The sequence below is a fragment of the Serratia sp. Z4 genome, from assembly GCF_009900725.1.
Taxonomy (GTDB): Bacteria; Pseudomonadota; Gammaproteobacteria; order Enterobacterales; family Enterobacteriaceae; genus Serratia; species Serratia nematodiphila.
Map to the genome: position 1 here is coordinate 230,687 of NZ_JAAABD010000002.1, position 57,671 is coordinate 288,357.

General features: G+C 58.9%; 43 protein-coding genes and 1 pseudogene (2 of these 44 running past the window's edge). 14 read left to right on the top strand and 30 right to left on the bottom strand.

Translation table 11 applies throughout. The features are described 5' to 3' along the window. A protein-coding gene (locus GT753_RS08975; RefSeq protein WP_160125533.1) for a carboxymuconolactone decarboxylase family protein crosses the window boundary here: on the top strand, positions 1–61 show its final stretch. Its footprint begins 1,124 nt before the window's first position; 61 of the gene's 1,185 nt are visible here — the last part of the coding sequence; the start codon falls outside the window, past its left edge; its stop codon occupies positions 59–61. A 43-nt stretch (positions 62–104) separates the two neighbouring features. Here the strand turns inward: GT753_RS08975 and GT753_RS08980 are convergent, their stop codons facing one another. Continuing rightward, the gene (locus tag GT753_RS08980; RefSeq protein WP_075684394.1) at positions 105–1,010 is read right to left on the bottom strand and encodes a LysR family transcriptional regulator; all 906 of its coding nucleotides are present in this window, start codon (positions 1,008–1,010) and stop codon (positions 105–107) included. 65 nt (positions 1,011–1,075) lie between these two features. Continuing rightward, the gene (gene dacD, locus GT753_RS08985; RefSeq protein ID WP_160125534.1) at positions 1,076–2,245 is read right to left on the bottom strand and encodes a serine-type D-Ala-D-Ala carboxypeptidase DacD; all 1,170 of its coding nucleotides are present in this window, start codon (positions 2,243–2,245) and stop codon (positions 1,076–1,078) included. A gap of 282 nt (positions 2,246–2,527) precedes the next feature. On the opposite strand from dacD, the gene GT753_RS08990 reads away from it, so the two are divergent. Continuing rightward, entirely contained in the window at positions 2,528–4,834 is a 2,307-nt protein-coding gene (locus GT753_RS08990) for an FdhF/YdeP family oxidoreductase (RefSeq protein ID WP_160125535.1), read from the top strand. A gap of 15 nt (positions 4,835–4,849) precedes the next feature. Here the strand turns inward: GT753_RS08990 and GT753_RS08995 are convergent, their stop codons facing one another. Continuing rightward, positions 4,850–5,704 carry a LysR family transcriptional regulator gene (locus tag GT753_RS08995; protein ID WP_044031131.1) on the bottom strand — a complete coding sequence of 285 codons (855 nt, stop codon included), beginning with the start codon at positions 5,702–5,704 and terminating at the stop codon, positions 4,850–4,852. 99 nt (positions 5,705–5,803) lie between these two features. Here GT753_RS08995 and gloA point away from each other — a divergent pair, with 99 nt between their 5' ends. Further along, entirely contained in the window at positions 5,804–6,331 is a 528-nt protein-coding gene (gene gloA, locus GT753_RS09000; protein WP_118891984.1) for a lactoylglutathione lyase, read from the top strand. Positions 6,332–6,516: 185 nt separating this feature from the next. Continuing rightward, positions 6,517–8,451, top strand: coding sequence for an exoribonuclease II (locus tag GT753_RS09005; RefSeq protein WP_015378024.1), 1,935 nt, complete (start codon positions 6,517–6,519; stop codon positions 8,449–8,451). Between the two features lie 74 nt (positions 8,452–8,525). Here GT753_RS09005 and GT753_RS09010 read toward each other — a convergent pair whose 3' ends face one another. Beyond that, positions 8,526–9,836 carry an MFS transporter gene (locus GT753_RS09010; protein ID WP_015378025.1) on the bottom strand — a complete coding sequence of 437 codons (1,311 nt, stop codon included), beginning with the start codon at positions 9,834–9,836 and terminating at the stop codon, positions 8,526–8,528. A gap of 30 nt (positions 9,837–9,866) precedes the next feature. After that, a complete protein-coding gene (locus GT753_RS09015) occupies positions 9,867–11,030 on the bottom strand; it encodes a M20 aminoacylase family protein (protein ID WP_015378026.1) in 1,164 nt (387 codons plus the stop codon). A 43-nt stretch (positions 11,031–11,073) separates the two neighbouring features. Between GT753_RS09015 and GT753_RS09020 the strand changes: the two genes are divergently transcribed. Both GT753_RS09020 and GT753_RS09025 read left to right on the top strand, forming a co-directional pair. Beyond that, complete coding sequence (locus tag GT753_RS09020; protein WP_126181070.1) at positions 11,074–11,358, top strand: hypothetical protein; 285 nt, start codon at positions 11,074–11,076, stop codon at positions 11,356–11,358. Between the two features lie 57 nt (positions 11,359–11,415). Then, on the top strand, positions 11,416–13,482 hold the full coding sequence (locus tag GT753_RS09025) for a carbon starvation CstA family protein (protein WP_046898209.1): 2,067 nt from the start codon (positions 11,416–11,418) through the stop codon (positions 13,480–13,482). A gap of 106 nt (positions 13,483–13,588) precedes the next feature. Here the strand turns inward: GT753_RS09025 and GT753_RS09030 are convergent, their stop codons facing one another. The 7 genes and pseudogenes from GT753_RS09030 to fsa all read right to left on the bottom strand — a co-directional run bounded on the left by GT753_RS09030 (position 13,589) and on the right by fsa (position 30,648). Beyond that, positions 13,589–14,776, bottom strand: a complete 1,188-nt coding sequence (locus GT753_RS09030; protein ID WP_076741179.1) for a glycosyltransferase family 9 protein — start codon at positions 14,774–14,776, stop codon at positions 13,589–13,591. Positions 14,777–15,445: 669 nt separating this feature from the next. Then, positions 15,446–15,811, bottom strand: a complete 366-nt coding sequence (locus tag GT753_RS09035) for a hypothetical protein (RefSeq protein WP_075686866.1) — start codon at positions 15,809–15,811, stop codon at positions 15,446–15,448. A gap of 311 nt (positions 15,812–16,122) precedes the next feature. Further along, positions 16,123–16,621: pseudogene (locus GT753_RS25960) on the bottom strand (hypothetical protein); the annotation flags it as partial. 131 nt (positions 16,622–16,752) lie between these two features. Next, positions 16,753–17,244, bottom strand: coding sequence for an immunity 42 family protein (locus tag GT753_RS09050; protein WP_230857988.1), 492 nt, complete (start codon positions 17,242–17,244; stop codon positions 16,753–16,755). Further along, positions 17,229–27,905: a hemagglutinin repeat-containing protein gene (locus tag GT753_RS09055; RefSeq protein ID WP_174242125.1), complete on the bottom strand. Its 10,677-nt coding sequence runs from the start codon at positions 27,903–27,905 to the stop codon at positions 17,229–17,231. Before GT753_RS09055 ends, GT753_RS09050 begins: the two co-directional genes overlap by 16 nt. A gap of 74 nt (positions 27,906–27,979) precedes the next feature. Beyond that, entirely contained in the window at positions 27,980–29,707 is a 1,728-nt protein-coding gene (locus tag GT753_RS09060) for a ShlB/FhaC/HecB family hemolysin secretion/activation protein (protein ID WP_160125536.1), read from the bottom strand. A gap of 275 nt (positions 29,708–29,982) precedes the next feature. Then, a complete protein-coding gene (gene fsa / locus GT753_RS09065) occupies positions 29,983–30,648 on the bottom strand; it encodes a fructose-6-phosphate aldolase (RefSeq protein WP_160125537.1) in 666 nt (221 codons plus the stop codon). A 149-nt stretch (positions 30,649–30,797) separates the two neighbouring features. On the opposite strand from fsa, the gene GT753_RS09070 reads away from it, so the two are divergent. From GT753_RS09070 to osmB, 4 genes are all read left to right on the top strand, one after another. Continuing rightward, positions 30,798–31,697, top strand: a complete 900-nt coding sequence (locus tag GT753_RS09070) for a glycyl-radical enzyme activating protein (RefSeq protein ID WP_160125538.1) — start codon at positions 30,798–30,800, stop codon at positions 31,695–31,697. Positions 31,698–31,701: 4 nt separating this feature from the next. Beyond that, positions 31,702–34,134: a formate C-acetyltransferase/glycerol dehydratase family glycyl radical enzyme gene (locus GT753_RS09075; RefSeq protein ID WP_160125539.1), complete on the top strand. Its 2,433-nt coding sequence runs from the start codon at positions 31,702–31,704 to the stop codon at positions 34,132–34,134. 50 nt (positions 34,135–34,184) lie between these two features. Then, complete coding sequence (locus GT753_RS09080) at positions 34,185–34,931, top strand: DNA-binding transcriptional regulator YciT (RefSeq protein WP_004930631.1); 747 nt, start codon at positions 34,185–34,187, stop codon at positions 34,929–34,931. 258 nt (positions 34,932–35,189) lie between these two features. Then, complete coding sequence (osmB, locus tag GT753_RS09085) at positions 35,190–35,408, top strand: osmotically-inducible lipoprotein OsmB (RefSeq protein WP_004930634.1); 219 nt, start codon at positions 35,190–35,192, stop codon at positions 35,406–35,408. Positions 35,409–35,596: 188 nt separating this feature from the next. Here osmB and yciH read toward each other — a convergent pair whose 3' ends face one another. Then, positions 35,597–35,923: a stress response translation initiation inhibitor YciH gene (gene yciH, locus GT753_RS09090; RefSeq protein ID WP_088381649.1), complete on the bottom strand. Its 327-nt coding sequence runs from the start codon at positions 35,921–35,923 to the stop codon at positions 35,597–35,599. A gap of 10 nt (positions 35,924–35,933) precedes the next feature. Beyond that, positions 35,934–36,662, bottom strand: a complete 729-nt coding sequence (gene pyrF / locus GT753_RS09095; protein WP_004930640.1) for an orotidine-5'-phosphate decarboxylase — start codon at positions 36,660–36,662, stop codon at positions 35,934–35,936. Between the two features lie 329 nt (positions 36,663–36,991). Here pyrF and GT753_RS09100 point away from each other — a divergent pair, with 329 nt between their 5' ends. Together GT753_RS09100 and GT753_RS09105 are read left to right on the top strand one after the other, a co-directional pair. Continuing rightward, positions 36,992–37,252: a YdgH/BhsA/McbA-like domain containing protein gene (locus GT753_RS09100; RefSeq protein ID WP_088381650.1), complete on the top strand. Its 261-nt coding sequence runs from the start codon at positions 36,992–36,994 to the stop codon at positions 37,250–37,252. Positions 37,253–37,424: 172 nt separating this feature from the next. Further along, positions 37,425–37,724: an Arc family DNA-binding protein gene (locus tag GT753_RS09105; protein WP_015378033.1), complete on the top strand. Its 300-nt coding sequence runs from the start codon at positions 37,425–37,427 to the stop codon at positions 37,722–37,724. 59 nt (positions 37,725–37,783) lie between these two features. On the opposite strand, the gene lapB is transcribed toward GT753_RS09105, so the two are convergent. From lapB to GT753_RS09160, 11 genes are all read right to left on the bottom strand, one after another. Beyond that, positions 37,784–38,956 (bottom strand): lipopolysaccharide assembly protein LapB, encoded by a 1,173-nt coding sequence (lapB, locus tag GT753_RS09110; RefSeq protein WP_021503814.1) that lies wholly within the window; start codon positions 38,954–38,956, stop codon positions 37,784–37,786. Between the two features lie 6 nt (positions 38,957–38,962). Further along, positions 38,963–39,265: a LapA family protein gene (locus tag GT753_RS09115; RefSeq protein ID WP_004930650.1), complete on the bottom strand. Its 303-nt coding sequence runs from the start codon at positions 39,263–39,265 to the stop codon at positions 38,963–38,965. A gap of 292 nt (positions 39,266–39,557) precedes the next feature. Next, positions 39,558–40,355, bottom strand: a complete 798-nt coding sequence (locus GT753_RS09120) for an SDR family oxidoreductase (RefSeq protein ID WP_015378035.1) — start codon at positions 40,353–40,355, stop codon at positions 39,558–39,560. Continuing rightward, positions 40,352–41,875 (bottom strand): FGGY family carbohydrate kinase, encoded by a 1,524-nt coding sequence (locus GT753_RS09125; protein ID WP_160125540.1) that lies wholly within the window; start codon positions 41,873–41,875, stop codon positions 40,352–40,354. The genes GT753_RS09120 and GT753_RS09125 overlap by 4 nt, the downstream gene beginning before the upstream one ends. Then, complete coding sequence (locus GT753_RS09130; RefSeq protein ID WP_015378037.1) at positions 41,868–42,932, bottom strand: ABC transporter permease; 1,065 nt, start codon at positions 42,930–42,932, stop codon at positions 41,868–41,870. Before GT753_RS09130 ends, GT753_RS09125 begins: the two co-directional genes overlap by 8 nt. 10 nt (positions 42,933–42,942) lie before the next feature. Further along, the gene (locus GT753_RS09135; protein WP_015378038.1) at positions 42,943–44,442 is read right to left on the bottom strand and encodes a sugar ABC transporter ATP-binding protein; all 1,500 of its coding nucleotides are present in this window, start codon (positions 44,440–44,442) and stop codon (positions 42,943–42,945) included. 9 nt (positions 44,443–44,451) lie between these two features. After that, positions 44,452–45,069, bottom strand: coding sequence for a DUF2291 family protein (locus GT753_RS09140; RefSeq protein WP_015378039.1), 618 nt, complete (start codon positions 45,067–45,069; stop codon positions 44,452–44,454). Positions 45,070–45,133: 64 nt separating this feature from the next. Then, complete coding sequence (locus GT753_RS09145) at positions 45,134–46,066, bottom strand: D-ribose ABC transporter substrate-binding protein (RefSeq protein ID WP_075684660.1); 933 nt, start codon at positions 46,064–46,066, stop codon at positions 45,134–45,136. Between the two features lie 63 nt (positions 46,067–46,129). Beyond that, positions 46,130–46,930, bottom strand: coding sequence for a GolD/DthD family dehydrogenase (locus GT753_RS09150; protein ID WP_160125541.1), 801 nt, complete (start codon positions 46,928–46,930; stop codon positions 46,130–46,132). Positions 46,931–46,940: 10 nt separating this feature from the next. Continuing rightward, a complete protein-coding gene (locus GT753_RS09155; RefSeq protein WP_041922246.1) occupies positions 46,941–47,846 on the bottom strand; it encodes a transketolase family protein in 906 nt (301 codons plus the stop codon). A gap of 2 nt (positions 47,847–47,848) precedes the next feature. After that, positions 47,849–48,652, bottom strand: a complete 804-nt coding sequence (locus tag GT753_RS09160) for a transketolase (RefSeq protein WP_047574978.1) — start codon at positions 48,650–48,652, stop codon at positions 47,849–47,851. 389 nt (positions 48,653–49,041) lie between these two features. Between GT753_RS09160 and GT753_RS09165 the strand changes: the two genes are divergently transcribed. Continuing rightward, positions 49,042–49,836 carry a DeoR/GlpR family DNA-binding transcription regulator gene (locus GT753_RS09165; RefSeq protein ID WP_075684658.1) on the top strand — a complete coding sequence of 265 codons (795 nt, stop codon included), beginning with the start codon at positions 49,042–49,044 and terminating at the stop codon, positions 49,834–49,836. A gap of 22 nt (positions 49,837–49,858) precedes the next feature. On the opposite strand, the gene pgpB is transcribed toward GT753_RS09165, so the two are convergent. Beyond that, a complete protein-coding gene (gene pgpB / locus GT753_RS09170; RefSeq protein WP_160125542.1) occupies positions 49,859–50,620 on the bottom strand; it encodes a phosphatidylglycerophosphatase B in 762 nt (253 codons plus the stop codon). A gap of 279 nt (positions 50,621–50,899) precedes the next feature. On the opposite strand from pgpB, the gene ribA reads away from it, so the two are divergent. After that, positions 50,900–51,493: a GTP cyclohydrolase II gene (gene ribA / locus GT753_RS09175; RefSeq protein WP_004930678.1), complete on the top strand. Its 594-nt coding sequence runs from the start codon at positions 50,900–50,902 to the stop codon at positions 51,491–51,493. Between the two features lie 56 nt (positions 51,494–51,549). On the opposite strand, the gene acnA is transcribed toward ribA, so the two are convergent. The 4 genes from acnA to topA all read right to left on the bottom strand — a co-directional run. Further along, entirely contained in the window at positions 51,550–54,222 is a 2,673-nt protein-coding gene (gene acnA, locus GT753_RS09180; RefSeq protein WP_021503816.1) for an aconitate hydratase AcnA, read from the bottom strand. A 497-nt stretch (positions 54,223–54,719) separates the two neighbouring features. Further along, entirely contained in the window at positions 54,720–55,694 is a 975-nt protein-coding gene (cysB, locus tag GT753_RS09185; RefSeq protein ID WP_004930690.1) for an HTH-type transcriptional regulator CysB, read from the bottom strand. Positions 55,695–55,915: 221 nt separating this feature from the next. After that, complete coding sequence (locus tag GT753_RS25925) at positions 55,916–56,050, bottom strand: hypothetical protein (protein WP_255201708.1); 135 nt, start codon at positions 56,048–56,050, stop codon at positions 55,916–55,918. Between the two features lie 5 nt (positions 56,051–56,055). Then, a protein-coding gene (topA, locus tag GT753_RS09190) for a type I DNA topoisomerase (protein WP_015378045.1) crosses the window boundary here: on the bottom strand, positions 56,056–57,671 show its 3' portion. Its footprint extends 982 nt past the window's final position; only the last 1,616 of its 2,598 coding nucleotides appear in the window; its start codon lies beyond the right edge, outside the window; its stop codon occupies positions 56,056–56,058.

The window sequence follows — 57,671 nt, forward strand, 5'->3', positions numbered from 1 at the left end:
CTGGGAAAATCGCCTGCGCCAAACGTTGGGCGATGCGGAATCTTTCAGCGCTATCGACTGAATACCACTACGCGGCTAATTACTGGCCGCAATACATTCTTCCTTCAGATATTTTGCCGCCGCAACCACTCGCTGGCGGCATCGAAGAATTTTTGCGCCAACGGCGTGGCGCGCTCCGCCATATCAACCACCACCGCCGCATGGCGCGGCATGGCGGCGATGGCCACCGGCCGCCGCTGCAGTTCCGGCATCAGCGGCGATTGCAGCTGGCCGCGCGGGAACAACCCGCAGCCCAAGCCGACGAAAATGCCCTCGAGCAGCTGGAAGATCGAGGCAGTCTCCAGCCGCGTGTGCAGCGTCAACCCGGCGTCGCGGAAATGCTGATCGAGATAGCGGCGGAAATACCGCGTCGGCTCGGCCAGGCACAGCGGCAAGGCGGCCACCGCCTCCAGCGGCAACGGTGTGTCGCCCACCAGCTTAGGGAAGTGTTGCGGATGAAATACCAGCTCAACGCCGGTTTCCACCAGCGGTTGTGATTGAAAATGCAGTTCCTTCAGCGTCGACAGCTCGAAAAAGCCGATGCCGATGTCGACGGTATGCGCCGTCAACGCCTCCAGCAGTTGATCGGCGCTCAGCACCGCCAGCCGGTAATCAAGATGCGGATAACGCTCGCTCACCGCCTTGAGCATTTCCGCCACCGAGATGCTGCACTGCGGCACCACGCCAAGGCGCAACGTACCGTGCAAACCGTGCTTGAGCGACTCCACCTCCAGCTTCAGCCCTTGGTAAACCGAGACGATCTCACGCGCCCACGCCAGCACCCGCTCGCCTTCGGCGGTAAAACCGCCGAAATGGTTGCCGCGGTTAATCAGCGAAACGCCCAGCTCTTTTTCCAGGTTTTTCAATCGCATGGACAGCGTCGGCTGGCTGACGAAGCTGGCCTCCGCCGCCCGACCGAAGTGGCGTTCCCGTTCCAAATTACACAAATAAATCAGTTGTTTAATATCCATAGCGCGGCTCAATGATCGGCATTCGCGCTCAGTATACCACCGGGCGTCGTCGCTCGCCCGGTGAGTCAGAGCTTCAACTTCATGTAATCCATCAGGCGTGAGAACACGCCGCCCTGCTGCACCGCCTGCAGCGCCACCAGCGGCAGGGTTTTCACCACCTGGCCATTATCGCTGATGCGGATCTCGCCAACGGTTTGTCCTTTGTTGACCGGAGCTTCCAGCCGCGCGGCATTGATCACGTACTGCGCCTTCAGTTTGTCCGCCTCGCTTTTCGGCAGGCTGAGCGACTGGTCCTGCGCGCTGCCGACCGGCAAGCGGTGGCTTTCGCCGTACCAGACCGGCTCTTCCCCCAGGCTCTGGCCGGCGCTGAACAGGTGTACCGTGCTAAAGTCGCGCAGCCCCCAACTCAGCAGCTTACGCGCCTGTTCCTCGCGGCCTTTGGAACTTTTGCCGCCCATCACCACGGCGATCAGGCGGCGATCTCCTTCGGTGGCGGAGGCGATGATGTTGTAGCCGGCCGAGGCGGTGTGTCCGGTTTTCAGGCCGTCGACGTGCAGGGTCTTATCCCACAGCAGGCCGTTGCGGTTCTGCTGCGTGATGCCGTTCCAGGTCAGCGATTTCTCACTGTACATATGGTATTCCGCCGGCTCGCTCATGATGATGGCGCGCGCAATCACCGCCAGATCGCCGGCGGTGGTGAACTGCCCTGGCGCATCCAGCCCGTGCACCGTCTCAAAATGGGTGTTCTGCAATCCCAGCTGGGCGCTCTTCTCATTCATCAGCTTGACGAAGTTGGCCTGGCTGCCCGCCACATAGTCCGCCATCGCCACGCAGGCGTCGTTGCCGGAATCGATGATGATGCCGCGGCTGAGATCGCGTACCGTGCCCCTGTCACCAGGCTTCAGGAACATCAGCGAGGAGCCTTTGAACACCGGGTTGCCCTGCGCCCAGGCGTCCTTACCCACCGTAACAACATCATCGAGGCCAATCTTATGCTCATCGAGCGCATGATCGATCACCAACCCGGTCATGAGTTTGGTCAGGCTGGCCGGATTGCGGCGCTCGTCGGCATTGCCGGCAGCCAGCACCTGGCCGGTAGTGTAATCCATCAATACGTAAGAGGCGGCGTCTATCGCCGGTGGGGTCATGGTGGGAAAATGGGACGCCGTTTCCGCCGCCTGCGCCGCTAAAGGCAGTAAGATACCGCCGATCACCACTGATACTGAACGCTTCACTCTGTGTTCCTCAGGCCCGCAGGCTAAATAAAATGCCAATATAATCCGCGAGATAGACTGCATTAATTCACTTTCAGGCGAAACCATTACTCTTTTGCAGCGGGTGTCTTTATGCAACCATTTGTTTAGGTCAGCGTCCGCCTGCGATAGATATGCTCTATGCCGCCATTGCCCCATTCGATTAGACGCCTGCCTGCCGCCCCCCTAAACTTGTGACATAAATACGCAAGACGCATAAAAAAGCGTTTACTTTTTAGCTACAACCACCTGCGAAGTGTCACCATGAAATTCAAACCGTCAATCAAGCCTTATACCGGCCCGGCGGGCGGCTGGGGTTCGCTTGAAGCCACCACCCGCTTTGTCCTCGACAGTAAACAAACGCTAAAAAACATGCGCAACCTGATGCGCGTCAACAAGGCGCGCGGCTTCGACTGCCCCGGTTGCGCCTGGGGCGACGACAACCACAGCACCTTCAGCTTTTGCGAAAACGGCGCCAAAGCGGTCAGTTGGGAAGCGACGCGCAGCGCCGTGGAGCCTGAGTTCTTCGCCGCCCACAGCGTCAGCACCCTGCAGCAGCAGAGCGACTATTTCCTCGAGTATCAGGGGCGCCTCACCCATCCGATGCGCTACAACGCCGAAACCGACCACTATGAGCCTATCCATTGGCCGGACGCGCTGGCGCTGATCGCCAAACACATCAACGGCATGGACAACCCGAACCAGATCGAGCTGTATACCTCGGGCCGCGCCAGCAACGAAGCGTCGTACCTTTATCAGCTGTTTGGCCGCATGCTCGGCACCAGCAACTTCCCCGACTGTTCCAATATGTGCCACGAGGCGAGCGGCGTTGGGCTGAAGCAGAGCATCGGCGTCGGCAAAGGCACCATCCGCATCGATGACTTCGAAAAGGCCGATGCCATCTTCGTGTTCGGTCAAAACCCCGGCACCAACCACCCGCGCATGCTGCACAGCCTGAAAAACGCCGCCCGACGCGGCGCGCGCATCGTCAGCTTTAACACCCTGCGCGAACGTGGGCTGGAAAGGTTCGCCGATCCGCAGGATCCGGTGCAGATGCTGACGCCAAAATCCTCGCCGATCAGCTCTTCCTATTACCAGCCGAATCTGGGTGGCGATATGGCGGCGGTGCGCGGCATGGTGAAAGCCCTGCTGGAAACCCACCGCCAGCGGCTGGCCGCCGGTGAACCCGCCCTGTTTGACCTGGCGTTTATCGAACGGCACAGCGTCGGCGTAGAGGCTTATCTGGCGCAGGTGGACGCCACCGAGTGGCAGACCATCACCGCGCAATCGGGCCTGAGCGAAACGCAATTGCGCCAGGCGGCGGCCACCTACCAGGGTGCTGAACGGGTGATCTGCACCTGGGCGATGGGCGTGACTCAGCATAAGCACTCTATTGCGACGGTGCGTGAAATCACCAACCTGCAGCTGCTGTTCGGGCAACTGGGCAAACCGGGCGCCGGTCTGTGCCCGGTACGCGGCCACAGCAACGTCCAGGGCAACCGCACCATGGGGATCGATGAGAAGTCGCCGAAGGCGCTGCTCGACAGCCTGGAACGCCACTTTAACTTCACCGCCAATCGCGCGCTGGGCCACAACACGGTGGAAGCGATCGAAGCGATGCTGCGCGGCGAAGTGAAAGTGCTGATCGCGCTGGGCGGCAATCTGGCCGCCGCGGCGCCGGACACCGAGCGCACCGCCCGCGCCCTGCGCAACTGCGATTTGACGGTGCACATCAGCACCAAACTTAACCGCAGCCACCTGGTGACCGGCAAAGACGCGTTGATCCTGCCGACGCTCGGCCGCACCGAACTGGACATGCAGGCCAGCGGCTCACAGTACATCACGGTCGAGGATTCGTTCAGCATGGTGCACGCCTCGGAAGGCATCGGCAAACCGCTGGCGGATACTCAACGTTCGGAGACGGCGATCGTCTGCGGCATCGCCGACGCCGTGCTGGGTACGCAGCAGCTGGACTGGCTGGAACTGGCCGATGACTACTCGCTGATCCGCGATCACATCGCCGCCACCATTCCCGGCTTCGAGGATTTCAACCGGCGCTGCGAGCAGCCCGGCGGTTTCTACCTGGGCAATGCCGCCGCCGAACTGCGTTTCGCCACGCCGAGCGGCAAGGCGGAATTCAGCGACGCCGCGCTGCCGACTACCCTGTTCCCGCAGCTGGGCGGCGAGCAAGCGCCGTTTACCCTGCAGACGCTGCGCTCGCACGATCAGTACAACACCACCATCTATGGTCTGGATGACCGCTACCGCGGCGTTTACGGTCAGCGCGAAGTGCTGTTCATCCATCCGGAAGATCTGGCGGCGCTGGGCCTGCAGGATGGCGAACGGGTAGAGATAGAAACCCTGTGGAACGACGGCGTGGTGCGTAAGGTAGATGGATTCAAGCTGGTGAGTTACGACATCCCGCGTGGCAATCTGGCGGCCTACTACCCTGAAACCAACCCGCTGGTGCCGCTGGCAAGCTTCGGCGACGGTACCGGCACCCCGACCTCGAAGTCGATTCCGGTGGCAATTCGCCGCAGCGAGCAGCAACCGTCGCTGCGCATCGCCTGAAAACGCGCGCCCGGTTCACGCCGGGCGCGCCAATATTTCCAGGATAGTCTGCAATTCCTCGGACAGCTGATGCCGCCGCCAGACGAAATAGAGATCGCTCACGCCCTCCTCGCCCATTTCCACCACCTTCAGCCCCGGCGCCGGCAAGATCAGCGGCAGCAACGAACCCGGCACGCAGGCGACACCGCAACCGGCCTGCACGCAGGCTGCCATCGCGGCATAAGATTCCATTTCCAGCGTCATGCGCGGTTTTAGCCCGCGCGAGGCCAGCCAGTGATCGACCTTCAGCCGGAACGAGCACTCGCGGCTGAACGTGTAAAACTCCAGCGGCGCCAGCGTGGCGGCGTCGGGCTGCCCGACATCCGCCGGCATCAGCAGCACCAGCCGTTCGTCAAACGCCTTTTGGCTGGCCAGCAGCGGATGTTCAATTGGGCCGTCGGTAATCGCCAGATCGAGATCGCTGTCGATCAGCATGCGTTCCAGCACCAGCGAGTCGCGGCTCAGCACGTTGATGTGCAAATGAGGCTGTAAACGGCGCAGCCGGGCAATGCGCGCCGGCAAGTGACTGACCAGCGAAAAATCCAGCGCGCCGAGGTTTAACAGCCCATGCTGTTGCTCGCCGGCGAACAGCTGCTTGCTGCGCTCGGCCTGCGCCACGATGTCGCGCGCCTGCTGATAGAACAGTCGTCCTTTGGGATTGACGTACAGCCGGTTCTTGTCGCGGAAAAACAGCTCGCCGCCCAGCGACGCCTCCAGCTCGCGCAGCCGCAGCGTGACGTTGGAAGGCACGCAGTGCAGCTCGCGGGCGGCGGCGGCGATGGTTTTATGCTCCACCACGGTACAGAAAAACTTCAGCTGACTCAGCTTCATTTATCATTCACTTTTAGTTAGTGTTTTAGTTAAAAACAATCACTTTAGATTAGCATCGATTTCATCTACAGTCTGCCGACACCCTGAGGAGGATCTCTGATGCCACTGAATGACCTACTGACGCTGCCCGGCGTGGCGGCCCAACCGGACGCGGTAACCGATGGTTACGTGTTCAACCACACCATGATCCGCGTGAGGGACCTGACCAAGGCGCTGGATTTCTATACCCGCGTACTGGGCTTTACGCCTGTCTATCTGGAAACGTTCGAAGAAGCCGCTTTCACCATCTGCTACCTGACGCGCAGCCCGCGCGAGCAGATCCCGCAGGATGACGACGAACGCAAACGCTGGGCGCTGAGCCAACCGGGCATTCTCGAACTGACCCATAATCACGGCACCGAAAATCAGGCGGATTTCCACTACCACAACGGCAACGGCGAGCCGCGCGGCTTTGGCCACCTGTGCGTCACGGTGCCGGACGTGCGCGCCGCCTGTGAGCGGTTTGAACGCCTCGGCGTCACCTTCCAGAAACGCCTGCACGAAGGCCGCATGAACTACGTGGCGTTCATTCGCGATCCGGACGATTACTGGATTGAAATCCTGCAGCCGACGCCGCTGCGGGACTGATTGCCCCCTCCTTCACCCCGGCCCTCGCGCCGGGGTTTTTCATCTATCGCACTTCGATTGACCATTCTTGCGCAAAATCGCGCGGCAATGCGGGGTTCCGTGACGTTAGGCTTGCTCGCAGCGGGTGATTCGCGTAAAACTGTCAGCCGCAAATCTTGCCACTCACAACCCATTCACTGGACGATATGTTTCAAGATAACCCGCTGCTGGCGCAGCTTAAACAGCAACTTCACTCTCAGACCCCGCGCGTTGAAGGCGTCGTGAAAGGGACTGAGAAAGGCTTTGGCTTTCTTGAAGTAGACGGTCAAAAAAGCTACTTCATTCCACCGCCGTACATGAAGAAAGTCATGCACGGGGATCGCATTATCGCCACCCTGCACACCGAGAAAGAGCGCGAAATCGCCGAGCCGGAAACCCTGGTCGAGCCGTTCCTGTCGCGCTTTGTCGGCCGCGTGCAAAAGCGCGACGATCGTCTGTCCATCGTGCCCGATCATCCGTTGCTGAAAGAGGCGATTCCGTGCCGCCCGGTGCGTGAACTGACCCACAACTTCCAGGCCGGCGACTGGGCGGTGGCGGAAATGCGTCGTCACCCGCTGAAAGGCGATCGCGGCTTCAACGCCGACCTGACCCAGTTTATCACCGACGGTGAAGACCATTTCGCCCCGTGGTGGGTGACGCTGGCGCGTCACAACCTGGAAAAAGAGGCGCCGGAGATGCAGGCGCTCAGCGAGCCGAACGCGGCGCTGGTGCGTGAAGATCTGACCGCGCTCGAATTCGTCACCATCGACAGCGCCAGCACCGAGGACATGGATGATGCGCTGTACGTGACCGACAACGCTGACGGTTCGCTGCAGTTGACCATCGCCATCGCCGATCCGACCGCCTACGTCGAACAAGGCAGCAAACTGGACGATATTGCCCGCGTGCGCGCCTTCACCAACTACCTGCCGGGCTTCAACATCCCGATGCTGCCGCGCGATCTGTCGGACAACCTGTGCTCACTGCGCCCTAACGAGCGCCGTCAGGTGCTGGCTTGCCGCGTGACCATCGCCGCCGACGGCGCGCTGGGTGACGATATTCAGTTCTTCGCCGCCGAGATCGAATCCAAAGCCAAACTGGTGTACGACGAAGTCTCCGACTGGCTGGACGGCATTGCTGGCTGGCAACCGCCGAGCGACGCCATCGCGCAACAGATCACCCTGCTGAAACGCGTTTGCGACGCGCGCAACGCCTGGCGCCACCAGCATGCGCTGGTATTCAAAGATCGCCCGGACTACCGCTTCGTGTTGGGTGAAAAAGGCGACGTGCTGGAGATCGTCACCGAGCAGCGCCGCAGCGCCAACCGTATCGTTGAAGAGTGCATGATCGCCGCCAACGTCTGCGCCGCCATCGTGCTGCGCGATCGTTTGGGCTTCGGCGTGTACAACGTGCACACCGGTTTCGATCCCGCGCTGGTTGAGCAAGCGGTCACCGTATTGCAGGCTAACGGCGTGGAAGCCGAAGCCGAAAAACTGCTGACCCTTGAGGGCTTCTGCGAACTGCGCCGCCATCTGGATGCGCAGCCGACTCAGTTCCTTGACAGCCGCATCCGTCGTTTCCAAACCTTCGCCGAGATCAGCACTACGCCGGGGCCACACTTCGGTCTGGGGCTGGAGGCTTACGCCACCTGGACATCGCCGATCCGTAAATACGGCGATATGGTCAACCATCGCCTGCTGAAGGCGATCATCAACCAGCAATCGGCCGAAAAACCGCAGGATGACGTGACGGTGCAGCTGGCGGAACGCCGCCGCCTGAACCGCATGGCGGAACGCGACGTCGGCGACTGGCTGTACGCCCGCTTCCTGCAGGACAAGGCCGGTACCGATACCCGCTTCAACGCCGAGATTATCGACGTGACACGCGGCGGCCTGCGCGTGCGCCTGCTGGACAACGGCGCGGTTGCCTTCATCCCGGCGCCGTTCATTCACGCGGTGCGTGACGAGATGCAGTGCAGCCAGGAAACCGGCACCGTGCAGATCAAAGGCGAAGTGGTTTACCGCCAGAGCGATACCTTGCAGGTCACCATCGCCGAAGTGCGCATGGAAACCCGCAGCGTGATCGCCCGCCCTGTGGCCTGAACGCCAACCTGAAACGGTCGTAACGCAAAACGCCGGCGGTGAGAACCGCCGGCGTTTTTTTCGCCCCGCGTCTGCTAGCGCAGCGGATCGCCGCCGGTTTCACGCAACAGCGGCAGCGCGGCCAGCGAGATCAGCGTCGCCAACATCAGATAGCCGGCGGGCGCCAGCAGCGAACCGCTGAGTGCGATCGACTGTGAAGCGATGTATTGGGCAAAGCCGCCGAAGATTGCGACGCCAAGGCTATAAACCAACGCAAACCCCAGCGCGCGTACGCGCTGCGGAAACAGCTCGGAAATCACCAACAGCGTAGGAACAGACCCCAACGTCGTTAGCCCAACCATCAGCGCAACCACGCTCAGCAACACCGCCGGATACGGCGCCACCGTCAGCAACCAGAAAACCGGCAACGCCAGCAGCAAAATGGCGATCCGCGCCCAGCGGATCAGCGGCAGACGGCCATAGCGATCGCACCAGCCCCCAACCAGCAAACTGCCGCCGAAAGTGATGATCCCGGCCAGCAGCATCGCGGCATAGCCGTAAGTCTGCGCCATGCCCAGATACTTCACCGCAAAGGTACCGAGATAATACATAGAAATGTACGTGGCAACCGTGGCGCCGATGGTCAACATCACGCCGAGCACCACCGCTCGCGAGTGCCGGCGCAGCTGCGCAGGCGGCTCCTGAGTGCGCGACATCGGCGGACGGTCGCTTTCCAGCCCGAGGCGCAGCCAGCAACCGAGCGGAGCAAGCGCCACGCCGATAAAGAAAGGAATGCGCCACCCCCATTCAGCCATCGCGTTCGGTTCGCCCGAAAGCAGCGGCAGCGCGGCGCTCAACCCCAGCGCTGTCACACCGCCAATCACGCTGGCGATACCCTGCGTCGCCAGTGACCAGCTGGAATAGAAGCCGCGCCGATTAGGCGGCGCCGACTCCACCAGCAACGACATCGACGCCCCCACCTCTCCACCCGCCGCCACACCCTGGATAAGGCGCGCCGCCACCAGCGTGATGGTTCCCCAATAGCCGGCGCTGGCGTAGGTCGGCGCAAAACCGATCATCGCCGTACCCAGGCTCATCAACGAAATCGTCAGGATCATCGCCGGTTTGCGGCCGCGGCGATCGGCATAGGCGCCGATCAAAATACCGCCCAGAGGCCGCATAATAAAACTGACGCCGAACGTGGCGAACGCCAGCAGCAACGCCAGATTAGGATCGCTCGACGGCGGAAAGAACAGCACACTAATATAAATGACGAAGAAGTTATAAATGCCGAAGTCGAAAAATTCCAGTGCATTACCGAAGGAGGCGGCAAATATCACTTTCTTGCCACCCGTCTTCGACGGCGCATTTATTTCTGATTGCGTCACCGCCGTATTTTCACTCATTATGACCTTCCCTGTTATTATTCTTTTAGTTTATTTTAAATAGGCTTCCACCAGCGCGCCCCAATAATGGCTGCCCGCCGCCAGGCATTCATCGTTAAAGTCATATCCCGGGTTATGCACCATACAGCTTCCTTCACCGTCGCCATTACCGATCAGCAGATAACACCCCTGCGGCTGCGCCTCGAGCATGAAGGTGAAATCTTCACTGCCCATCAGCGGCTTGGCGCCGTAGTGCGCGCGCGCGGCGCCGAACTGCTGCTGCGCCACCTGATGCGCGAAGCGCGTCATGGCCTCATCGTTAACCAATACCGGAGCGCCGTTGATGTGGTTCACGATTGCCGTGGCACCGAAGCTTTGCGCCTGCGCCTGAATCAGCGCAGGAATGCGCGTTAACAGCTCGGTTCGCCACTCGCGCCCCAGCGATCGCACGCTAAGCCGCATTTCCGCGCTGTCCGGGATAACATTGGCCGCCTCACCGGCCTTAATGCTGCCGACGGTGATCACCGCCGCCTCCAGCGGATCGGTATTACGCGAGACGATGCTTTGCAGCGCGACGACGATATGCGAGGCCACCAGCACCGGATCGACGGTCAGATGCGGCATAGCGCCGTGCCCACCGCAGCCTTGCACGGTAACGACGAATTGGTCCGTCGAAGCCATAAAGGCGCCGTGACGGAAGAAAAACTCGCCCACCGGCAGACCCGGCATGTTGTGCATGGCGAAGATGGCGTCACAGGGAAAGCGTTCGAATAACCCTTGCTCCACCATCAACGCGCCGCCGCCCAGCGTCTCTTCCGCCGGCTGAAAAATCAGATGCAGCGTGCCATTGAAGCGGCGGGTTTGCGCCAGGTAACGCGCAGCGCCGAGCAACATGGTGGTATGGCCGTCGTGGCCGCAACCGTGCATGCGGTTGGGCACGCTGCTGCTCCAGGATTTGCCGTTGTTTTCTTCGATCGGCAGCGCATCCATATCGGCGCGCAGCCCGAGGCTTTTCACGCCGTCACCCACCCGCAGCGTACCGACGACGCCGGTGCCCGCCAATCCGCGGTGCACCTCATACCCCCACGAACTCAGATAATCCGCCACCAAATCGCTGGTACGAAACTCCTCGAAGCCAAGCTCCGGGTGCTGATGAATATCATGACGAATGGCCGTTAGCTGCGGTAAATAACCTGCAATGACTTTATCTATCATTATTAATTCCTTTTATTGACTTTATTATTTGTGAAATAAATGAATGGCGCTTCGAGCGCGAGCCAAGATATATCACGCAAAACGTTTATTAGTACCCCTTGTGTCGGCAATACAGAAAAATAATGCCAAAGGGATCGCGCAAGCGATGGGTTTAGATATTATTCGCCAGATAAAAATTAAAAATGCAGCAGGAAACGCTGCCGGGCCACATTGCGACGACAGCCTGCACCAATGGGGTTTCATCACGTTGTTTTTCCACCAAAACCCCACCTGCTTCACATTTCTCATCCGACCTGCCGCGGTTCGGCGGCAAAACTTCTACTGTTAAAACGTCATCCCTAATAACAACGTCAATTTCTACCTCTGTACGCCAAGGAGTTGTTTCATGAAAAACATCAGGTCCGGACTTATCTGGCTGCTGGTGGCGTTGGTCGGCGCTTTCGCCTTCGCCATGCTGGCGCTCAGCCGCGGCGAACACGTCAACGCCGTCTGGCTGGTGGTCGCCGCCGTCGCCTGCTACAGCATCGCCTACCGCTTCTACAGCCGGTTCATCGCCGACAAGGTCTTTGAACTGGATGACCGCCGTCTTACCCCGGCCGAACGCCACAACGACGGCCTGGACTACGTGCCCACCAACAAATGGGTGCTGTTCGGCCACCACTTCGCCGCCATCGCCGGCGCCGGGCCGCTGGTGGGGCCGATCCTGGCCGCGCAGATGGGCTTCCTGCCGGGGACCATCTGGATCCTGGTCGGCGTTATGTTGGCCGGCGCGGTGCAGGATTTTCTGGTGCTGTTCATCTCCACCCGCCGCGACGGACGTTCGCTGGGGGAGATGGCCAAGCAAGAGCTGGGGGCGTTCGCCGGGGTGATTACCATGCTCGGCGCGCTGGGGGTGATGATCATCATCCTGTCGGCGCTGGCGCTGGTGGTGGTGAAGGCGCTGGCCGACAGCCCGTGGGGGCTGTTCACCATCGCCGCCACCATCCCGATCGCGCTGTTCATGGGCGTCTACATGCGCTTTATCCGGCCGGGCAAAATCGCTGAAATCTCAGTGATCGGCTTCGTGCTGATGCTGCTGGCGATCGTTTACGGCGGCAACGTGGCGCAAGATCCCTACTGGGGGCCGTTCTTCACGCTGCACGGCACCACCCTGACCTGGGTGCTGGTGATCTACGGCTTCGTCGCCTCGGTGCTGCCGGTGTGGCTACTGCTGGCGCCGCGCGACTACCTTTCGACCTTTATGAAGATCGGCGTCATCATCGGCCTGGCCATCGGCATCGTTTTCGCCATGCCGGAGATGAAAATGCCGGCGGTTTCGCGCTTTATCGACGGCAGCGGCCCGGTGTTCGCCGGCGCCCTGTTCCCATTCCTGTTCATCACCATCGCCTGCGGCGCCATTTCCGGCTTCCACGCGCTGGTCTCCAGCGGCACCACGCCCAAACTGGTGGAGCGCGAAAGCCACATTCGCTTTATCGGTTACGGCGCCATGCTGATGGAGTCTTTCGTCGCCATCATGGCGCTGATCTGCGCCTCGGTGCTGGATCCGGGCGTTTACTTCGCCATGAACTCGCCGGCGGCGCTGATCGGCACCACGGTGGAAAATGCTTCGCAGGTCATTAACAGCTGGGGCTTTATCGTCACGCCGGAAACGCTGGCGCTGATCGCCAAAGAGGTGGGTGAGAATTCGATACTGTCGCGCGCCGGCGGTGCCCCGACCTTCGCCGTGGGCATGGCGCACATCATCAGCGAGGTGTTCAATAGCCGGGCGATGATGGCGTTCTGGTACCACTTCGCCATTCTGTTCGAAGCGCTGTTCATCCTGACCGCCGTCGACGCCGGCACCCGCGCCTGCCGCTTTATGGTGCAGGATCTGGTGGGCGTGGCGGTGCCGCAGCTGGCCAACAACCGCTCCTGGCTCGGCAACCTCGCGGGCACCACGGTGGCGGTGGCCGGTTGGGGCTTCTTCGTGTATCAGGGGGTGGTCGATCCGCTCGGCGGCATCAATACCCTGTGGCCGCTGTTCGGCATCGGCAACCAGATGCTGGCATCGATGGCGCTGATCCTCGGCACCGTGGTGCTGTTCAAGATGAAGAAGCAGCGCTACGCCTGGGTGACTATTCTGCCGACCGCCTGGCTGTTCGTCACCTCGATGACCGCCGGCTGGCAGAAGATCTTCCACGAAAAACCGAGCATCGGCTTCCTGGCGCAGGCGAAGAAGTTCTCCACCGGCATCGAGCAAGGCACGATCATTGCGCCGGCCAAGTCGCTGAAGGACATGGAGACCATCGTGTTCAGCAACCAAATCAACGCCGCGCTGTGCGGGTTCTTTATGCTGGTGGCGGTGACCATGCTGATCGCCGCTTTCTTCGCCATCCGCCGGGCGCTGCGTTCCGAACAACCGACGGCGCACGAGGTCAGCGCCGCACTGCGGGAGGAAACCAGCCGTGGCTGAGTCCCGGGGTTGAGATAGACGGCCGGCCTCTCGAGCAATGCGCTGCTCGAGGGGTTGGGTCGTTACCGCGCCGGTGGGCAATATTGCGTTTACGGCGGCATCCGCCTCACCGATCAACGGACTGCTGCAGCTGTTTTATTTCTTGCTTATCTAACAGGCCTCTTCGGCCGATTTCATGCAATATAAGCTCCGGAACATTATCCACATCAGCTATTTTTCTGCTATTAACAATAATCTGCTTTGCATTTTCATAGTCTGGCGCCCACAGGTCATTATTATCTGTTACGTTCTTGTAAACGCAAACCAATGATTTATTCCATGCAGCAGAAATATGTACAATCGACGTATCCGGGGATATAATCACGTCAACCTCCCGGATCAAAGCCATGACATGATGCAATGAATTAAATGGATTTATAACAACGTTACTTGGTAGAGATATAGTCAGTTCCTTTCGGTGATCGAGAATAATTATACTTATACTTGACGATTTTTCATTAAGCATATCAATAAGCCGAACAAGTTGCTCTCTGGATAGATTTCTCTCTGGACTTCCGGTAAAAACATTAATGACAATCTTGATTTTATCCTTCCAACCTCTTAAATACTCTCTCACTTCAAAAGTTATCTCATCTGGGATATGCAAGTCATAGGCACGGCGATTTGTAAGATTGAGCCCTGCGGCATGGGCAATCAAAGCAATTGCTTTCGTCACATGTTCCTTACCATTGTCAAATGAAATAGATTTGCTGTAGTGGTTAATGCAATCCCATTTATTAAAACCAAGAACAAACCTTGCGTTTATATCGCGAAAAAGCATCATCCTATGTACCGGGGTATCAAACAAACAAAGATCAACAACCAGATCATAATTATTCCCGCTTAACATCTTAACTGTTGATTTTGCAACTGTGTGAGTGAACCGTTTCAAAAATATCTCATTATTACAATCATCTGCCTCATAGATATTCCTGACATAGGGGTTGTGTTTCACCACCGCGCTACTCGATTTTGTGAGCAATAAATCCACCGTATAACCATACTCATAAAGACATTTCACTAGCGGCGTCGAAATCACCACATCGCCAATTGTCCCTTCATTGCGCAGGAGCAATACGGTTTTGACAGACTTGATATCAATCACATTTTTTCTACGCTTATCCCAGATAAGCTTTGCAATATAAACCTTAATATTCATCTTCACTTTTTTGAAGTAATAATTCCGCCTCCTGTTCCACTCTCTTATTTTTCTAAACCGCCCTGATGAAATGTAAATTTTCAAATCCTTATGCATGACAAACTCCATTAAGTTGAATAGCCAAAGGTTCAATAGCAGAGAAAACTGAATGATATTTCCGTAGCACTTTATCTTTTCGACTCTTGTGACAAAAAGTCATCGATGCAACATTATTACCTCCACTCAATCATGACTGAAAATAAAAATACACCCGTAGAATCACAACAGTTAAATACATTCATCAACTCGATAGCTGCCAAACAAAAATAATATTTTTAGCCTACCCAATCATGTTGCTCGTGACATATTAATGTTTGGAAAGGTTACCTTACCATCAACCTAGATGGCTGCCTAGACAGAAAATTCAGAATGCCAATGCTTGCATCTGATTGAAAACAACCTTATGTAATATAAAAGGTTCCAATAATTCAGACGTTGTCGGGAAGGCTAAGCGTTGATTTCACCTATAAGCAAGAGGCGTTATCTCTTACCGTTTCGATAACTTCCTGTATATATTTTCCACCTGTATTTGTTGGCCCTGAGTCAGCAATCTGATCACCCCCGTATTGGAATGCAGAGGATCAAAGTGTTAATTGAGTCGGGGCAGTTGATCATCCGCATCGCACCCACCACGGAGGGCACCGCATGAACATCACTTTTCCCCATGAGCCGTTGCCGGAGCTGACGTTGAGCAGCAACGCCCCGGCCAACTGGCCGGGGTTGGTTTTATTTAATAGGATAGTTGTAATGCTCTGGGATTTTATAATTTTCCGGGAACGACGTCCCATTGGGAAGTTTGAAAAAGCTGTCAACATCCTCATTGGTTTGATAAAAAACCCCATATATCCCAGATAAAAAATTTGATATACGTAGTAAGGCCGCTTGCATTGCAAGCTCATCGCCATTCTCTTTTGCTTTAAAAAACAACTCAATTGTTAAGTTAAGATTTTTTATGCTGTTCTGAATGCTATCAACTATTGAATAATCCTTTTCAAAATAAAGATTATTAATATCAAGCTCTTTTCCCGCCTTATGCTTTAATAGCTCTAAGTAAGCATCTTTAAACTTATCTAACATGCTGATATCAATCATTTTGGCAACCTTCTACCTTCAGCTTTGGCAGCTTTAGTTTTTGCGTCATTAAACGAACCATCAAGATTAAGGACCGCCCTTACCTTTGTCCCTGTACTGTCAAAGACCTCTATATGGTCCTTATGTTTAGCATCTAAATAAAACTGATCACCTTTCTGAGTATAATCACCTACGGGCTTATTTGCCTGATAGACACTTTGCCCCTGATATTGCTTACTGGTTTTTTTGGATAGTTCTTTGATTTCACTACCAAAGCCTGGTTGTTTAAGAAACTCACTCATATTCCCTACAGCTCCGGCATTAGGCGTATGTGGCACTTTCTTGCCTGGCAGGATAATCCCCGCCAGCATCCCGCCCGTAGCTTCCAACGCCGCCTGATTGCCTTCAGCCGCCTGCACTACCGAGTCTTTCACCGCCGACCAGGTATCGCTACTCATCAACGCTTTAACGCTGTCTGCCGCTGCTTGATTCTTACCCGACAGATCGCTCATTGCTCTGGAGCAGTAACTGTCTCCGGTAGCACAGGCCGCTAGTGCCATCGCCGCATCCGCAACGTAATCGGCTCCGCCTAACGTCGGTTTGCCGCTCTTCTCAAGCTGCTCCCTGGCCTGCGCCAGCGCCGCCGGGTCTTTCTGTGCCTTCAGCCCGGCAATCTCGCCCTGCGTGCGGATGACGTCCCACCGTCTGGCCGCCAATCTCGCCGATAAGCTGCGCCTGCTTCAGCCGGTTCTGCTCCTTCTCCTTGTTGAATATCGGGCTGATGCTGCCGTCGTTGGCATGTTCGGTATCACGGTTAAGCTGTGCGACATTGGCTTATCGAAGCCGAAATCACCACATACAACAACTTCAAACCACCGCTGTACCCGATTTTATTTAGTTACAGTAATGAGAGTTCAGAGCGTAGAAGCAATCCTTACCGTTTAGTCATGACTTATAAAAAATCAAACAATAACCTCCGTTATTATTGTTTGGTCATTAACTCTATTGATTCTAAGATTATGAGCATCTGGCAGACTATTAATTAGCGTTTCAACAGTCCCTCTTGGAAAGGTTTTTTCCTGGATTGTTTTTTCGAAATCATTCGAGTAAAAAAATCGTTCAGAATCACCATCAAAACCCAACCAGAACACGCACCCATAATCCGACAGTTCACAAACATCAAGCCAGATCACATTCTCTGGTGCACCATCAGAGAAATCTAAGTCAGCCAAAGAAATATTTCCAACATCACTTACCCCATCACTCAATTGACTATTGAGACTATCTTTTAATGAAGATATAACAACATAAAGATCCGTAACCGTCCCTTTCCCAGGAATTAAGGTATCACCCACAATAAAATTGAAAAGACCGCTTGGGGAAGTCAATTCAAGCACATACTCTAGCTGAATACCTATTTCCAAAGCATTTCCAACAATCATTTTATTTTCCACCCTTCCTGTTTTCTTAAAGCAGCCCTAACGTCATTCGGTAATTCGAGTTTATTTTTCGGATCCGCCGTGCTACCTGACCAGTGAAAACCTCCTGTATTATCAGGAGAAAATCTGTGTATATCGCCATTACTGTCTATTGTGTAACGAGCCTTATGCTCTTTACCTTTTATTGTCAACGGCACTGAGTTCTCGAAAAGAAACAGTGAATTTTTAGGCTCAATTCCGGCATTAGGTCTATTGCCTACCCCTCCAAGGGTATGCTTAGAGTTTGACTGATAAACAAACCCATTGCTCGTTTTCACTGGTTCAGGTACAGGGATAGCGCTACCTTTTCCAGCCTTACTCACCCCACCCAGCGCACTTAACGCTACGCCCGCAATCAAATCCGCCTGAACCTGATCAAGACCATATTTGGCCATGATCTGCTCTGACACTTTATTACTGGCAATAACCCCGTCAGCATCCATCTGGTGCGCCCAAGTCGCCGTCAAATCATAGACCATCTTGATCGGGATATCTTCTCCTAATGCGCGATCTATTGCCTGCTTCACTGCCAGACTATCCGCCAAGACATTACCGTACTTCTTCTGGCAGGTTGTTGGGCTGCTTGCACAATCACTGATGAGCTGTTGTTGCTGGGCGATACTCAGTTCTTCGTAATTTTTAATGATCCCAGTACAGTCACCACCGCCAGCTTGACAGGACTTCATTTCAGCTGACCAGGCATCTATCTGCTTACTGCTCAGATAGTTATTCTCCACCGCCGTCTTCCCTGCCTGCCCGCCGGTCACCGCTCCCGCAGTATCCCCCGTCGCCAGACCGCCTGCAAGCCCTGCGGCCAACTGGCTCAGCGCGCTGACCTGCTGTTTCTCGCTTTCGCTCAGCTGCTGCGCCGTTTTGCCCGGGAACAGTTCGCCGGCAATGTAGCGCGCCGCCAATTCCCCGCTGCCCGCGCCCAGTCCCCCTGCGGTGGCTGACTGGTTGTTCAGCTGCGCCGTCACCGCCCCCAGCACAGCGTGTGCCATTGCGTTGGCGGCGATATTATCCTCACCGACCCGTTTCTTGATTTCCGTCGCCAGGTACGGCGAGGCACCGCTCGCCAGTGCGCCCGCCAGGTTATTGCCCGCCAGCGCCGTCAGCACCCCCGTTACCGCCTGCGCCGCTTTCTGCAGATCGCTGCCGGTACCGTATTGCCGCATCGCGTTGTCGTATGCCCGCTGCATCACCGCCGCATCGGTCGTCGGTTTACCGCTCTTCTCAAGCTGCTCCCTGGCCTGCGCCAGCGCCACCTGGTCTTTCTGCGCCTTCAGCCCGGCGATATCTCCCTGCGTGCGGATGACGTCCATCGCCTGGCCGCCAATCTCCCCAATCAGCTGCGCCTGCTTCAGCCGGTTCTGCTCCTTCTCCTTGTTGAATATCGGGCTGATGCTGCCGTCGTTGGCATGTTCAGTATCCCGGTTTAGCTGCGCCACATCCTGCTGCTGTTTGTCGGTGTCACGGACTATCAGCGTTCCCTCACTGACCCCGGCTTTTGTCGTGCCCTCGGCGTGCCCGCTGTTGTTGGCGCCCGACAGCATGCCGCCGGCCGTGTTGGTCAACAGCTCTTTGCCCACTGGCCCGCCGGTGCTGAAGCTGCCGCCGCTGTGCGTCGCGCTGTAGTCCGCCTGGTTGTGAATGTCCTTCCAACCCAGCGTGCCGGTATCGAGGCGGTTGTTCTCTTTGTCTGCCGTGCTGGCTATCACCGCGCCGTCGAGCTGGGTATGCTCTTTGACCTTGACGTCATACCCGCCTTTGCCGGCAAACAGCCCGGTCTGTTCTTTTACCGAGTCGAAGTTGCTGTGCAGCTTGTCCTTGCTGGCGCTCACGTTGGCGGAGCCGGTCATCGAGCCGAAGGTGAAACTGCCGCCCGCGCTGGCGTTTTGCTGTTTGGCATCATAGCGGTCGCTATCCTGTTCACTTTGCAGCGTCAGGTCACGGCCCACGTCGACGGTAACCTTTTCGCCGCTGGCCTGCGCGCCTTTCAATTTGGTGTCGCGGCCGCTGGTCAGGCTGAGACGGCTGCCCGCATCCAGGGTGGTTTCGGTATGGGTCAGGCCGTTGCCGCTCTCATGCCCCTTGCCGGCATTGACGCCGGCCGAGACGCTGATGCCATAACCACCCGAGCCGGCGCCGATACCGACGCCAACGTTGCCGCCTTTGCTGCTGTTCTTGCCAACGGTGCTTTCGCTGTTCTGCGCAGACTGCAGGCTGATGTCCCGCGCCGCATCGAGCGACAGGTCTTTGCCCGCTTTCAGCTGGCTGCCGGCGATGGCGATATCGCCACTCTGTGCGCTGTGGTTATTGCCCTGCGCCGTTATCGACAGGTTTTGCCCGGCGGTGAGCGTGCTGCCTTGCGACTGGCGGCTGTCGGTGCGGGTTTCGCTCTTCGACGACTGACTGCCGTAGGAGGCGCTGATGCCCACCGTGTTGGTGGCGCCTTTCCCTGCATCTGTATTGAGTTTGTCGAGTTCAACGGCTTGCGCCGCCTGCACGCCGGACAGCGCCGCCTTGGTGTTTTGCAGCGCGTTCAGGCGCCCATCGCCTTCCTTTCTCGCCTGCTGCGCAGTGCTGACGGCGGTGTTGAGCGCGCCGCCCACGGTGCCCGACAGCGCCACGCTCAGGCCGCTCTGCTTTTGCTCGAAGGTTTCTTTGCGCGTGCGTTGATCGTAGCCGGGATCGATAGTCACGCTGTCGCCGGTCAGGGCCAGATCCTTGCCCGCCACCAGGTCGGCACCGCCAATGTGCAGTTGGTTGCCCGCCGTGATATTGACGCTGCCCTGGCTGCTGCCGACGGTACTGACGCTTTGGCTCTGGGTGGTGGCTTTCTCGTCGATTTCGTGTTTGCTCGACTGCTTACCTATCGTGAAGCCGATGCCGCCGCTACCCAGCAGGCCGCTCTTTTTCTTCTCTTCCAGCAGGTAATGTGTGTCAGTCTCGGTAGCCGCTCCGATATCGACATTACGGCCGGCCTGCAGGTTCACGTCCCGGTCGGCGGCAATGGCCGAGCCGGTGACCGTCAGATCATTACCGGCGCTGACGCTGACGCTGTCGCCGCTCAGCAGCGTGCCTTTCTCACGCGTGGTGGCATCGCGCGCTACGCTGTGGCTGCTGCTTTTTTTCAGGAAGCCTTTTTTCTCCGAACGCTCCTCACTGTAGCGCGACTCTCGCTCGGTAGCCGTATTGAGGGTGACATCGTTTTTCGCCTGCAGGGCGATGGCGCCCTGGTCGCTGTGCAGGGTGCTGCCGGTAATGGTGACGTCGCCCTCTCGCCCGACTACCGTCACGCCGTCGCGTCCGCTGAAGGTGCTGCCGGTGCTGATTTCGCGCTCGGTTTGTTCGATGCGATGACTTTTGGTTTTGCCCTCGCGTTTATTTTCGCTGTCCAGATCTTGCGTGCGGCTGCGCGCGTCTTTAACGGTCACGTCCTGCGCGCTGATGCCGATACGCCCTTCTTTACTGTCAACCTGCGCGCCTTCGGCCAGCAGTTGGTTGCCCGCCACCAGGGTGACGCCTTGGTCGCCGCCGAGTGCACTTAATGTCAGGCGCTCTTCCTGGCGATCGTTGCTGACTGATGACGTACGGCTGTTGGCAGCCAGATGCGTGGTATTGGTGGTGTTCTCGGCCCTGATAGCGATATCGCCGCCGGCCTGTACGCGGGTGCTGCCGCCGGCCTTGGCCTGGCTGCCAGCGAACGTAACGTCCCGTCCGGCCGAAAGGTTAAGGTTGCCGCCGGCGTTAAGCTCACTCCCCTGTGTTTGCTGCCATTCGCCGCTCACGCGCGCCATCCGGGAGCCTGCCGCTTCCGTGCCGCCACGGGTGCGGTTACCCATTGCCCCCGAGATAACCTCAAGGTCGGCGATATGGCTGCTTTTGGCGGTGGTGATGGTCAGGTCATTGCGCGCGCTCAGGCTGAGCGTGTCGGTCGCATCGAGTTTCGCCCCCGAGAGGGTGATATCGGCGCCGCTGAGACGAATATCGCCGGCGTTCATCGTCGCCTGGCGCAGCGCCTCCTGCAGATTAGTGCTCAGGGTCAGACTGTCGGCCCGCACGTCAATGCTGCCGGCCTTGATATCACCGCCCTGGTGCAGGAACTGCCCGGCATCAACGGTTAGCGCCTTATCGGCAAACAGATTGCCGGCATTGGTGACACTGTTTGCCGAGAGCTGCAGGCTACCGCCGCCAATCACCGCACCATCGCCGGTCAGGCGCAACGTGGTCTGCGCCAGATACACCTTCGGCACCCACACCGTTTGCGAGCCTTCGGCGGTTTGCACCGTCTCGCTCACCAGCCAGACAATATCCTGCTGCAGCGCCGCAATCTGTTCCGGCGTCAAAGCCACGCCCGGCACCAGATGGAAGTCCTGCGCCACCTTCGCCCCGTTGTTCATCAGTTGCTGGTACTGCGCCATCGCATATTCACCTCTGATAGACGGTTTGCCGGTCAGTGCCAGCACCTGCTCGCGCACCAGCCGCTGTTCGTAAAAACCGTCCCCAAGGCGTTTATGAACCTGCGCAGGATCATAGCCCACACGCTCGAGCATATAGTCGCTGCTGATGAAGTTGTCGCGGCGGGTAAAGCGTTCGTCGGTCACCACCAGGAACGGGCTGCCGGCCGCCGTAGGTTGGCTGAACAACGCGTTATTGGGGATCGCGGTAGCCACATTGCCCAGATGCTGTAACTGCGTTAGCGCCAGCTCAGACGGCAACAGCGGACGCCCCAGCGGCGAAGACGGCATGGCGCCCGGTCTTGTCATTTGCTCGCCCGGAGCAAGCGCCGTGTCACCATTCTGGATACCAGCGCCCTCTACCGCAAAGCCCAGCGGATTGCGTTCCAGTTCGGCGCGTTCGGCATCCACGGCGTTTAATGCCGCTTCAAGTTGGCTGATTTGCGCCTGATTGACCGTGGTGTTAGTGATGCGAGCCCCATTGATGGTGACCGTGCCACTGCCGGTGATCACGCCGTCAACGGTCGCCAGCGCCGTGGTCTCGTCTCGGTTGAACGTCGGATACCAGTGATGCGTGTCCTTGTCATAGTGGTCGACGATAACCGCCTGGCGCCGTTCGTTAACCGAGTAACCGCGGTTGTCCAGGCTGCCGCCGCCGTCCTGCGTCAGGTTGCCGTTGGCGGTAATGACGCTGGCGTCATTAAGCAGTTGCCCGGTGATGCGCAGCACCATATTGCCGCCCGCCAGAATACGCGCGCCGATGCCCTCGGAGACCAGCCTGTCGCGCGTCAGCGTGCCGGTCTCGGTACGTTCGCGGAAGTTGTTGTAATCGGTGACGAACGGCGCACTGTCAATATCGACATGCTTCTCGGGATCCCACGTCATCACCTGCGTCCAGTCATGCTCCCAATGGAAGCCGTTTTGATAAGGCGTCGGGATGGTTGCCAGCTGATTTCCCCCACGCGTTTCGTAGAACGTCATGGCATAGCTGCCGTCGACATTCGGCTTGAGCGCCAGGTAGTTAACCCACAGGTCGGTAAGTGCGCCCTTATTGTCCTTGACCCGCACCTGCGCGCGTTTGCCCGCCGCATCAATAGCCAGCAGGGTGCCGTAGCGATTGTTCTGGGCCGCCGCGTCATCCTGAAAGCTCAGCTGTTGGGTGGTTGGCGCCATGGTGCTTTTATCGGGGTTGACCGCCGAACCATAGGAGCGCCAGTAGTAGTTGTAGCGATGCCATTTGTAATCGCTCTTCTCGGCGTCACGCTCAATCACCAGCCCTTCGCGCAGGTTATCAAGACGCCGAGCCTCGACGGTGGCGTCACCGTCAGCTTCGATAAAGCTCGCCCGGTTTTCAATCAGGTCATCACTGTGCAGCTGCAGACGATCGGCGCTGTAGATCAGTGCCCCATCCCGGTTGGTCAGGCGTTCACCGGCCTGCAACGTCAGGCTTTGGGTCACCGCCATCACCGCAGGCTGACCGTGGTTGTCGATGACACGTCCACGCACGGTGATTGCGTCCCCCATCAGCGCTGCGGCGTTGTCCAGGGCATCGACGTTCAGCGTCATGCTGTCAGCCTCAATACGCCCGGTGTTTTGCAACGCCCCGGTCGTCAGCTGTAGCGTCTTGCCCACCAGCGATGCCGGATTGGCGATGCTGGCCGCATTGAGCACCAGATTGCCCGGCAGCAACCAGTCCACCAGGTTGATAAAGGCGCCGTTCAGGGAGAACGTCACCGTGCCGTTACTGCTGATGTTTTCGCCGGCCTGGCGGGTGTAGTCCTGCTGCGCAGACAGGTTCAGCGCCTGCAATCCCACCAAGTTGCCGTGTTGATTTTCCAGCGTGCGCGCATGCAGGGTAAGTTGGCCGGCGCTCTCCAGCCGCCCGCCCTGGTTAAGCAATACCAGCGGCGAATCGGCCGGCGACAGGCCGGCGTTAATGCCAAGATCGCCGTTGGCGAGGAGTTGCCCCTGGCGGTTGTCCAGCGAGGCCACGTTCGTGAGCGTGAGCGGACCGACGCTCTGAAGCCGCCCAGCCGTGTTGTCGATGTCGCGCGCAGCGATGTCGGTCTGGGCAGAACCGAGGATCAGGCCGCCGTCGCGGTTGTTCAGGCGCTCAGCCTGCACCTCCAACGCAGCCTGGCTGCTCAGCGCCCCTTGAGCGCTGTTGTCTATCTCTGCAGCTCTGAGCGTCAACCGCTGGGTCGAAACCAGCTGCCCACCCTGATTATTCACCTGGGCGCCGTCGAGCGTGAGCGCCCCACCGCTGTGCACCTTGCCCTGTTGGTTGTTGAGCGTACCGATGCGGTAGGCGCCCGTTCCCTGGCTGATGAGCGTGCCGCCGGCATTGTCCAGCCGCGCCGTGGCCAGATCAAGGCCGCTCCGGCTGCTGAATATGCCCTGACGGTTCACAATGCCAGCCGCCGACACCTGCTGTTCACCATTGCTGCGCACCGCGCCGCCGGTATTATCAAACATGCCGAGAATACGCAGCGCCACCTGTTGCTGGCCCTCGATCTGACCGCCGACATTGTTCAACGTTTGCGCGTCGAGTTGAAACGCCTCGCCACTTTGCATTTTCCCATCGCGGTTGTTCAGCGCGTCGCTCAGCGCAAGGCGTTGTTGTTTCTGGCTGTAGAGCAGCCCACACTGCGTATTGTCGAGTGCGCGGGCGGCGATACTCAGCCCCTCGCCAGCCAGCCACTGACCACCTGCGTTATTGATGGCGCCGGCGTGTTCGCCGTCTTTGGCACCCATCACAGCAAGCTGCCCCTGCGCCGAGACCTTACCGCCACGGTTATCGACATCCTGCGCAACGCGCAGCACCAAATCCGCCGCCGACTGCAGCCCCCCTTTGGCATTGTTCAGCCAGCCCGCCGACAGCTGCGCATCCTGCTGGCTTTGTACGCTGCCTTGCGCGTTGTCAAAACCGCCGCTGACGGCGTGCCAGCCGCCCTGGCTGCCCATCCAGCCCTCGGCGTTGTACATGTCCTGCGCCGTGAGGGCCTGGGATAACGTGCTGAAAATCCTGCCCCGGCGGTTATCCAGCGCGCCGGTGAATTGCATATCCAGGCTGCCCAGCGCATTGATCGCCCCCTGGGCATTGTTCAGCCCGGCGGCGCGTACCTCGGCGCGCCCATTGCCGGTAAACGTGCCCCCCTGGTTATCCCAGCCGCCGGCCAGGTTAAGGGCAAGCCCTTGCTCGCTGAAGACCACCCCCGCAGCGCGGTTGGTCAACTGGCCACCCTGCAGCGACAGATCGCCGCCGCTTTGCAACGACCCGCCGTCGTTGTCAAACAGGCTGGCGGCGCCGCCATTAACCGCCAACGATCGCTGTGCGGTCAGCTTACCGATTTGATTGCGGACATCGCCTGCGGCATCCAAACGGAGATCGCCGCCGGACTGCAGGCTGCCGCCGGTATTGTCGAGAGTGCGCACCGAGGCAGCAACCTGCCGACCGCCTTGCGCGCCGCCGCCGCGATTATCCCAGTCACCGCCGGCCTGCACGACGAGGGCGTTGCCGGCCTCAAGCCAGCCGGCCGCGTTGTTCAGTTCCCGTTGCGTCGTCAGCTCCAGCCCCTGACGAGCCACCACTTTGCCCTGGCCGTTATCCACCTGCTGTGCCGCCAGCGTGAGCGATTCCCCGCTGATTTCGCCCTCGAGGTTCACCAACTCTGCCGCACTGTTCAGCACCAGTTGTTGCCCGCCCAGCACCTTTCCGGCCTCGTTGTGCACACTCCCAGCCGCTATGTGGGTTTGCCCGTGCCCCGAGATCGTGCCGTGGCGGTTATTCAGCGCGCCATCGGTGCGCATGGTCAATGTCTGGCCGGCACCCAGCAGCCCCTGGGCATTGTCCAATCCCAGGCGAGCGTGCAGCTCAAGCCGCTGCAGGCCAATAACCTTGCCCTGCGTATTATCGAGCCGGCCGGTGCTCACCGTCAGCGCCGCGCCACTGATTTCACCCGCGCGGTTAGTCGCCGGGCCCACGGTGTTCAGAATTAACGCTTGGCCGGACAGCAACTTGCCACCGTCGTTGCTGAGGGTAGTTGCCGTTGCCGTAACGGCCGTTTCACCTTGCACCGTACCGCCGCGGTTGTCCCAGTCACCGGCGTGAAGATCCAGTTTCTCTCCTGCGCCGATAAGGCCGCCCCGGTTGCCCACGCGGCCGGCGGTCAGATCGAGATTGCGCTGGCTGACGAGCTTTCCTTGCGCGTTATTCAGATGCTGCGCCGTCAGCCGCACCCGGCTGCCGTCCACCGTTCCGGACTGGTTGTTCAGTTCGCCGCCCGCTTCGAGCTCCAGGGCCTGGCCGGCGAACAGGCCGCCGCCGGCGTTGTTGATCGCACCGCCCGCCTGAACCACCAACTGACCCGGCGTTGTTATCTTGCCGCCCTGGTTATCAAGCCTGCCGGCATCCAGCCGCAGATCGCCGTTGCCGCCCAATTCACCGTCGCTGTTGTCGAGCAGGCCGCCGATCCGCCAGTGCTGCGCCGCGTCGCCCAGCGCCACCAGGCGGCCGCGCTGGTTGGTCAACGCCGCCGCCTTGAGATCAAGCTGGCGGCTCTCAATGGTGCCGTCGCTGTTATTCAGCTCACCGCCCAGGCTGAAACGACTTTCGCCACCGCCGGTTTGGGACCAGACGGCCCCCTGGCCAAACACATTGTTGGCATCAACCTGCCAGCGCCCGGTTTTGAACTGAGCCTGCCGGGCGTCCACATCACCCGGGGTGTTCACGGTAAACTCACCGCTATCGACGGTCGATTGGCGCAACGCCACGCCGCCCTGCCGGGCCGCCAGCGAGGCATGAGCCGCCGCCACCTGCGCACCGCTGAGATCAACGCGGCGCCCGCTGGCGCTAACCGCCCTTTTGCTCAGTAAGCTGCCGCTGGCACGAATGTCGCCCTGGCTGTCAAGGCGCAGGCTCGCGTCGCGCACAATCCGGCTGTCGACATCGCTGCCCGCCAGCAGATGGCCGCTGCTTTGAATGCCGTGCGCGGCGTCAAGCCGCACATCCCCGGCCGCCGCCAGCGTGCCGGACTGCGTCAGCGTCCCCTCCCGGCTCTGCACGGCCAGCTGACCGCCGCTGTGCAATTTGCCGCGATACTCGATGTCGCCTTTCGCCGCCAGTTTGGTGTCGCCGCCGGACTGCGTGGCGGCATCCAGTGCATCAGACCGCCAACTGAGCTTGCCTTCGCTGCTGACGGTGAGCGTTTTACCTGCCTGCACTTGCCCATTCTGGTTGCGCACGCCGACGCCAGCCTCAGTGCCGATCATGCGAATGCTACCGCTGTACATGCCCCCCATCTGACCCATGTCTATTGCCAGCGCCGGTCTGGCGCCGCCGTCATCCGCCAGCGCCGTCACCGTTTTGCCGTCTGCGCTCACCCGATTGCGGCCGCCCACCACCGACACGCTCTCCTTGGCCCAAACGCCGGCGTTGATCTCGACCGCGCGTGCCATAATGTCTACATATTCGGTATCGTGACGGGCATCGCCGTTGAGGCCGCCGCCCTCCACGCGCACCACGCCGCGTTCGATCTGATAACCTGCCATGCTGCCGTCGGCGTTCATCTGCGGTTTGCCGGTCGTCAGCGTCATGCGCCCGGCGTTGATCGTACCGCAACCGTTGCACACGATCCCCGCCGGGTTAGCCACGATCACCTGCGCCTTGCCGCCGGCCACTTCCAAAAAGCCGCGCAGCTGGCTGGGGTTATTGCTGTTGACTTCGTTGAGGATCACTCTGGCCGGCGCAGCGTTGGGGGTGAGGTTCGGGTTGCCCTGGATCATCCCGGCCATCTGGGTCGCTGTCATCACCGCCGAGTTATTGAGGATTGCGCCTTTGGCGTCAACATCGAACTGTTGATATTGGTTATGCGATATCCCTGCCTGATTGGGGGCCGTGATATTGACCTGCGACAGCCCATTTTGCGTGGCGATAACCTCCGGCCGCAGAGAAGGATTGGCGGCACCGTCCGCCACAATGCCGTCAGCCATCGCCGGCCCGGCGAACAAGGCCAGCCCCAGCATCCACACTGAGCGCCGCACCGTCACCCACAGGCGGGGGGCGCCCGCACTGCGGCTTTGCCCCGATTCGGTGCTGCAGCTGCGGGCCAGTTCGGAAACCACCCGCAGTTCCCCGTGAGTGCGACTGAAAATAAGGCGATAGCAATGTTTATTCATGGGTCACATCCGTGATCAATATCAATCCGTTACGGTCAACGTCAGGCAAGCCGCCACTAATGCTTGGCCCGCGTTCAGATTTCCAGGTTAACGCTGAAGCCGGCCGTGGCACCCGAGGTGTGGAAACCCGCAGGCTTGTACAAAGGAATGCCGGCAAACAGGTCATAGCTGAGTCGCCCCCATAAGGCGCCGCGCACCCCAAGCGCGCTGCCCGCCAATTGCCGCCCCGGCAAGCCTCGCGTATTCGGGCCGTCCACCCGCCCGTAGTCGGCGGCCAGATAGAGTTCGTGACCGCGGGCAAACACATTCCAGGCGATATCGTTACGCCAGACCAGGCCTTTTTCGCCAGACAGCATCTGCTCGCCGTCAAAACCGCGCACCGTGTAGCGCCCGGCAATGGCCATCCGCTCCTGCGGCGTCAGCGCGTTCGAGCTCCACTGGCCGCGCACGCTGGTATACAGCCGCCACGGCTGCTCGCCCCAGGAGAACGGTATGTTGAACCCCGCATCCCCGAGCAGGATGCCGGTACGCGCCGAACCGTTGTGATTGGCTTCCTCCGGCGCGCGCAGCGCTCCCAGGGCGCCGGTGCCGCGCCGCCAAGCTAGCGACGCATCCAGCGTATTGCGCCCGAGGTAACTGCGCTGGTTCAGTCCAATCTCCCAGCCCGCTGTCCGCCTCTTTTGCTGGGCCATTTCGATGTCTTCCACATAGTTGGTCGAGTGCTTGCGATAGCCGCGCAGGTTGAGCGTGGTCTTGTGCGATTGGTCGCGGTACAGCAACCGGGAAACGGTCAACTGAAAGTTGTCGCTCTTGCCGCTGTAGCGCAGCACCTCATTGGCGTTGGGGATGTTCTGATGGTAGGTGTAGTCGTTATAGTTGGCCGAGAAGGCCCAATATCCCACCGGGAAGAAATAGTTCAGCGTATGCGAACGGTTGCCGAACGGCCCGTGTTGGAATAAATCCTTGCCGATGTTGGCGTAGAACAGGTCATTTTGCGCAAACGGGGCATCAATAGCCAGGGTGGCCGAGCCAAGATAGCGCCCGGTGCTTTTGGAGCCGCTGTCGTCCAGTCCCAGACTGAGCCGCACCGGGCGCCCCTCGTGCCAGTTGACCTGCAGATCGCTGGTGCCCTCCTGGGCGCCGGGCACGATTTTAATGTCGGCATTGGCGCTGGGCACCCGCCTGAAGTTCTCCAGCCCCTGCTCGATATCGCGCAGGTTAAGAAGATCGCCGCGCGAGGCCGGAACGGCGTTCCACAACCGTCCACGCCAGGAAACCGGCTCATCAAAGCGGACGGCGCCAATGCGCCCGGGTTGCAACGTAAGTGTCAACGTGCCCTGAGTCAGATCCTGCTCCTGCGCCATCACCCGAGTTGTGACGTAGCCTTTGGCCAAAATGGCATTTTGCACCTTGTTGATAGCGAGCACGATCCCCCGCCCGCCCAGGCAACGGCCTTTGGCATCGTTGGCGGCCGCAAGCGCCCACTGAAAGCGTTCGGCCGACTCGCCGACGAGCGCCAACCGGTTGATGGTAAAACAGGGTTTTTCGTGAGGAGGGTAATCGGGCAGCACCCGCTCAGGGGCAGCCACGCGCGCATCGGCCTGAGGGGTGTTTTGGTTCTGCAGGGCGCGTTCTCGCTCTTGCTGACGCAGCTGTTCACGGGCATCAATAGTCGCCGCGCCCTGGCTGAAAGCCTCAGCCGCAGAGGCGGAGGCGGCAAAAAACGGCACGGCGCCGAGCAACAATCCCGACAGACCATAGCGAATAAAACAAGGCACAGCACGAACGTAATTTGAGCGCATCCTTGGCTCCCCATCATTATTATTTCAATAAATTTATTAGTGCAATATTATAAATAATTTAAATAATTGTAATGACACTGCTTTAGTGACGAATTATGAGCCGATAAGGGCGAAAATCAATCGATTTTTCCCGAAAGAGAGATCGTGCGGAAAATAAACAGTTCAGCGAAAATTAAGTGAAAGGAAAGCCGATAATGGATAATGAAAGGAGGATGGCGCGTAGCCGCCATCCTTTAGCGATAATAGTGTGAGCACCGAGGAATAGACGCAGGCCATCAGTTCAGCAGGCTGCTGCCGAACGCCCCCTGCCAATCCTGCTCGAACTTCTCGACCGCGGCCTGTACGGCCGGCGCATTCAGGAACTGCTCCGCCACGTCCACCGGCAGCGTGATGGCCTGACAGCCCGCGAGCAGGCACTCCAGCGCCTGGCGCGGCGTTTTGAAGCTGGCGGCCAGCACCTGCGCCGACGGCGCATGCAGGCTCAACAGCTGCTGCAGCTCGTGCACCATTTCGATGCCGTCGCCGCCCTGCGCGTCCACGCGGTTGACGTAAGGCGCCACATATTCCGCTCCGGCCAAGGCCGCCAACAGCCCCTGTGCAGCGCCGTACACCGCGGTGCCCAGCGTCGGAATGGACATCGTTTTAAGTTTCTTGATCGCCGCCAACCCTTCGGCGGTCGCCGGGATCTTGACCACCAACCCCGGTACCCGCTGGCTGAGCAGCGCCGCCTCCGCCACCATACGTTCCGCATCGGCCGCCATCACCTGCGCAAACAGCTTGCCGGTGCCGCCGAGGGCGTCGCGCAGCGCGGGCAGCACTTCCCAGATCGGCTTGCCTTCCTTCGCCACGATGCTCGGGTTGGTGGTGACGCCGTGCAACGGCAGAATGCGCGCCAGGCGTTTTACCGCGGTCACATCGGCGGTATCGAGATAAAGCTCCATCACGGACTCCTGTGTCATGTTCTGTTGGCGGATTCAAACTCTGATCATCATAGGGCAAAAAAGACGTCAATCTTTGATCAAAATCAATTCAACTTTCATTCGAAACACCTTTAATGGCGAAAGATTCAGCAACGCCAAACGGGTGACTCATGTTCTTTAATCTGCAGCGCTACTCGACCCATGACGGCCCGGGCATCCGCAGCGTGGTCTTTTTAAAAGGCTGCCCGCTGAGCTGCCGCTGGTGTCAGAACCCGGAAAGCCGTTCGCGCCACGCAGACCTGCTGTTTGACGAGCGCCTGTGCCTGAGCGGCTGCACGCTGTGCGCCGAGCGTTGTCCGCAAGGGCTGCAGCGCACCGACGGGCCGCTGACGCTGCAACGCGAGCTGATTAGCGCAGACGATTATGCCGCCCTGGCCGCCACCTGCCCGACCGGCGCGCTCAGCCTGTGCGGCAGCCCGGTCAACCCCGACGATATCATGGCCGAGGTAATTCGGGATAAGCCTTTCTACCTGCGCAGCGGCGGCGGTTTAACGCTGTCCGGCGGCGAGCCCTTTATGCAGCCGGAGGTTGCGGCGGAACTGCTGCGGCGCGGCCGCGAGGCCGGCATCCACACCGCCGTCGAATCCTGCCTGCACGTTCCCTGGCGTTACATCGCCCCTTCGCTGCCGTGGCTGGATCTGCTGTTGGCCGATCTCAAACACACCGACGAAGCGCGCTTCAGAGCCTGGACCGGCGGCTCCGCCCGCCGGGTGATGAACAATTTCCGCCGGCTGGCGGCGCACGGCGTGCCAATGACCGTGCGCGTGCCGCTGATCCCCGATTTCAACGCCGATCGCCGCTCAGTCCGCGCGATCGTCGACTTCGCCGCCGACGAGATCGGCGTATCGGAGATCCACTTTCTGCCGTACCACACGCTGGGCATCAACAAGTACCACCTGCTCGGCGAGCCCTACCGCGCCGCCCGCACGCCGCTGGACGCGCCCGATCTGCTGGCCTTCGCCGAAGCCTATGCCGGCGCCAAAGGCCTGACCGCCATTTTGCGAGGATAACGCCATGACCACGTTGGATTTGACCACCCTCAGCGCCCGTATTCAGGCGCACAAGAACGCGCTGATTCACATCGTCAAACCGCCGGTGTGCACCGAACGAGCACAGCACTATACCGAAGCCTATCAACAGCATCAGAACAAGCCGCTGCCGGTGCGCCGCGCGCTGGCGCTGGCTAACCACCTGGCGAAACGCAGCATCTGGATCGCCAACGACGAGTTGATCGTCGGCAACCAGGCCAGCGAACTGCGCGCCGCGCCGATCTTCCCCGAATACACCGTCGGCTGGATAGAAAACGAAATAGACCAGTTGGCCGACCGGCCGGGCGCCGGTTTTTCGGTCAGCGAAGAGAACAAGGCGATTTTGCATCGCCTGTGCCCCTGGTGGCGCGGCCAAACGGTGCAGGATCGCTGCTACGGCATGTTCACCGACGAGCAAAAAGCGCTGCTGGCCACCGGCATCATCAAGGCCGAGGGCAACATGACCTCCGGCGATGCTCACCTGGCGGTCAACTTCCCGCTGTTGCTGGAGCTAGGTCTCGACGGCCTGCGTGAAAAAGTGAACGCGCGCCGCAGCCGCCTGCGCCTGACCGAGTGGGAAGACCTGCACAAAGCGCAGTTTCTCAACGCTATCGACATCGTGCTGGCGGCGCTGAGCGAACACATCCTGCGCTTCGCCCGCCTGGCGCGCGACATGGCGCAAAACGAACCGCGCACTGGCCGGCGTACCGAGCTGCTGGCCATCGCGGATAACTGTGAACAGATCGCCCATCGCCCGCCGCAAACCTTCTGGCAGGCGCTGCAGCTGTGCTATTTCATCCAGCTGACGTTGCAGATCGAATCCAACGGCCATTCGGTTTCCTTTGGCCGCCTCGATCAATACCTCTATCCCTGGTATCGGCGTGACGTGGAGCTGGAGCAAAAGCTGGCGCGGGAAGACGCCATCGAGCTGTTGCACAGCTGCTGGCTGAAGCTGCTGGAGGTCAACAAGATCCGCTCCGGCTCGCATTCCAAGGCTTCCGCCGGCAGCCCGCTGTACCAGAACGTCACCATCGGCGGACAGAAGCTGATCGACGGCCGGCCGTGCGATGCGGTCAACCCGCTGTCCTACGCCATTCTCGAGTCCTGCGGCCGCCTGCGCTCCACCCAGCCCAACCTCAGCGTGCGTTACCATGCCGGGATGAGCGCCGACTTCCTCGACGCCTGCGTGCAGGTGATCCGCTGCGGCTTCGGCATGCCGGCATTCAATAATGACGAAATCGTCATTCCCGAGTTCATCAAGTTGGGGGTCGAACCGCAAGACGCTTACGACTACGCCGCCATCGGCTGTATCGAGACCGCCGTCGGCGGAAAATGGGGCTATCGCTGCACCGGCATGAGCTTCATCAACTTCGCCCGCGTGCTGCTGGCGGCGCTGGAACAGGGCCGCGACGCGACCTCCGGGCAGATCTTCCTGCCACAGGAACAGGCGCTGTCCAAAGGAAACTTCGACGATTTCGAGCAGGTCTTAACCGCCTGGGATCGGCAAATCCGCTACTACACGCGCAAGTCGATCGAGATCGAGTGCGTGGTGGACAGCGTGCTGGAGGAGAACGCCCACGATATCCTCTGTTCCGCGCTGGTGGATGACTGCATCGAACGCGGTAAAAGCATCAAGCAAGGCGGCGCCAAATACGATTGGGTTTCCGGCCTGCAGGTCGGCATCGCCAACCTGGGCAACAGCCTCGCGGCGGTGCGCAAACTGGTATTTGACCAGGGGGCGATCGGCCAGCAGCAGTTGGCGACGGCGCTGGCCGAAGACTTCGCCGGGCTGGATGGCGAGCAGCTGCGCCAGCGGCTGCTCAACGCCGCGCCCAAATACGGCAACGACGTGGACGAGGTCGATTGGCTGCTGGTGCGCGCCTACCAAACCTATATCGAAGAACTGAAGCAGTATCGCAACACCCGCTTCGGCCGCGGGCCGATCGGCGGCGGTTACTACGCCGGCACCTCGTCGATTTCGGCCAACGTGCCGTTCGGCTCTGCCACCCTGGCCACGCCCGATGGTCGTAAGGCGCACACGCCACTGGCGGAAGGCGCCAGTCCGGCGTCCGGCACCGACCACCTGGGGCCGACGGCGGTGTTCAATTCGCTCGCCAAGTTGCCGACCGAGGCGATCCTCGGCGGCGTGCTGCTCAACCAAAAGCTTAACCCGGCGACGCTGGACAACCCGCGCGATCGGGAAAAGCTGATGCTGATGTTGCGCACCTTCTTCGAGAGCTACCGCGGCTGGCATGTGCAGTACAACATCGTGTCGCGCGAAACGCTGCTGGCGGCGAAGCAACACCCTGACCAATATCGTGATTTAGTGGTTCGCGTAGCTGGCTATTCCGCCTTCTTTACCGCATTATCCCCTGAGGCGCAGGATGATATTATTGCGCGCACAGAACATACTCTTTAAACCTTTGACTCTTAGCGGCCGCGCCTTGGCGGCCGCATCATCAGGCCGATATGAATTTACGACAACAGACCATATTGCAGTTGGTTAACGATCGCCGGCGGATCAGCGTCAATGAGCTGGCGCGCGCCTCGGGCGTCTCGGAAGTCACCATCCGGCAGGATCTCAACCTGCTGGAAAAGCGCAGTTATCTGAAGCGGGTGCACGGTTCCGCCGTGGCGTTGGAGAGCGACGACGTCGACGCCCGCATGATGTCCAATTTCACCCTCAAGCAGCGGCTGGCGCAATACGCCGCCGCGCAGGTCAACGACGGCGAGACGATCTTTATCGAGAGCGGCAGCGCCAACGCCCTGTTGGCGCGCTACATTGCCGAACGCAAGCGCATTACGCTGATCACCGTCAGCCACTACATCGCCAACCTGCTGAAAGAAACCGACTGCGACGTGATTGTGCTGGGCGGCATGTACCAGAAGAAAAGCGAGACCGTGGTCGGCCCGCTGACGCGGCTGTGCATTCAGCAGGTGCATTTCAATAAGGCGTTTATCGGCATTGACGGCTTTCAGGCCGAAACCGGCTTTACCGGCCGCGACATGATGCGCGCCGATGTGGTCAGCGCGGTACTGGCCAAGGGCGTGGAGAATATCGTGCTGACGGACTCCAGCAAATTCGGCCAGATCCAGCCCAATCCGCTGGCGCAGCCGGGGCAAATCAGCCGGGTGATCACCGATTCACGTTTGGCGCTGGAGTATCAGCATCAGCTGAAACGCCAGGGCGTACAGGTGGAGCTGGTCAACGAATAACGCGCTGCGCGGGCCACGCCGCCCGCCGTTTCCCTTGCGCAGCGGGATTTTAAGACTATTTACCTGTTTATCCTTCCCGAGAAACCTATACTCAGCTTCGGTAACTTTTGGGCCGTAACCCGCTAATTATTCGGCCGTTAACAAAAAATGCCATTTTTTATATCGATACCGTATGGGAATCAACAGCAGGCCTGATTTATGGTTAACGCCTATACTTATAAGGCACTTCCATATAGCCAATGCTAAGGAGAAGTCATTATGATGATTATCAATAAACGTTTCGCCACCGCCGCTCTGGCTCTGACTCTGGCGTTTTCACTGAGCGCCTGTTCCAACATGTCCAAACGCGATCGCAACACCGCCATCGGCGCCGGCGCCGGTGCAGTCGGCGGCGCAGTGCTGACCAACGGCAGCGCTTTGGGCACGCTGGGTGGGGCAGCGGTGGGCGGCATCATCGGTCACCAGGTTGGCAAATAACCTGCCCGATGTTCCTCCGCCGACAGGCGGGCAAAAGCGACTTGGCGCTTTGACGTATTAACCAATAACGATGATTTCAGGTCTGTTTTACGTTAAGTCTATGGTTCTTTCGCCGTTAACGGGTTAACCCCCGGCAGCAACAACCTCCAGCCATGCCGCAGCATTGCACCGCGGCATGGCGATTCACCTCAACCGCCCGCCAGTTTGACCTTCATGCCTTTGGCTTCCAGCAGCTGTTTGAGCAGATCGCGTTTATCGCCCTGGATCTCGATGACCCCGTCTTTCACCGAGCCGCCGCAGCCGCATTTCTTTTTCAGCTCGGCCGCCAGTTTATCGAGCGCGGCATCATCCAGATCGACGCCGGTAATCAGGCACACGCCCTTCCCCTTGCGGCCGCTGGTCTGGCGCTGGATGCGCACAACGCCATCGCCCTTGGCGCGTTGCGGTTTAACCTCTTCCGGCTTGATGCGACCGGTGTCCGTGGAATACACCAGACGACTGTTATCGTCATTCATCATCGCTTCCTCAGGCCAAAGAGGCGCGGATCGCGCGCAGCGTCGCGGCCGGATCGGCAGATTGGGTGATCGGACGCCCAATCACCATATAGTCCACGCCGGCGGCCTGCGCCTGCACCGGCGTCATGATACGACGCTGATCGCCCGCCGCGCTGCCTTCAGGGCGGATCCCCGGCGTCACCAGTTGGAAAGCCTGCCCGCAGGCCGCCTTCAGCCGCTGCGCTTCGTGTGCCGAACACACCACACCGTCCAGCCCGCAGTCGCGGGTCAGGCGCGCCAGGCGCTCGGCGTGTTCCGCCGGGCTAGCCTCGATGCCGATGCCGCGCAGGTCTTCCGCTTCCATGCTGGTGAGCACGGTTACGGCGATCAACAGCGGCGCATCCGTCCCGAATGACGCCAGCGCTTCTTTAGCGGCAGTCATCATGCGCGCGCCGCCGCTGGCGTGGACGTTAACCATCCAAACGCCCAGTTCGGCCGCCGCCGCTACCGCATGCGCAGTGGTATTGGGAATATCGTGGAATTTCAGGTCGAGAAACACGTCGAAACCGCGCCCATGCAGATCGCGCACCAGTTGCGGCCCAAACAGCGTGAACATTTCTTTGCCCACTTTCAGCCGGCAGTCTTGCGGATCGATACGGTCGGCGAACGCCAGCGCAGCGTTCTTATCGGCGTAATCTAACGCCACAACGATTGGAGATGATTTTAAGTCATTGTTATTAGCGTTATTTTCAGACTTCATTTCTTCTACCTTTTGTAAAATGGAGATAATCAGGGACTCACCCGCGAAACTGACCGCCGCATTCTACATGTCGGAGGCCCGAAATCCCAGCCGCAGCGCGCACCTACGCTCTGTCATGTTACCTCCCGCCTTTGTCATGGCGCGTCAATGAACGCCCGTCAGCAATAAACCACGCAGCGTAAAACGCCGTAAAGATGCGTAAATTGTTAATCAGATATTTTGAATGACTTGCTCAGCATTATCAGATTTTCAATCGGCACGGATGCTTTATTATTCACCCCATCGGAAGCAAATGGCTTCCTTCCTAAATAAACAGACTGGAGTCACCCATGAAAACCATCAAATATTTTGCAGCCACAGCCGCTATCGCACTGACCTCTTTCGCCACCTTCGCCGCTGAACCGATCAGCAGCCAGCAGGCCGATAACCTGACCGCCGCCGGCATCGTTTCCGCAGGCCACGCAACCACCCTCAGCAGCCTGGAGAAAAAACTGGCCGCTAAAGCGGATGCCCAGGGCGCCAGCAGCTACCGCATCATCTCCGCCGGTGGTAACAACATGTTGAGCGGCACCGCGATCATCTACAAATAATGTTTCCGGTACAGGGCCCGAACGTTCGGGCCCTGCCTCTGTTTGCCGCCTGAAAAAACCGCATTTTCCTCGCCCCGCTTTGTTACAAAAATATTAAATTTTTATTACACACTAGACACCCGATCGTCAGTGGCTTAGCTTGAAGGCATCTTCCTGCAGAAAGGCTTTCAAAATGAGCGAGATATCGACACTTACCATTAAAATTCCTCTGGAACTGAAGGAAAAAATCCGCGCCGCCGCCGCTGAAAACGAATTTTCGTTGAGCGTGGAAGTGTGCCAGCGCCTGGAAAGCAGTTTCAGCGCGCCCGCCACCAAAGCAGAGAAACCGGCCAAAAAGGCGGATGAGCTGCACCACGGCGAAATCGACAATCAAAGCACCGAAGAAGAGATTGAACAGCCGCTGAGCCAGAAAGAGCTGAAGAAACTGCGTCAGCTGTTGAAAACCGGCGCCAAAGGCGGCAAGAAAAAGTAAGTGATGAACATAAAAAAAAGGGGCGATTTTCGCCCCGTTTTTTTTGCCGCTCCGCCGCGTTATTGCCCGTCCAGACCGCGTATCGGTTTGACCGATGACCAGGCGCGGCACGACGGGCAATGCCAATAGAGCGAGTGCGCGGTGAAGCCACATTTGTGGCAGCGGTAACGCGGTTTGGTGCGAATTTGCTCGCCGACCATATCGCGCAACAGCAGCAGACTCTCTTTCGCCCGGCCGTCTTCAGCGTCCGCCAGGTGATAATCCATCAGCCGATAAAACACCCGCATAGTGGGATGACGCTGCAGCTGACGGTTGATATAGACCTGCACCACGTCGCGCCCTTCGTGCCGCTCGATGATCTCGGCCAGCATCAGATCGGCAGTGGCGCCGGTGTTCTCTTCCACGCAGCGCTTAAGAAAATCGGCCCAGTTGTGCTGTTGTTCCGGCAGATGCGTGTAGCATTCCTGCAGCATCGGCAGCGTTTCGCTGACCAACTCTTTATCCTGGCTCAGTACGCGTTGCAGCGACTCTGCCGCTTTGGCGTAGTCGTTTTGCGCCATGTAGATGCGCCCGAACATGATGGACACGCGCGCACACTGTTTATCGGCGGCGTCCGCGCGCTTGAGCAGGCTCATTGCCCGATCGAGATCGTCGCTGCCCATTGCCTGCAGCGCCAACTCACAGTAAAAGTGCGCGATCTCGACGCGTTGCTTCTCTTTGCCCAGCTTGACCAGTTTTTCCGCCACGTCGATCGCTTTCTGCCAGTCGCTGGTCGCCTGATGGATCACCAGCAGTTGCTGCAGCGCCGAGACGCGAAAATCCGCTTCGTCAGTCAACTGGCTGAACATGTCTTCCGCGCGGTCGTACAGCCCGGCCGCCATATAGTCGCGGCCCAGCTGCTGCACCGCCAGCAGGCGCTGTTCGAAGGTCAGGGAGGCGCTTTCCATCAAGGCCTGATGGATGCGGATGGCGCGGTCGACTTCACCGCGCGAACGGAACAGGTTACCCAGCGTCAGGTGGGCTTCAACGGTGTTGCTGTCCTCTTTCAACATGTCGAGGAACAGATCGACCGCCTTGTCCTGCTGGTTGGAGAGCAGAAAGTTCACCCCTGCCACGTATTCGCGCGACAGGCGGTTGGCTTCTTGCTGTTTATCCTGCTGAGCGCTTCTGCGCCCCATGTACCAACCGTACGCGGCAGCCACGGGCAGCAACAGAAACAGCAGTTCTAACATAGAGGATTATTCCTTGCTGACAACAGGCTGAGCCGCCGGTTCAGCGGGCTGCTCAAGCTGCAGCTCCAGCCTTTTGATCTTGCGCTCGGCGCGACCCAGCGCAATACGCGTGCGCAGGTAGAACAGGCCGCAAATGATCCAGCCGAGAACGAAACCGGCACCAAACAGCGTGGCCAACAGGGTCGATACGCGATAGTCGCCCTGCGCAACCAGATAGTTAAAATTGACCACCTGATCGTTATGCGCACCTAAGGTGACGGAAATCACGAAGATCACCAGAACCAACAAAAAAATCAGCAAATATTTCACATTCTTTCCCGCGATGCCGAGTGAATCGGATGAACGATGCCAAAATGTGGCGTCCCTAACCCTTAAGTTAGCATTTCCCGCTGCGGCAGGGAAACCCTGCCGCACGATAAAACCACATATCTGCTGGCATATTCGGCAGTAAACGGTCTTAGCGAACAAATTGATGAGAAAGCTTCTCAAAACGTCGAATTTATAAGGATATGGGGGCAACCGGGCGAATTGCAATGGCGGGAAAATGTAAGCGGTTAATGCGGCACCGATCCGATGCCGCCTATTTTGTGACATGGTCACGTCATGACATGATTAACCCTCCATCTACATTGATGGTTTGGCCGGTGATATAGTCGGCATCGTCTGAGGCAAGGAAGGTCACCAGACCCGCCACATCTTCGGGTTGACCGGCACGCTTGAGCGGGATGCCTGCCACCCACTCGGCCATCAACTCCCCTTTGCCGTAAGTTTTTTCCGGGCCGCTGAGAATTTCTCCCCAAACGCGGTCGTTATATTCCCACATCTCGCTTTCAATGATGCCGGGGCAGAATGCATTGACGGTGATGCCATGTGGCGCCAGCTCAAGCGCTAAACTCTGCGTAATGCCGATCACCCCCATTTTGCTGGCGGCGTAATGCGGTGTGTAAATGAACCCGTTACGTCCTTGGCCAGAAGACGTGTTGATCAACCGCCCACGGCGTTGGCCGACCATATATTTGGCCGCCTCCCGGCAGCAGAGCCAGACCGCCGTGGTATTTACCGCCAACACTTTCTCAAAATCGCTTTTGGGCATCTGGTCAAAACGATCGATAGTGATCACCCCGGCGTTCTGAATGGAAACGTCGATCGCACCAAATCGCTCCCAGACCTGACGATAAAAATCAACCACCTGTGTTTCATCGGTGACGTCGAGGATGACCGACAGCACCCCCGCCCGATAACGCTGGCGCAGCGTTTCCGCCGTGGTCAGGATGCGATCCGCATTCGACGCGATCGCCAAATTGGCGCCCAAACTGGCGAAACGCTCGGCGATACCGGCCCCAATGCCGCGGCATGCGCCGGTAATCACCACGGTTTTCCCCGTGAAGTCACGATTCATGATTGTTCTCCTGTCATCAATGAGGCCGTCTGCGGCCGCCACAAGGTGCGCTGTACCGCCTGCCGCCACGCGCTGTAGTTTTCCTGCAACTGCCGGTGGCGCTGCATATCGGGTTTAAACTCATCATGTTGAGGCAACAGTGCCGCCAGTTGCCGATCGGTAGCTCCCCACAGGCTGCGCATCGCCATCAAAGCCGCCCCCAGGGCCGACAGTTCCGCCGTGTTGCTGCGCCACACCGGGCAACCCAGCAGATCGGCCTGAAACTGCATCAGCCAGTCATTGCGGCTGGGGCCGCCGTCAGCCATCAGCCCCTGCAGCGCAAAACTCGGTTGTTGCCGCAGTACGCCGATCACATCGGCGATTTGATAAGCCACCGATTCAAAAGCGGCCCGCACCAAATGTTCTCGCCGCGTGCCGCGGCTGAGCCCGCAAATCACGCCGCGCGCCTGCTCATCCCACCAGGGTGCGCCGGCACCGGTCAGCGCCGGTACAAAATAGACGCCACCGCTGTCGGGCACGCGAACGGGCAGTTCACTCAACGGCGCTTCACCCTCCGACGGTATGGCGGCGATATCCAGCATCCAGGCAATAGCGTCGCCGGTGTGGGGAATATTGCCCTCCAGTGCGTACTGCATGCGTCCACCGTCATGCCAGGCGATGGTCGTTGCCAGAGCGCTCGTGTCGCATTGCGCTTTGACGATTGGCGCCATTACCGATGAGCCGGTGCCATAGGTGGCTTTAACCTGCCCAGCCTGACCCAGCGCATGACCATAAAGCGCCGCATGTGAATCCCCCACCATCGCAGCAATTGGAATGCCGTCGGCAATGCCTTCCAATCCCAACGTCGTGCCGAACAGATGGCTGGAAGGATGGATCGTCGGCAGCGCCTGACGGGGAATATTGAACAGCGCCAGCATCTGCTCGTCCCACTCCCCGGATGCGAGATTCAGCAGTTGAGTTCGGGCGGCATTGGAAACATCACAGCCGAATGCCCGCCCCCCGCTCAACTGCCACAGCAGCCAGGCATCGATGGTGCCCAGGCACAGCTCGCCGTTCTCCGCCAACCGTTGTCCCTCTTCGCAGTGATCGAGCAACCAGCGCATTTTCGACGCCGAGAACAACGGTGAAAGCGGCAAACCGGTGGCGCGGCGCACCGCTTCCTCCTGCCGATCGCGCCGCAGCCGTTCGCAGAAATCGGTGGAACGCGCGCATTGCCAGGTCAGAGCCGGGCCGATCGGTTGGCCGTCAGCGCGACGCCAGCCGATGGCGGTTTCACGCTGGTTGCTGATGGCGATACCGGCAATGCGGGATGCGCCGGCCAACGCAATAGCCTCCCGCAATACCGCCAGAGAGGCCTCCAGCAAGGTCTCGCCCCGTTGCTCCACCCAACCGGGCTGCGGCGTCTGCAACGTCAGTGGCCTGCTGGCCCTGGCGACGATCGTACCCTGCGCATCCACCACCACGGCCTTGGCGTTGCTGGTGCCCTCGTCCAACGCGACAATGCAATCCGCTTTAACCATGGCTCACCTCAGCCAGCGGCTGCACCGCTTTTTTTTCCTGGCGCTGCATCAGAATAACCTTGCTCTGCAAACGCTGCTGGAACTGGTCAATCACCACGGCGGTGACGATCACCAGCCCTTTAATCACCATTTGCCAGAACTCGCTGACGCCCATCATCACCAAGCCGTCCGCCAGAAAAACGATCACAAAGGCGCCGATGATCGAACCGAATACCCTGCCGCGACCACCGCTGAGCGCCGTACCGCCCAGCACCGTCGCGCCGATGGCGTCCATTTCGAACATATTGCCGGTCATCGGGTGCGCGGTTTGCAATTGAGAAGCGATGACCAGCCCCACCAGCGCCGCACACAGCCCGGAAAACGCATAGACGAACATTTTCACTTTGACAATCGGCACCCCCGACAGCCGCGCCGCCGGCTCATTGCCGCCAATCGCATAGATATAACGACCCAGCGGCGTTTTCTTGGTGAGATAGATCCCCAACAACACGATGGCCAACATCAGCCAAATCGGGTTGTAAATCCCCAGAAAGGTGCCGGATCCCAGGGCCGCGAAACCGGTGTTGCCCAGCGCTTCCAGGCCCACCAGATTGGGATAGGTTTTGCCGTCCGCCGTCAGCAACGCCGCCCCACGCGCCACGTACATTGCACCCAGGGTGCAAATGAACGGCGCAACGCCGAGCCGTGTAATCAGCGTGCCGTTGATCAAACCCAACAGCACGCCCAACAACGCCACCGCGCCGATCACTTCAAAGACGTTGAGAAACAGCCGATTGCCATCCCACAGCGGGATACCGACGGTCAACAGCGCACCGGCAACCATCCCGCACAACCCCGCCACCGCGCCGACCGACAAGTCGATGCCGCCGGTAAGGATCACCAGCGTCATGCCAACCGCCAGCAGCCCGGTAATCGCTACGTGTTGCGTCATGATCAGCAAATTGGAGACGGTCAGAAAATTCGGCACCATGCTGCTGAAGAACAGCACCACCAGCAACAGGGCGATAAAGGTACGCGCCTGCAGCAAATACATATACAACCGATACTTGGTTTGCATTGCCTTATCCTTATGCATGAGGGGTTGAGGCGCGGATCAACGTTTCACGATCGGCCCGTTCGCGCGGCAGATCGGCCGTCAACTGCCCGTCCGCCATCACCATCACCCGGTCGGCCAGTGAGACCACCTCATCCAGCTCCGACGAAGAGAACATCACCGCCAACCCCTGACGCGCCATCGCGCCAATCAGGTGGTAAACGTCCGTTTTGGCACCGACGTCGATTCCGCGCGTCGGCTCATCGAGAAACACCACCTGCGGCCCGGTCAGCAGCGCCTTGCCCAACACCACTTTCTGCTGATTGCCGCCGCTCAGACTGGTGATTGGCAGCTCCCGGTCACTCACCTTGATCGCCAGTTTTTCGATCATGCCATCGACCAACGCGCACTCCCCGGCCGACGCCAACGGCCGTAGCGCATTACGCCCCAGGCTGGCCAGGGTCATGTTGGCCTTAATCGACATCATCTGCACCAGCCCCTCCGCCTGCCTGTCTTCCGGCACCAGCGCCATGCCCAACGCCATGCGTTGACGAAAACCCAACCGTTCCACGCTTTTGCCGTTGAGCAAAATGCGGCCTGCAGTCTGGCGCATCACGCCGTTGAGCACTTTGAACAGTTCGGTACGGCCGGCACCCAACAGGCCATAAATGCCGATCACTTCCCCTTTGCGCAGTGAAAAACTGACGTCGTTAAGGCAATAGCCGCCGTTTTCACGCGGCAGCGTCAGCTGTTCGACCTTCAGCACTTCATCCCCTTGCTCTGCCGCGCAATAATCAAAGTGCTTGCTCTTTTCCCCCACCATCTTTTCGATGATCCACGGAATGCTGACGTTACTGACCGGCTCGGCGGCAACAAAACGCCCGTCGCGAAACACCGTGATGCGATCGCCAATCTCCATCAGCTCTTCCAGTCGGTGAGAAATGTAGATGAGGGTGACGCCGCGTTTTTTCAGATCGGCGATCACCCGAAACAGCGTGCGCACTTCGGCCTGACTCAGCGCCGACGTCGGCTCATCCATGATCAGCACCCGGGTGTCCTTCGCCAGGGCACGGGCAATTTCAACCAGTTGCTGATGACCGATACCGAGGCTGCCCAATGGCGTATGTGGGTCGATATCCAATTCCAGCCGCTGCAGCAAGGACTTGGCCAGCTGATACTGATAGTCGACATTGATGCGGCCGCGCTGGAAGAACTCGTTGGCCATAAAAATGTTGTCCATGACCGACATGTTGGGGAACAGGTTCAGCTCCTGAAAAATAATGCTGATCCCGAGCCGCTCCGCCTGCTGCGTAGAGGTTAACGTCACCGCTTTCCCCTCCAGCTCGATGGTGCCGGAGGACGGGGTTTCCACCCCCGCCAACAGCTTCATCATGGTCGACTTGCCGGCGCCGTTTTCGCCGATCAGTACGTTGACCTGGTTGCGAAACACTTGATAGCTCACGCTATCCAACGCGGTGACGCCCGGATAGAGACGCGAAACGTTGCGCGTTTGAATAATGATCGGATCGCTCATCACGCCCCCTTAAGGTTGAATGCGCACCGGCGTGATCAACAGCGGCTCGGCGGGCGCCTGCCAGCTGCTGAATACGCCATACACGGTAATGTGGTCACCCACCTTGGGCTGGGATCCGGCCAGTTCGTCGATCGAAGCCTGGTTAATCGCCCTTGCAAAATCGCCGAACAGCGCTTGGTCATTGAAATCGCTATAGCTCAGGCCGCGATAGCTGTCGCGTAACGCTGTCCCGCGGTAGACCGGCCCGATCTGCACCTCCACGCTGCTGAGCGGCGCATCGGTCAGTTTGAGCGTTAATTTTCCGCTGCGTGAACGGGTGTTGACCGCCGCGACTTCACCGCTGACCTTAACGTTGAAGTAACAAGGAAACTCCGGTTGAGCACGGTACCCAAGCAGGCCGCAAGCGCTGTTAAAATCCTTGGCCTGGTCGATCCGGGCGATCAGCTCGCCCAGCGGCTGCGCCGTTTTGACCGCTTGCGGGGCGATTTGACTGCGGTAAATCTCCACCGCCTGCGCCACATGCGCATTCACCGGGGAGCGAAGCTCCGCCAGCTTTTTCTCCGAGACGATACGACAACCGCTCAACGCCAGGACGACGATGACGGTCAACGCAATGCGCATCGACATAACAACACCTCCGATCGCACCCCGCCGCCAGGACGGGGTGGTGAAAGACGCCGCTCAGCGCGGATTACGGTTTAAAGTTGAAGTCATTGACTCGCTGCGCATTGTCTTTGCCGATCAGGATGCCGCGGAACATCACGCGTTCCTTGCCGGTGTAGCTGCCGGATTGGAAGTAGCCATCCAGGATCTCGACGCCCTGCGCGGCAATCGCCTGCGCCTGCAGCATCACGCTGGCGTAGAGGCTGCCGTTGAGAATGGCATCGCGCTCATCGTTGCTGCCGTCGATCCCCACCACGGTGACATCCTTTCTGCCGGCGGCCTTCAGCGCCGCCACTGCGCCCAGCGCGACCGGACCATTGCCACAGATCACGCCTTTGATGTCCGGATGCGCCTGCAGGATGCTGTCCATAATGCGTTTCCCCTCCAGCAGATTACCCTTGGCGTCTTGGCGCGCCACGCTGACCATCTCCGGGTATTGGTCAATCACGTTATGGAACGATTGCGAACGTGTGACGCAGTTATTGTCCGCCAGGTTGCAGGTCAGTTCGGCGTATTTACCGGTCTCCCCCATTTTTTCCACAAACTGATTGGCGACGTCCGATCCGGCCTGGAAGTTGTTATGGGTGATCTGCGCCAGCGCTACGCCATCGACCGGGATTTCACGGTTGATCAGCACCACCGGAATGCCGGCGTTTTTCGCCTGCTGCACGGCGGCGACGCTGGCCTGGGAATCGGCGTTATCCAAAATGATGCCCTGAACCTTGCGGCCGATAACCAGGCTGATGAGCTCCCCCTGGCGCTTGACGTCTTCGCCGTGCGACAGCACCAGCGTCTGGTAGCCGAGAGACTTGGCTTTGGCCTCGGCTCCCTTGGCTTCCGCGGAGTAATAAGGGTTGTCCAGCGAGTTGACGAGAATGGCGATCGTGCCCTTTTCCGCCGCCATGGCAGTGGCGCAGGCAAAACCGGTAAGCAAAGTGAGGTAAGTGGCTATTTTTTTCATGATGGTGTTCTCTTATCGTTGTGTTGAACATCGTCTGGTGTTGGCGATCGCCGCGGTTGCCGCTTACCAAATGGTAAAACCGCCGTCGATCATCAGGTCCGCGCCGGTAATCATGTCGCTGCCGTTGCTGGCAAAAAACAGGATCGCCGCCGCGATTTCATCGGTATAAGCAAAACGCCCCAGTGGGATCAGCTTTTTCATCGCCTCGCCCTTCTCGCCGCGCCAGGCTTTCTCTCCCATAGGCGTCAGCACCACGGTGGGCGATAACGTATTGACCGTAATGCCATGCGGCGCCCATTCTTTGGCCATCACCTTGGTCATGCCCAGCAGCCCCGCCTTGGCGGAGGTATAGGCACAGTGTTCGTCAATGGCGATAGAGGCCGCCTGCGACGCGATGTTGATGATTTTCCCGCCGTGGCCGGCGGTTATCGCGCGGCGCGCCAATTCTTGCGAGCATAGAAAAGGTCCGGTGAGGTTGACCGCCAAATGACGCTGCCACTCCGCGAGCGTGACCTCTGTCGCCGGCTGCAGATTGACGTAGCCAGCGCAGTTGACCAAAATATCGAGCCGGCCAAAGCGCCGCTCAGCCGCGTTGAAGGCGGCAACTACCGAGTCGGGGTCGGTCACGTCACACACCTGACAGAACACCTGTTCTTCGCCCAACTCTCGTAGCGCCACCGCGGCCTTGTCCTGTTCAAAGAGCGGGTACATCAACACCAGGCGCGCGCCCTTTTCCAACAGCAGGCGATTGGCGGCCATCGCGATGCCGCCCAAACCGCCGGTGATTACCGCAACCTTCCCTGCCAGCGACATCCGGCTATCGACACCGTAGCGTAAATTAACGTCGTATTCGTTCCACTCCATCGCATTCCCCCTATTGCGTTAACTGAGCATGCAATCCTGCCGCGTCGATGGCATATTGCCGCCGCAGCGCCGCCCGGCTGCTGCTGTGGGTAAATTCGTAAGCCGGCACGCCCAGCGCGGTAAACGGCCGCGGCAGCTGATGCCGCAGCAACAGTTCACCAATGATGGTGCCTAAACCGCCGCTGAGCGCATGCTCCTCCATAGTCAGCACCCGACGGTGCGAGCGCATCAACGCCACCACCGCCTCCTCATTGAGCGGCCAGAGCGAAGGGAGAGAGACAATGGTCGGGTTATCGCCCAATGCCAGTACCTTCATCGCCTCATGAGCCACCGTGCCCAAACAGAACACCAGGCTATCTTCCCCTTGGTGCAACACCTCCGGCTCTCCGGGACGGAATTGGTAATCCGCGTTCAATACCGGCAGCTTGTCGCTGTCCATGCGAATATAGGCCGGGCCGGGTTGCGCGATGACATGACGGACAATCTCTGCCGCTTGCCGCGCATCCGCCGGCGCATAGACGCTGAGATTGCCCAGCGTACGGGCGATGGCGATATCGTTCATGCAGTGGTGCGTCGCCCCCAGTGGCCCGTAACCAAATCCGGCATTCAGGCCGAGCATTTTCACGTTGGTCTCCGTGTAGCAAACATCGTTTTTCATCTGTTCGTTTGAACGAGCGAACAGGAAGGGTGCCGCGTTGGCGGTAAAGACCGTACGGCCGCTGAGCGCCATGCCGGCAGCCATGCCGACCATGTTCTGTTCGGCGATACCGACGTTCACTACCCGCTCCGGATAAGCCTGCTCAAAGGGCGCGATTTTTGACGTGGACGTGGAATCCGCCACCATCACGCTCAGATCTGCACCCGCCCGTTGCTGTTCGATCAACGCCGTCACCACCGCATCGCGTAAATCCTGCATGTTTACCCCTCCAGTTCCGCCAGCGCCTGCGCCAGCTGTTGTTCGTCCGGTACCGCGTGATGCCAGGCGGCAACGTTAGCCATAAACGACACGCCGTGCCCCTTTTCGGTATTGGCCAAAATCACTCGCGGCTTGTCCTGGCTCGGAAGTTGGATCGCCGCCACCAACGCCGCCGGATCGTGCCCGTCACACTCGACGGTTTCGAAACCGAACGCGCGCCATTTTTCCGCCAGCGGTTCCAGCGGCATGATCTCCTCCGTCTTGCCCGCCAGCTGCAGCCGGTTACGATCGACGATGGCGATCAGGTTATCCAGCTTGAATTTGCTGGCCGCCATTGCCGCCTCCCAGTTGGATCCCTCCGCCAGCTCACCGTCACCCAGCAGGACGAAAGCGCGGCGATGCCCACGCCCTGCCAGCTTATTGCCCAGCGCCAACCCCACGGCGATCGGCAGCCCATGCCCCAAACCGCCGGAATTAATCTCCACCAGCTCCGGCAACTTCTGCCGCACCGGATGCCCGGCCAACAAGGTGTCGTCGCCCATGAACTGATCGAGCACCGCCGGATCGAGCAAGCCCATCGCCGCACAGCTGCAGTAAAAACCGCCGGCGCCGTGCCCTTTAGACAAAATGAACCGATCCTGATCGGGCCGGGCATTGCTGCGATCCATCACTGCCATATACAAAGTGCAGATGATGTCGATTTCCGACAGATCGGCGCCGGTATGACCCTTGCCTGCCTTATGGTTCATGGTCACCACATGTCGGCGCGCCTGGCGTGCCGTGTTTTTAATCGCCTGAAAGTCCATCGTCACCTCTGCTTAAGCGCCTTGATTATCGTTATCGCATCAAAAGCGATCCGTTAACTCACCATTGATTTTCGAATGGAAATCATATGCAGCAAAAACGATAATTAATGTGGGCAAGATCAAATTTCAAACAAAAGCACTTATCAGACAACACTCATGTCGACAAAAACCAATAAATAACAACATGATAAAAACCACCCGACTGCTTTAATTGAGTTTTTTATCGTTGATTTCATCGGATGCCAATGATTTTCGAATAAAAACCAACGCTGCTTAACCGGGTTTATCCGTGGCTTTATCAATAATCGCGAGCTAAAATTCAGCGCATCAATATGGAGTGGCCGTGGCAAACCGCGCGGCGGGAACTGACAGGTGCAGGAGTCTTTCGATTGAAAAGCAAAAGCGAACAGTTGGCGGAAATGCAGCAACGGCGCGAAAAGATCCTCGACATGATCCGCGAAGACGGCTCGGCGACGGTCAAAATGCTTACCGATACCTTCAAGCTGACCGAGGCGACCATTCGCACCGATCTGCGCGTCCTGCAGCAGCAAGGCTATGTGCAGCGCTTCCACGGCGGTGCAACCCTGGTTGATGGCAAGCAAAATACGCATGCCATGCTGCTGGAACGCCAGGTTAACCTGACCGCCAAAGATCGCATCGGCAAACTCGCCGCCGGTTTTATCGAACCCGGCGACACCATCATTCTTGATTCGGGCACCACCACCACGGCTATCGCCAATCACCTGAATCACATAAAGAAACTGTCCGTTATCACCACCGGCGTCAATATTGCGCTGCAGCTGGGCGGCGAACCGGGCGTGAATATTTTGCTGACCGGGGGCTCATTCAAATTTCCGACGCTCTCCACCTCCGGGGACAAAGCCGCCAATTTCTTCGAAAACGTGCTGGCGCAAAAACTGTTCCTCGCGACGGCCTGCATCTCGCCCCGCCACGGGCTCAGTTTCCCAAGCGAAACCGACATCAAACTGAAAATGGCAATGATCAATGCAGCCAACACGGTGTATGTGGTGGCCGACTCCAGCAAGATCGATAAGGTTTCAATGTTTGCGCTGCCTTGTGACTGGCAACATATCGACTATTTGATTACCGATAACGGAATTGGCGATGCCGCCAGGCAGGCATTTGAACAGGTAGGCGTTAAGGTATTGGTGGCAGACGCCTGACTGGCGCCTGCGAGAAGAATGCTTATTCCGGCTTGCGCGCCGCGATTTCCTGCTGCTCTTGTGGCGGCGGCGTCAGCGGGCCGAACCAGCGCTGCGCCAGCCAGCAGGTGACCACCACCAGCAGCCAACTGATCAGCGTAGCCATCGCCAGATCGCGCGGCCAGTGCATGCCCAGCAGCAGACGGCTGCCCATCACCCCCGTTGCCCACACCATCAGCAACGCAACGGTTTTATAATGGCGGCGCGGCCACAGCAGCCCTACGCCCAACAGCGCCCAGGTGGCGGCGAACATCGTATGCCCCGACGGGAAAGCAAAGCCGGTTTCAAACTGCCAGTGCTTGCGCAGCCAGTTCGGCACCAGCGTCTGGTCTTGCAGTTGCTCGCGCACCAGCGCGCTGCGCTCTTTGCGATGCAGCGAATAGAAATATTTTCCGTCCACGCCGTGGGTTTGCTCGAGCCATACCACAAACGGCCGCGGTTCTTGCACCCGATCCTTGATCAACGACTTGACCCCCTGCCCAATCACCAACGCGGCGGAAAGCAGGATCGCCAGACCGATGGCCGCCTTCAGCCGAAAGCGCAGGCACCACAAAAACCAACCGCAAAGGACAGTGCTGGTCAGAATGCCCCACGGCGAGGTAACGGTTTCGGTCACCCAGAACAGCGCTTTGAGCAGCCGATCATTGCCGCCGGGCTGCCAATGCCAGCCGGAGGCCCATACCACCAGCGGCATCAACAGCAGCAGCAGCGCGCCGCCCGCCGTACGTTTTGCTATCTCATACATTCCCGTTTTCCTCTGCGTGAATCAGGCTGCAGTGTAACAAGAGTGCAATATTGATAACACGCGAAAAATTAAACAGATAGAAAACCTATCGCAATAATAGGTGGCCAGAAAACGCCATCTGCTGGTTTGCTGAGCACCGCCCGGCAAGAAGTTGTGGCAAAATAGCCGATAATTAACGAAATAGAGATCGGCGTAGCACGTTTTAGTCTTGGTCAATTTACTAAACCGGACTTAGGATGCGCGACAATGATTGAATCGTAGGTTTTTGTGGAGAGTGACATGCAGCTGAAACGGGTGGCAGAGGCTAAACTGCCGACACCTTGGGGCGATTTCCTGATGGTAGGATTCGAAGAACTGGCGACCGGACATGACCATCTGGCACTGGTATTCGGTGATATTTCCGGCGAAGCGCCGGTGCTCGCACGCGTGCATTCCGAATGCCTGACCGGCGACGCGTTGTTCAGCCTGCGCTGCGACTGTGGTTTTCAACTGGAAGCCGCACTGGAGCAGATTGCGGAAGAAGGCCGCGGCATCCTGCTGTACCATCGCCAGGAGGGCCGCAATATCGGCCTGTTGAACAAGATCCGCGCCTACGCCCTGCAGGATAAGGGCGCAGACACCGTGGAAGCCAATCACCAGCTCGGCTTCGCTGCCGACGAGCGCGACTTCACCCTGTGTGCCGACATGTTCAAACTGCTGGGCGTCGACGCGGTGCGTTTGCTGACCAACAACCCGAAAAAGGTCGAGATCCTGACCGAAGCCGGTATCAACATCAGCGAACGCGTGCCGTTGATCGTCGGCCGCAATCCGAAGAACGAACGCTATCTGGCCACCAAGGCCGCCAAAATGGGCCATTTGCTCGACCAGAAGTGATCGCCACCGCCGCGGAAACAATCAGGGCGCCTTACGGCGCCCTTTTTATTGATTAATTACAGCATTTTCCTGATCACATAGTGCAGGATGCCGTCGTTTTCGTAGTAAGTCAGCTCATTGCCGGTATCGATGCGGCACCGGGTGTCGACCACTTCCTTGCGCCCGTCGGCATAGGTGATGTGCACCGGCACCGTCTGGCCCGGCTGCAGCTGTTGCAGGCCGCCGACGCTGATCTGCTCATCCCCGGTCAACCCCAGCGTTTTACGCGTCACCCCTTGCGGGAACTCCAGCGGCAAAATCCCCATGCCGATCAGGTTAGAGCGGTGAATACGCTCGAAGGATTCGGCAATCACCACCCGCACGCCCAGCAGGCGCGGCCCCTTCGCCGCCCAGTCGCGGCTGGAGCCGGAACCGTACTCTTTACCGGCGATCACCGCCAGCGGCACCTTCTCCTGCTGATACTGCATGGCGGCGTCGTAGATAGACAGCTGCTGTTGCGAAGGAATATGGCGGGTATAGCCGCCTTCCACGCCCGGCACCATTTCGTTGCGGATGCGAATGTTGGCGAAGGTGCCCCGCATCATCACTTCGTGGTTGCCACGGCGTGAACCGTAGGAGTTGAAATCCTGCGGCGCTACGCCATGCTCGCTCAGGTAACGCCCCGCCGGGCTGTCGCGCTTGATGTTACCCGCCGGCGAGATGTGATCGGTGGTCACCGAGTCGGCCAGAATCGCCAGAATGCGCGCATCTTTGATGTCCTGCACCGGATCCGGCTTCACCTTCATGGTGCTGAAGAACGGCGGATGGCGGATATAGGTAGAATCCTCCTGCCACTGATAGGTCGCCGAACCGGTCACCTGGATCGCCTGCCAGTTGGCATCGCCGTCGAACACTTCGCCGTACTCCTTGTGGAACATCTCGGTGCGCACTTCTTCCACCGCCTGAGCGATGTCCCGGCTGCTCGGCCAGATGTCCTTCAGGTAGACCGGCTGGCCATCGTTGCCCTCGCCCAGCGGCTCTTTGGTCAGATCGATCTTCATGCTGCCCGCCAGCGCATAAGCCACCACCAGCGGCGGCGAGGCCAGCCAGTTGGTTTTCACCAGCGGATGGATGCGCCCTTCGAAGTTACGGTTGCCCGACAGCACCGCGCCCACGGTCAGATCGCCCTCTTTGATCGCCTGCTCGATCGGATCCGGCAGCGGGCCGGAGTTACCGATGCAGGTGGTACAGCCATACCCCACCAGGTTGAACCCCAACTCTTCCAGATAAGCGGTGAGTTTGGCGCTGTCGAAGTAGTCGGTCACCACTTTGGAACCCGGCGCCAGCGAGGTTTTTACCCAGGGTTTGCTGCGCAGCCCTTTCTTGACGGCGTTTTTCGCCAGCAGGCCGGCCGCCATCATCACGCTCGGGTTGGAGGTGTTGGTGCAGGAGGTGATCGCCGCGATCACCACTGCGCCGTCGCGCAGTTCGTGCTGCTGCCCGTCCAGCGTAAAGGTTTTGCTGTCTGTCTTGGCCTTGTGGCCGCCGATATCCAACTCGGTAGCGGCCTTGAACGCCTGCGGCACATTCGGCAGCGCCACGCGATCCTGCGGGCGTTTCGGCCCGGCGAGGCTCGCCTCCACCGTCGACATATCCAGCGCCAGCGAGCTGGTGAATACCGGCTCATCTCCCGGATTGCGCCACATGCCCTGCGCCTTGGCGTAGGCTTCCACCAGCGCGATTTGTTCGGCGCTGCGACCGCTGAGTTTCATGTAGCCGAGCGTGACATCGTCTACCGGGAAGAAGCCGCAGGTAGCGCCGAACTCCGGCGACATGTTGGCGATGGTCGCACGGTCCGCCAGCGGCAGATCGGCCAGGCCGTCGCCGTAAAACTCGACGAACTTGCCGACAACGCCGTGTTTGCGCAGCATTTGGGTGACGGTCAGCACCAGATCGGTGGCGGTAATGCCCTCGCGGAGCTTGCCGGTCAGCTTGAAGCCGACCACGTCCGGGATCAGCATCGACACCGGCTGGCCCAGCATCGCCGCTTCCGCTTCGATACCGCCGACGCCCCAGCCGAGAATGCCCAGGCCGTTGATCATGGTGGTGTGAGAATCGGTGCCCACCAGCGTATCCGGATAGGCCACGCGGCGGCCGCTTTCGTCGCTGTGCCACACCGTTTGGCCAAGGTATTCGAGGTTAACCTGGTGACAAATGCCGGTGCCCGGCGGCACCACGCGGAAGCGGTTGAAGGCCTTCTGCCCCCAGCGCAGAAAGGTGTAGCGCTCGTGGTTGCGCTGCATTTCGATGCGCACGTTGTCTTCAAAGGCATTATCGTCGCCAAATTCATCGACGGTGACCGAGTGGTCAATCACCAGATCCACCGGTGACAGCGGGTTCACCTGGTCGACATTGCCGCCCAGCCGCCGCACCGCTTCACGCATCGCCGCCAGATCCACCACCGCCGGCACGCCGGTAAAATCCTGCATCAGCACGCGTGCTGGACGGTAGGCGATCTCACGGTCAGCATGGCCGGTTTGCAACCAGGCGACGATGGCCTTGAGGTCGTCAACCTGCACGGTGTCGCCATCCACATGGCGCAGCAGGTTCTCCAACAGCACTTTCATTGATTTCGGCAACCGGTCGATATCACCCAGCTGCTTCGCCGCCAGCGGCAGACTGTAGTAGTAATATTCGCTATTCAGCGCAACCAGCTTATCCAGACTTGTTTCACGAAGATCGGACGACATAGCTCCTCCATTTCTTATTGTGATTAAAACAGGGTAATCAGTGAGGTCTTGTTTAAAGATACCACAAAGATAAGTTAACGTTTTGATAACAACACGATTTGATCACAACGATAGGCGGGAACAATCAAGAGGAAGGAAGTGCGAGCGCAGCCAAGGAGTTAGGCCACACGTCAACGAAAACGCCGCAACGAGGCGGCGTTTTCGCAGGGAAAATCTCGCGGCTCTAGCGGGATTGGCGCACCAGGCGGCGACAGACTGTGAGCACAACTGCAGCAATGATGGCAGAGACACCCAATTTAATGGCAATGACAGCCGAGTCGAAATTATTCATCCCTATTTCACCATCACCGCTAATTTCAATGTTGTTGGAAACGAAGCTGTCGAAAGGACGGCGGCTTTTCAGGATGATCCTGAGAAACAAGGAAGGTGCGGGTTTCCGGGCTAAAAAAACCGGTTAGGCAGGCACCTAACCGGGTTTGATTTGATATCGTCAACGATTACTTAATCGGCAGCTTGATGTCCTTGAACATCGCTTCGATTTCTTCATTGGAGCGCAGCGCCACTGCGCTGTCGACCACGTCGCGCGTCAGGTGCGGCGCGAAGCGCTGAATGAAGTCGTACATGTAGCTGCGCAGGAAGGTGCTACGGCGGAAGCCGATTTTAGTGGTGCTATATGTGAAGATATCGCGCGCATCCACCGTCACCAGATCCGGATCCTGCACCGGATCCACCGCCATGCTGGCGATCACCCCCACCCCCAATCCCAGACGCACATAGGTTTTAATCACGTCGGCGTCGGTGGCGGTGAAGACGATGCGCGGCGTCAGGCCGGCGCGGTTGAAGGCGGTGTCCAGCTCCGAGCGGCCGGTAAAGCCGAAGGTGTAAGTGACGATCGGGTAAGCCGCCAGCTCTTCAATGCTGATGCTGCTTTTGCCCGCCAAAGGATGATCGGGCTTCACCACCACCGCACGGTTCCAGTGGTAGCACGGCAACATGATGAGATCGTCGTACAGGTGCAGCGCCTCGGTGGCGATGGCAAAATCGGCGGTGCCCTTGGAGACCGCTTCGGCGATCTGCGTCGGCGATCCCTGATGCATGTGCAGCGAGACGCGCGGGTAACGCTCGATAAAGCCCTTGATCACGTTTGGCAAGGCGTAGCGAGCCTGGGTATGCGTGGTGGCGACGTACAGCGAGCCTTTGTCCGGGTAGGTGTGTTCACCGGCAACGGCTTTGATGGCGTCTACTTTGGACAACACTTCACGCGCGATGCGAATGATTTCCTGGCCGGCGGGGGTGACCTGGGTCAGGTGCTTGCCGCTGCGGGCGAAAATCTGGATGCCCAGCTCATCTTCGAGCATGCGCACCTGTTTGCTGATGCCAGGTTGAGAGGTATAGAGCCCTTCTGCCGTCGAGGAGACATTCAGGTTGTGGTTAACCACTTCCACAATGTAACGAAGCTGCTGCAATTTCATATCTTATACCATCCTAGGTTAAACACTGCGGCTTACCCGCAGCCAGGTATATCGGTGTCGCCCCGGTATGCTGAAACTCACAAGCCATAAACCCCGTGTTCTACCCTGATGGTGAAGAAAACGCCGTTGTTAATAAGCTTTAATAATAAAAAAACTTTTTATATAACCACTATACCACGATGCAGCTTCAAGTATAGATCCGCGTCACACTATGATAACGATTATTTTGCATGGGTATCAACGTGAAACGGCGGTGTCGGAGGGATAAAAACAGCAAAGGATAGATCCGTTTGCCCCTTTTCACCAATAAAAAAACCAGCCGCCAGGGCTGGTTTTTCATCTTGCGGGCAGGACATCGGCCTTACTTCTTGCCTTCGACCCACTTGCCGTCCACGTAGAACGCGGACCAACCGGTCGCCTTGCCGTCTTTTTCAGAGGAGACGTACTGCTGCTTGGTTTTACGGCTGAAACGCACCAGCGTTTTGTTGCCTTCGGCATCCGCCACCGGCGCATCAGCCAGATAGCGCAGTTTCTCCGGCAGACGATCCTTGAAGCGAGCCAGCTCTTCCACCAACGGCGCGCGGGTCTCGCGCGATTTAGGGAAGGTGTTGGCCGCCAGGAACACGCCGGCAGCGCCGTCACGCAGCACGAAATAGGCGTCGGACTTCTCGCACGGCAGTTCCGGCAACGGCACCGGATCTTCCTTCGGCGGCGCGACATCGCCGTTACGCAGGATCTTGCGGGTGTTTTTGCAGTTCTCGTTGGTGCAGCCCATGTACTTGCCGAAACGCCCCATTTTCAGGTGCATTTCCGAACCGCACTTGTCGCACTCCACCACCGGGCCGTCATAGCCTTTCAGGCGGAACTCGCCCTCTTCGATCTCATAGCCGTCACACGCCGGGTTGTTGCCGCAGACGTGCAGCTTGCGCTGGTTATCGATCAGATAGCTGTCCATCGCCGTACCGCATTTCTGGCAGCGGCGGCGGGCGCGCAACGCGTTGGTTTCCGCGTCGTCGCCTTCGAGGATGTTGAGCACTTCCGCTTCAGGCACCAGGTTGATGGTGGTTTTGCAACGTTCCTTCGGCGGCAGCGCGTAGCCGGAACAGCCGAGGAACACGCCGGTGCTGGCGGTACGGATGCCCATCTTGCGGCCGCAGGTCGGGCAGTCGATGCTGGTCATCACCATCTGGTTAGGCCGCATGCCGCCTTCTTCCGGATCCTTCTCCGCCGTTTCCAGCTGCTCGCTGAAATCGACAAAGAACTCGTCCAGTACCGCTTTCCACTCGGCCTGGTTGTTGGCGACCTCATCGAGGCCGTCTTCCATGCGTGCGGTGAAGTCATAGTTCATCAGCTCGCGGAAGTTCTCTTCCAGACGATCGGTGACGATCTCGCCCATTTTCTCGGCATAGAAACGGCGGCTTTCCACCCGCACATAACCGCGATCCTGAATGGTCGAGATGATGGAGGCGTAGGTGGACGGACGGCCGATGCCGCGTTTCTCCAGCTCTTTCACCAGCGAAGCTTCGCTGTAACGCGCCGGCGGCTTGGTGAAGTGCTGGCTCGGGATCAGTTTCTGCAGATCCAGCTCGCTGCCGATTTCGACGAACGGCAACGTGCGATCTTCATCGCCCTTGCGCAACGCCGGCATCACCTTGGTCCAGCCGTCAAAGCGCAGCGTACGGCCCTTGGCGCGCAGCTGATAATCGCCGGCTTTCACCGTCAGCGTAGTGGAATCGTATTGCGCCGGCGTCATCTGGCAGGCAACGAACTGGCGCCAGATCAGCTGATACAGCTTCTGCGCGTCCGCTTCCATGTCTTTGAGCTGCTCGGCGAGCACGTTCACGTCCGAAGGACGGATCGCTTCGTGCGCTTCCTGCGAATTCTCTTTGCTGCTGTACTGATTCGGCGCCTTCGGCAGGTATTTATCGCCGAAGTTGTCGCCGATGTAGCCACGCACCATGTTGAGCGCATCCTGGC

Coding starts and splice junctions, on each gene's coding strand:
- GT753_RS08980 (WP_075684394.1), bottom strand. CDS start 1,010: ATGGATATTAAACAACTGATTTATTTGTGTAATTTGGAACGGGAACGC.
- GT753_RS08990 (WP_160125535.1), top strand. CDS start 2,528: ATGAAATTCAAACCGTCAATCAAGCCTTATACCGGCCCGGCGGGCGGC.
- GT753_RS08995 (WP_044031131.1), bottom strand. CDS start 5,704: ATGAAGCTGAGTCAGCTGAAGTTTTTCTGTACCGTGGTGGAGCATAAA.
- gloA (WP_118891984.1), top strand. CDS start 5,804: ATGCCACTGAATGACCTACTGACGCTGCCCGGCGTGGCGGCCCAACCG.
- GT753_RS09005 (WP_015378024.1), top strand. CDS start 6,517: ATGTTTCAAGATAACCCGCTGCTGGCGCAGCTTAAACAGCAACTTCAC.
- GT753_RS09010 (WP_015378025.1), bottom strand. CDS start 9,836: ATGAGTGAAAATACGGCGGTGACGCAATCAGAAATAAATGCGCCGTCG.
- GT753_RS09015 (WP_015378026.1), bottom strand. CDS start 11,030: ATGATAGATAAAGTCATTGCAGGTTATTTACCGCAGCTAACGGCCATT.
- GT753_RS09020 (WP_126181070.1), top strand. CDS start 11,074: ATGGCGCTTCGAGCGCGAGCCAAGATATATCACGCAAAACGTTTATTA.
- GT753_RS09025 (WP_046898209.1), top strand. CDS start 11,416: ATGAAAAACATCAGGTCCGGACTTATCTGGCTGCTGGTGGCGTTGGTC.
- GT753_RS09030 (WP_076741179.1), bottom strand. CDS start 14,776: ATGCATAAGGATTTGAAAATTTACATTTCATCAGGGCGGTTTAGAAAA.
- GT753_RS09035 (WP_075686866.1), bottom strand. CDS start 15,811: ATGATTGATATCAGCATGTTAGATAAGTTTAAAGATGCTTACTTAGAG.
- GT753_RS09055 (WP_174242125.1), bottom strand. CDS start 27,905: ATGAATAAACATTGCTATCGCCTTATTTTCAGTCGCACTCACGGGGAA.
- GT753_RS09060 (WP_160125536.1), bottom strand. CDS start 29,707: ATGCGCTCAAATTACGTTCGTGCTGTGCCTTGTTTTATTCGCTATGGT.
- fsa (WP_160125537.1), bottom strand. CDS start 30,648: ATGGAGCTTTATCTCGATACCGCCGATGTGACCGCGGTAAAACGCCTG.
- GT753_RS09070 (WP_160125538.1), top strand. CDS start 30,798: ATGTTCTTTAATCTGCAGCGCTACTCGACCCATGACGGCCCGGGCATC.
- GT753_RS09075 (WP_160125539.1), top strand. CDS start 31,702: ATGACCACGTTGGATTTGACCACCCTCAGCGCCCGTATTCAGGCGCAC.
- GT753_RS09080 (WP_004930631.1), top strand. CDS start 34,185: ATGAATTTACGACAACAGACCATATTGCAGTTGGTTAACGATCGCCGG.
- osmB (WP_004930634.1), top strand. CDS start 35,190: ATGATGATTATCAATAAACGTTTCGCCACCGCCGCTCTGGCTCTGACT.
- yciH (WP_088381649.1), bottom strand. CDS start 35,923: ATGAATGACGATAACAGTCGTCTGGTGTATTCCACGGACACCGGTCGC.
- pyrF (WP_004930640.1), bottom strand. CDS start 36,662: ATGAAGTCTGAAAATAACGCTAATAACAATGACTTAAAATCATCTCCA.
- GT753_RS09100 (WP_088381650.1), top strand. CDS start 36,992: ATGAAAACCATCAAATATTTTGCAGCCACAGCCGCTATCGCACTGACC.
- GT753_RS09105 (WP_015378033.1), top strand. CDS start 37,425: ATGAGCGAGATATCGACACTTACCATTAAAATTCCTCTGGAACTGAAG.
- lapB (WP_021503814.1), bottom strand. CDS start 38,956: ATGTTAGAACTGCTGTTTCTGTTGCTGCCCGTGGCTGCCGCGTACGGT.
- GT753_RS09120 (WP_015378035.1), bottom strand. CDS start 40,355: ATGAATCGTGACTTCACGGGGAAAACCGTGGTGATTACCGGCGCATGC.
- GT753_RS09125 (WP_160125540.1), bottom strand. CDS start 41,875: ATGGTTAAAGCGGATTGCATTGTCGCGTTGGACGAGGGCACCAGCAAC.
- GT753_RS09130 (WP_015378037.1), bottom strand. CDS start 42,932: ATGCAAACCAAGTATCGGTTGTATATGTATTTGCTGCAGGCGCGTACC.
- GT753_RS09135 (WP_015378038.1), bottom strand. CDS start 44,442: ATGAGCGATCCGATCATTATTCAAACGCGCAACGTTTCGCGTCTCTAT.
- GT753_RS09140 (WP_015378039.1), bottom strand. CDS start 45,069: ATGTCGATGCGCATTGCGTTGACCGTCATCGTCGTCCTGGCGTTGAGC.
- GT753_RS09145 (WP_075684660.1), bottom strand. CDS start 46,066: ATGAAAAAAATAGCCACTTACCTCACTTTGCTTACCGGTTTTGCCTGC.
- GT753_RS09150 (WP_160125541.1), bottom strand. CDS start 46,930: ATGGAGTGGAACGAATACGACGTTAATTTACGCTACGGTGTCGATAGC.
- GT753_RS09155 (WP_041922246.1), bottom strand. CDS start 47,846: ATGCAGGATTTACGCGATGCGGTGGTGACGGCGTTGATCGAACAGCAA.
- GT753_RS09160 (WP_047574978.1), bottom strand. CDS start 48,652: ATGGACTTTCAGGCGATTAAAAACACGGCACGCCAGGCGCGCCGACAT.
- pgpB (WP_160125542.1), bottom strand. CDS start 50,620: ATGTATGAGATAGCAAAACGTACGGCGGGCGGCGCGCTGCTGCTGCTG.
- ribA (WP_004930678.1), top strand. CDS start 50,900: ATGCAGCTGAAACGGGTGGCAGAGGCTAAACTGCCGACACCTTGGGGC.
- acnA (WP_021503816.1), bottom strand. CDS start 54,222: ATGTCGTCCGATCTTCGTGAAACAAGTCTGGATAAGCTGGTTGCGCTG.
- cysB (WP_004930690.1), bottom strand. CDS start 55,694: ATGAAATTGCAGCAGCTTCGTTACATTGTGGAAGTGGTTAACCACAAC.
- GT753_RS25925 (WP_255201708.1), bottom strand. CDS start 56,050: ATGTCCTGCCCGCAAGATGAAAAACCAGCCCTGGCGGCTGGTTTTTTT.